This window comes from Streptomyces sp. NPDC093085, assembly GCF_040683935.1.
In the GTDB taxonomy this organism is placed as follows: domain Bacteria; phylum Actinomycetota; class Actinomycetes; order Streptomycetales; family Streptomycetaceae; genus Streptomyces.
On sequence record NZ_JBFBFB010000014.1, the window covers coordinates 169,246 to 226,916 of the forward strand.

The 57,671-nt window shown below is 73.6% G+C and carries 50 protein-coding genes and 1 pseudogene (2 of these 51 only partly in view); 11 read left to right on the top strand and 40 right to left on the bottom strand.

The features are described from left to right. The 5 genes in view from fxsT to fxsA are tightly spaced (at most 51 nt apart) and all read right to left on the bottom strand, a layout consistent with a single transcriptional unit that may run on beyond the window. On the bottom strand, positions 1-2,986 hold the 5' portion of the coding sequence (gene fxsT, locus AB0O07_RS29950; RefSeq protein WP_365639061.1) for an FxSxx-COOH system tetratricopeptide repeat protein. 968 nt of this gene lie to the left of the window's left edge; 2,986 of the gene's 3,954 nt are visible here — the first part of the coding sequence; the start codon lies at positions 2,984-2,986; its stop codon lies beyond the left edge, outside the window. Further along, positions 2,970-4,301: a TIR-like protein FxsC gene (locus AB0O07_RS29955; RefSeq protein ID WP_365639063.1), complete on the bottom strand. Its 1,332-nt coding sequence runs from the start codon at positions 4,299-4,301 to the stop codon at positions 2,970-2,972. Before AB0O07_RS29955 ends, fxsT begins: the two co-directional genes overlap by 17 nt. A gap of 39 nt (positions 4,302-4,340) precedes the next feature. After that, a complete protein-coding gene (locus tag AB0O07_RS29960) occupies positions 4,341-5,129 on the bottom strand; it encodes an AAC(3) family N-acetyltransferase (RefSeq protein ID WP_365639066.1) in 789 nt (262 codons plus the stop codon). Beyond that, positions 5,122-7,413: a radical SAM/SPASM protein FxsB, inactivated metallohydrolase extension form gene (gene fxsB / locus AB0O07_RS29965; RefSeq protein WP_365639069.1), complete on the bottom strand. Its 2,292-nt coding sequence runs from the start codon at positions 7,411-7,413 to the stop codon at positions 5,122-5,124. The genes AB0O07_RS29960 and fxsB overlap by 8 nt, the downstream gene beginning before the upstream one ends. A gap of 51 nt (positions 7,414-7,464) precedes the next feature. After that, positions 7,465-7,629 (bottom strand): FxSxx-COOH cyclophane-containing RiPP peptide, encoded by a 165-nt coding sequence (gene fxsA / locus AB0O07_RS29970; RefSeq protein WP_365639071.1) that lies wholly within the window; start codon positions 7,627-7,629, stop codon positions 7,465-7,467. 230 nt (positions 7,630-7,859) lie between these two features. On the opposite strand from fxsA, the gene AB0O07_RS29975 reads away from it, so the two are divergent. Next, the gene (locus tag AB0O07_RS29975; RefSeq protein ID WP_365639214.1) at positions 7,860-8,768 is read left to right on the top strand and encodes a DUF4231 domain-containing protein; all 909 of its coding nucleotides are present in this window, start codon (positions 7,860-7,862) and stop codon (positions 8,766-8,768) included. Positions 8,769-8,811: 43 nt separating this feature from the next. On the opposite strand, the gene AB0O07_RS29980 is transcribed toward AB0O07_RS29975, so the two are convergent. From AB0O07_RS29980 to AB0O07_RS29995, 4 genes are all read right to left on the bottom strand, one after another. Continuing rightward, a complete protein-coding gene (locus AB0O07_RS29980) occupies positions 8,812-9,297 on the bottom strand; it encodes a hypothetical protein (RefSeq protein WP_365639073.1) in 486 nt (161 codons plus the stop codon). 175 nt (positions 9,298-9,472) lie between these two features. Then, entirely contained in the window at positions 9,473-10,372 is a 900-nt protein-coding gene (locus AB0O07_RS29985; protein ID WP_365639076.1) for a S1 family peptidase, read from the bottom strand. Between the two features lie 228 nt (positions 10,373-10,600). Beyond that, positions 10,601-11,407, bottom strand: a complete 807-nt coding sequence (locus AB0O07_RS29990) for a DUF1684 domain-containing protein (RefSeq protein WP_365639078.1) — start codon at positions 11,405-11,407, stop codon at positions 10,601-10,603. Between the two features lie 94 nt (positions 11,408-11,501). Then, positions 11,502-12,713, bottom strand: coding sequence for a DUF5685 family protein (locus AB0O07_RS29995; protein WP_365639080.1), 1,212 nt, complete (start codon positions 12,711-12,713; stop codon positions 11,502-11,504). Positions 12,714-13,003: 290 nt separating this feature from the next. Here AB0O07_RS29995 and AB0O07_RS30000 point away from each other — a divergent pair, with 290 nt between their 5' ends. Further along, entirely contained in the window at positions 13,004-13,441 is a 438-nt protein-coding gene (locus tag AB0O07_RS30000) for a cell division protein SepF (RefSeq protein ID WP_365639083.1), read from the top strand. A 10-nt stretch (positions 13,442-13,451) separates the two neighbouring features. On the opposite strand, the gene AB0O07_RS30005 is transcribed toward AB0O07_RS30000, so the two are convergent. Both AB0O07_RS30005 and AB0O07_RS30010 read right to left on the bottom strand, forming a co-directional pair. Further along, positions 13,452-14,669 (bottom strand): acyl-CoA dehydrogenase family protein, encoded by a 1,218-nt coding sequence (locus tag AB0O07_RS30005; RefSeq protein WP_365639086.1) that lies wholly within the window; start codon positions 14,667-14,669, stop codon positions 13,452-13,454. 81 nt (positions 14,670-14,750) lie between these two features. Then, positions 14,751-16,511 carry an MFS transporter gene (locus AB0O07_RS30010; RefSeq protein WP_365639088.1) on the bottom strand — a complete coding sequence of 587 codons (1,761 nt, stop codon included), beginning with the start codon at positions 16,509-16,511 and terminating at the stop codon, positions 14,751-14,753. Between the two features lie 425 nt (positions 16,512-16,936). On the opposite strand from AB0O07_RS30010, the gene AB0O07_RS30015 reads away from it, so the two are divergent. Further along, on the top strand, positions 16,937-17,929 hold the full coding sequence (locus tag AB0O07_RS30015; protein ID WP_365639090.1) for a phosphatase PAP2 family protein: 993 nt from the start codon (positions 16,937-16,939) through the stop codon (positions 17,927-17,929). Positions 17,930-17,981: 52 nt separating this feature from the next. Here AB0O07_RS30015 and AB0O07_RS30020 read toward each other — a convergent pair whose 3' ends face one another. After that, a complete protein-coding gene (locus AB0O07_RS30020; RefSeq protein ID WP_365639092.1) occupies positions 17,982-18,197 on the bottom strand; it encodes an I78 family peptidase inhibitor in 216 nt (71 codons plus the stop codon). 556 nt (positions 18,198-18,753) lie between these two features. On the opposite strand from AB0O07_RS30020, the gene AB0O07_RS30025 reads away from it, so the two are divergent. Beyond that, on the top strand, positions 18,754-19,545 hold the full coding sequence (locus AB0O07_RS30025) for a hypothetical protein (protein ID WP_365639095.1): 792 nt from the start codon (positions 18,754-18,756) through the stop codon (positions 19,543-19,545). A gap of 152 nt (positions 19,546-19,697) precedes the next feature. After that, positions 19,698-19,997, top strand: a complete 300-nt coding sequence (locus AB0O07_RS30030; protein ID WP_365639098.1) for a hypothetical protein — start codon at positions 19,698-19,700, stop codon at positions 19,995-19,997. A gap of 98 nt (positions 19,998-20,095) precedes the next feature. On the opposite strand, the gene der is transcribed toward AB0O07_RS30030, so the two are convergent. The 14 genes from der to AB0O07_RS30100 all read right to left on the bottom strand — a co-directional run bounded on the left by der (position 20,096) and on the right by AB0O07_RS30100 (position 35,590). Further along, complete coding sequence (der, locus tag AB0O07_RS30035; RefSeq protein WP_365639100.1) at positions 20,096-21,556, bottom strand: ribosome biogenesis GTPase Der; 1,461 nt, start codon at positions 21,554-21,556, stop codon at positions 20,096-20,098. Between the two features lie 95 nt (positions 21,557-21,651). Further along, a complete protein-coding gene (locus tag AB0O07_RS30040) occupies positions 21,652-22,404 on the bottom strand; it encodes a lysophospholipid acyltransferase family protein (RefSeq protein WP_365639103.1) in 753 nt (250 codons plus the stop codon). Next, the gene (gene cmk / locus AB0O07_RS30045) at positions 22,362-23,069 is read right to left on the bottom strand and encodes a (d)CMP kinase (RefSeq protein ID WP_365639105.1); all 708 of its coding nucleotides are present in this window, start codon (positions 23,067-23,069) and stop codon (positions 22,362-22,364) included. The genes AB0O07_RS30040 and cmk overlap by 43 nt, the downstream gene beginning before the upstream one ends. A gap of 214 nt (positions 23,070-23,283) precedes the next feature. Further along, entirely contained in the window at positions 23,284-24,369 is a 1,086-nt protein-coding gene (locus AB0O07_RS30050; RefSeq protein WP_365639108.1) for a prephenate dehydrogenase, read from the bottom strand. Further along, positions 24,366-24,728 (bottom strand): chorismate mutase, encoded by a 363-nt coding sequence (aroH, locus tag AB0O07_RS30055; RefSeq protein WP_365639110.1) that lies wholly within the window; start codon positions 24,726-24,728, stop codon positions 24,366-24,368. The genes AB0O07_RS30050 and aroH overlap by 4 nt, the downstream gene beginning before the upstream one ends. A 134-nt stretch (positions 24,729-24,862) precedes the next feature. Then, positions 24,863-25,885, bottom strand: coding sequence for an ADP-ribosylglycohydrolase family protein (locus tag AB0O07_RS30060; RefSeq protein ID WP_365639112.1), 1,023 nt, complete (start codon positions 25,883-25,885; stop codon positions 24,863-24,865). Then, complete coding sequence (locus AB0O07_RS30065) at positions 25,882-26,652, bottom strand: NUDIX domain-containing protein (protein ID WP_365639114.1); 771 nt, start codon at positions 26,650-26,652, stop codon at positions 25,882-25,884. The genes AB0O07_RS30060 and AB0O07_RS30065 overlap by 4 nt, the downstream gene beginning before the upstream one ends. A 272-nt stretch (positions 26,653-26,924) precedes the next feature. After that, positions 26,925-28,088 carry a pseudouridine synthase gene (locus AB0O07_RS30070; protein ID WP_365639117.1) on the bottom strand — a complete coding sequence of 388 codons (1,164 nt, stop codon included), beginning with the start codon at positions 28,086-28,088 and terminating at the stop codon, positions 26,925-26,927. Next, on the bottom strand, positions 28,088-28,732 hold the full coding sequence (gene scpB / locus AB0O07_RS30075) for an SMC-Scp complex subunit ScpB (RefSeq protein WP_365639217.1): 645 nt from the start codon (positions 28,730-28,732) through the stop codon (positions 28,088-28,090). Before scpB ends, AB0O07_RS30070 begins: the two co-directional genes overlap by 1 nt. Before the next feature lie 32 nt (positions 28,733-28,764). Next, complete coding sequence (locus AB0O07_RS30080) at positions 28,765-30,078, bottom strand: ScpA family protein (RefSeq protein ID WP_365639120.1); 1,314 nt, start codon at positions 30,076-30,078, stop codon at positions 28,765-28,767. A gap of 71 nt (positions 30,079-30,149) precedes the next feature. Continuing rightward, positions 30,150-30,758 (bottom strand): hypothetical protein, encoded by a 609-nt coding sequence (locus tag AB0O07_RS30085; protein ID WP_365639123.1) that lies wholly within the window; start codon positions 30,756-30,758, stop codon positions 30,150-30,152. Beyond that, a complete protein-coding gene (locus AB0O07_RS30090; RefSeq protein WP_365639126.1) occupies positions 30,743-31,864 on the bottom strand; it encodes a ParA family protein in 1,122 nt (373 codons plus the stop codon). Before AB0O07_RS30090 ends, AB0O07_RS30085 begins: the two co-directional genes overlap by 16 nt. A gap of 393 nt (positions 31,865-32,257) precedes the next feature. Further along, positions 32,258-33,373 (bottom strand): alanine dehydrogenase, encoded by a 1,116-nt coding sequence (gene ald, locus AB0O07_RS30095; RefSeq protein WP_365639129.1) that lies wholly within the window; start codon positions 33,371-33,373, stop codon positions 32,258-32,260. 156 nt (positions 33,374-33,529) lie between these two features. Continuing rightward, positions 33,530-35,590, bottom strand: coding sequence for a tetratricopeptide repeat protein (locus AB0O07_RS30100; RefSeq protein WP_365639219.1), 2,061 nt, complete (start codon positions 35,588-35,590; stop codon positions 33,530-33,532). A 691-nt stretch (positions 35,591-36,281) separates the two neighbouring features. Here AB0O07_RS30100 and AB0O07_RS30105 point away from each other — a divergent pair. Next, on the top strand, positions 36,282-36,482 hold the full coding sequence (locus AB0O07_RS30105; protein WP_365639132.1) for a hypothetical protein: 201 nt from the start codon (positions 36,282-36,284) through the stop codon (positions 36,480-36,482). A 197-nt stretch (positions 36,483-36,679) separates the two neighbouring features. On the opposite strand, the gene AB0O07_RS30110 is transcribed toward AB0O07_RS30105, so the two are convergent. Together AB0O07_RS30110 and AB0O07_RS30115 are read right to left on the bottom strand one after the other, a co-directional pair. Next, positions 36,680-37,306 carry an NUDIX hydrolase gene (locus tag AB0O07_RS30110; protein ID WP_365639135.1) on the bottom strand — a complete coding sequence of 209 codons (627 nt, stop codon included), beginning with the start codon at positions 37,304-37,306 and terminating at the stop codon, positions 36,680-36,682. Between the two features lie 99 nt (positions 37,307-37,405). Continuing rightward, positions 37,406-39,100: a CTP synthase gene (locus tag AB0O07_RS30115; protein ID WP_365639138.1), complete on the bottom strand. Its 1,695-nt coding sequence runs from the start codon at positions 39,098-39,100 to the stop codon at positions 37,406-37,408. A gap of 431 nt (positions 39,101-39,531) precedes the next feature. Between AB0O07_RS30115 and AB0O07_RS30120 the strand changes: the two genes are divergently transcribed. Further along, positions 39,532-41,340, top strand: coding sequence for a glycoside hydrolase family 15 protein (locus tag AB0O07_RS30120; protein ID WP_365639220.1), 1,809 nt, complete (start codon positions 39,532-39,534; stop codon positions 41,338-41,340). Between the two features lie 103 nt (positions 41,341-41,443). On the opposite strand, the gene AB0O07_RS30125 is transcribed toward AB0O07_RS30120, so the two are convergent. The 6 genes from AB0O07_RS30125 to AB0O07_RS30150 all read right to left on the bottom strand — a co-directional run bounded on the left by AB0O07_RS30125 (position 41,444) and on the right by AB0O07_RS30150 (position 47,821). After that, a complete protein-coding gene (locus tag AB0O07_RS30125; protein WP_365639141.1) occupies positions 41,444-42,541 on the bottom strand; it encodes a glycosyltransferase family 4 protein in 1,098 nt (365 codons plus the stop codon). Positions 42,542-42,740: 199 nt separating this feature from the next. Next, positions 42,741-43,508, bottom strand: coding sequence for a hypothetical protein (locus tag AB0O07_RS30130; RefSeq protein WP_365639144.1), 768 nt, complete (start codon positions 43,506-43,508; stop codon positions 42,741-42,743). Positions 43,509-43,730: 222 nt separating this feature from the next. After that, positions 43,731-45,482, bottom strand: a complete 1,752-nt coding sequence (gene recN / locus AB0O07_RS30135) for a DNA repair protein RecN (protein ID WP_365639147.1) — start codon at positions 45,480-45,482, stop codon at positions 43,731-43,733. Positions 45,483-45,601: 119 nt separating this feature from the next. Next, positions 45,602-46,543, bottom strand: a complete 942-nt coding sequence (locus AB0O07_RS30140) for an NAD kinase (protein ID WP_365639223.1) — start codon at positions 46,541-46,543, stop codon at positions 45,602-45,604. 41 nt (positions 46,544-46,584) lie between these two features. Continuing rightward, entirely contained in the window at positions 46,585-47,400 is an 816-nt protein-coding gene (locus AB0O07_RS30145; protein WP_365639150.1) for a TlyA family RNA methyltransferase, read from the bottom strand. Positions 47,401-47,473: 73 nt separating this feature from the next. Then, a complete protein-coding gene (locus AB0O07_RS30150) occupies positions 47,474-47,821 on the bottom strand; it encodes a hypothetical protein (RefSeq protein ID WP_365639153.1) in 348 nt (115 codons plus the stop codon). Between the two features lie 42 nt (positions 47,822-47,863). On the opposite strand from AB0O07_RS30150, the gene AB0O07_RS30155 reads away from it, so the two are divergent. Beyond that, positions 47,864-48,211 (top strand): sterol-binding protein, encoded by a 348-nt coding sequence (locus AB0O07_RS30155; protein WP_365639156.1) that lies wholly within the window; start codon positions 47,864-47,866, stop codon positions 48,209-48,211. A gap of 42 nt (positions 48,212-48,253) precedes the next feature. Here AB0O07_RS30155 and AB0O07_RS30160 read toward each other — a convergent pair whose 3' ends face one another. From AB0O07_RS30160 to AB0O07_RS30170, 3 genes are all read right to left on the bottom strand, one after another. Next, a complete protein-coding gene (locus AB0O07_RS30160; RefSeq protein WP_365639159.1) occupies positions 48,254-49,132 on the bottom strand; it encodes an ABC transporter ATP-binding protein in 879 nt (292 codons plus the stop codon). Between the two features lie 214 nt (positions 49,133-49,346). Beyond that, the gene (locus tag AB0O07_RS30165) at positions 49,347-50,372 is read right to left on the bottom strand and encodes an iron chelate uptake ABC transporter family permease subunit (protein ID WP_365639162.1); all 1,026 of its coding nucleotides are present in this window, start codon (positions 50,370-50,372) and stop codon (positions 49,347-49,349) included. After that, entirely contained in the window at positions 50,369-51,358 is a 990-nt protein-coding gene (locus AB0O07_RS30170; RefSeq protein WP_365639225.1) for an iron chelate uptake ABC transporter family permease subunit, read from the bottom strand. The genes AB0O07_RS30165 and AB0O07_RS30170 overlap by 4 nt, the downstream gene beginning before the upstream one ends. 199 nt (positions 51,359-51,557) lie before the next feature. Between AB0O07_RS30170 and AB0O07_RS30175 the strand changes: the two genes are divergently transcribed. Both AB0O07_RS30175 and AB0O07_RS30180 read left to right on the top strand, forming a co-directional pair. Next, positions 51,558-52,604: an ABC transporter substrate-binding protein gene (locus AB0O07_RS30175; protein WP_365639165.1), complete on the top strand. Its 1,047-nt coding sequence runs from the start codon at positions 51,558-51,560 to the stop codon at positions 52,602-52,604. Next, positions 52,601-53,578 (top strand): siderophore-interacting protein, encoded by a 978-nt coding sequence (locus AB0O07_RS30180; protein WP_365639168.1) that lies wholly within the window; start codon positions 52,601-52,603, stop codon positions 53,576-53,578. Before AB0O07_RS30175 ends, AB0O07_RS30180 begins: the two co-directional genes overlap by 4 nt. 146 nt (positions 53,579-53,724) lie before the next feature. On the opposite strand, the gene AB0O07_RS30185 is transcribed toward AB0O07_RS30180, so the two are convergent. Continuing rightward, entirely contained in the window at positions 53,725-54,753 is a 1,029-nt protein-coding gene (locus AB0O07_RS30185) for an HAD hydrolase-like protein (RefSeq protein WP_365639171.1), read from the bottom strand. An 85-nt stretch (positions 54,754-54,838) separates the two neighbouring features. Between AB0O07_RS30185 and AB0O07_RS30190 the strand changes: the two genes are divergently transcribed. Beyond that, positions 54,839-56,155, top strand: a complete 1,317-nt coding sequence (locus tag AB0O07_RS30190; RefSeq protein WP_365639174.1) for a DUF1015 domain-containing protein — start codon at positions 54,839-54,841, stop codon at positions 56,153-56,155. 535 nt (positions 56,156-56,690) lie between these two features. On the opposite strand, the pseudogene AB0O07_RS30195 reads toward AB0O07_RS30190, so the two are convergent. Further along, positions 56,691-57,320: pseudogene (locus AB0O07_RS30195) on the bottom strand (tetratricopeptide repeat protein); the annotation flags it as partial. Positions 57,321-57,343: 23 nt separating this feature from the next. After that, on the bottom strand, positions 57,344-57,671 hold the end of the coding sequence (locus AB0O07_RS30200; protein WP_365639177.1) for a hypothetical protein. It continues 848 nt past the right edge of the window; 328 of the gene's 1,176 nt are visible here — the last part of the coding sequence; its start codon lies off the right edge, out of view — the gene reads right to left on this strand; the stop codon is at positions 57,344-57,346.

Genomic DNA, 57,671 nt, shown 5'->3' on the forward strand with positions numbered 1-57,671 from the left:
TCCCGCTGAACCCCTCGTGCGCCTCGGTGGCCAGCTCGATCGACTTGGCGTACTCGCCGAGCGTGCCCAGGTCCATGGCGAGCCCGCTGGTCGTCATGTACGTGTGCGGATGGGTCGGCCCGAGCACCCGGCGCTGCCGGATCAGGGTCTCCTCGTCCAGCTCGCGCGCCTCCACGTAACGCCCCCGCGAGCGGAAGATGTTGGAGAGGTGGAAGCGGAGATACAGGTACTGCGGGTCGTCGTTGCCGAGCCGCTCGCGCCACACCTCGCGGAGCTCGTCGGCGAGTTCGGAGGCGGCGGGCAGGTCGCCGCGCTTCCACAGGTAGCGCACCCGGTCGATGAGGAGCCTGCGGGTCTCCGGCTGGTCGCAGACGCTGGCCTCGGAGGTCGACAGGTGCGGCCAGATCGTGTTGAACCTGTCCCAGGTGGCCGGGGAGTCGATCGGTTCGTCGCCGTCCGGCCGGGCGCCCGCGAGGATCCGGTGGACGGCGTGCCGGACCTCCCGCTGCTCCTCGTCACCGAGCTGCGCCCGGATGATCGCCTGGACCAGCCGGTGCACCTGGATGGAGTTGCCGACCTGGTCGACCTTGGCCAGCGCGAACCTGCCGATCTCCCGGATGACCCGGCCCAGCACCAGGGTCTCCTGGAGGGAGCTGTCGTAGGGCTTGAGTGCCTCGATCATCTCCTTGCTGTAGAGGAGGTTGGCGGAGATCGGCTCGGGCGCGAAGAAGGCGCAGAGCTGGAGGAGCCGGACGGCGGCCGGGGAGCGCTCCTTGAGCCGGTCGATGGAGATGTTCCAGGTCGCGGCGACCGGCTCCGGGTAGCCGGCGGGCTGGTTGAGCGCGAGCACCCCGACGGCCTGCTGGCTGAGCTGGTCGAGGTATTCGGTGACGGGTGTGGCGGTCTCCGCGATCCAGGCGGCGGCCTGTTCGACGGCGAGCGGCAGGTCCCCGACGGCGGTGGCGACCTTGTCGGCGTCGGCGAGGCTCAGCCCGGGGGCGCGCCGCTGGAGGTGTTCGATGGACTCGTCACGGAGGAAGACGTCGACGGGGAGCGCGTCGCCGTACTGCGACCAGCTCTGGTTGCGGGAGGTGACCAGGATGTGGCCTGGCCCGCCGGGCGGGAAGTACCGCTGGACCACCTCGGGGTCGTCCGCGTTGTCGAAGACCAGCAGCCAGCGGCTGGAGGGCACCCCCCGGCGGAGCAGGTCGACGGCCTCCATGGACGAGGCGGCCATGTCGTCGCCGCCGTGCGCGCCGAGCCGTACGGCCAGTTCGGCGAGGGAGGCGACCACGTCGGCGGGCTGCTCGGAGGAGATCCACCACACCAGGTCGTAGTCGGCCATGAAGCGGTGCACGTACTCCAGGGCGACCTGGGTCTTGCCGACGCCGCCGAGCCCGTACAGGGTCTGCGGCTGCGGCAGGACGACGGCGAGCCCGGCGCCCAACTGGTCGCGCATCCGCTCCAGTACGGCGGAGCGCCCGGTGAAGCCGGGGTTGCGGGCGGGCGCGTTCCAGATCTTCGGTACGGTGCCGGGGAAGCGCGGCCCCGGCGCGACGGCGTCCGCGAGCTGCACGGGCCGTTCCAGGGCGCGGAGCAGTGCGGTGGTGGCGTGCACCTCGTCGAGCCGGAAGAGGTCGACCGGGTTCCGGTCGATGTACGGCGCGGTGAGCCGTACGTCCCCGACGCGCACCGGCAGCAGCCTGCGCAGCGCGCCCCCCGGGTCCTCGGAGGCGGCGCGGGACCAGATCTCCAGCGCCCGGGGCGACTTGAGATAGGCGGCGGAGAGCAGCACGACGGTGCGCGGGGCGCCGTCGGGGTGGATGCTGAACGAGCCGGTGTCGGCGGGCGAGGGCGCGGGCGGCTCGGCGGAGACATCGCGCGGGACGACCCGGAACCCGGCCCGGGTGAGCACGGACTCGATCCAGTCGGCCCACATCCGGTTCTCCGCCACATAGCTGAGGAAGAGGTCGGCGGGGAGCGCGGGCCTGCGCCGGGTGAAGGCGTCCCGGATCCGCAGCCGGGTCTCGTCGGCGACGGTGGGCATCGCGGTGACGGCGCCCTCCGTCACATAGGCGGTGAGCCGTTCGAAGGCGGAGAGCAGCGAGTTGGAGAGCCCGGCCTCGTCCCCGAAGGTCGCCAGGGTCTCCTCGTAGGCGTAGTAGGGGCGGTACGGGATCTCCACGGCGCCCCAGTACGCGGTGAGCCGCTCCCCGGCGAGCCCGGCGGGGAAGCGGTCGAACTTCAGCCGGGCCAGGGCGCGTCCGGCGTCCGCCTTCTCCTTCTCGCCCTCGTCGATGCGCATCGGCACGGGGAAGATTCTGATGCCCCGGCCGCCGTACCGTTCGTCGATCTGGCGGGCGACGGCGGCGGCGCCGTCGATGGACTGGTCGCTGAGGGTGAAGCAGTCGACCAGGACGTCGGGGAGGTGGACGGTGCAGATGTCGGCGATGTCGCTGAGCCCGGTACGGCTGTCGATGAGGACGTAGTCGTAGTGGGCGCGCATGTCGTCGCGGAGCGCGTCGAAGAAGTGGCCGCCGCCGAGCCGGTCGTAGAAGTTGTCCCAGTCGAAGGTGGAGACGGTCGCGGAGTACTCGCGGTTCTGCCGTCCCGCCGAGACGAAGTCGAGGGTGCCGCCGCCGGGGAACTCCCAGCCGAGGTTCTCGGGGGTGAGGGAGACCGCGTGCGGCTGGATCCGCGCGTACTCGCGGTGCCAGTCGTCGGAGCGCGCCACGGGGCTGGTCGCGGCCCACGCGTACTCGGTGATCAGGTCGATGACCCCGGTGGTCGCGCCGAGCGTCGAGGGGTCGAGGAAGGGGTGGAAGAAGCGGTGCAGGCCGGGCGCCTCAAGGTCCCAGTCGACCGCGAGGACGCGTTTCCCGTTGGCCGCGAGGATCCAGGCCGTGTTGGCCAGGGCCATGGTGCGGCCGGTGCCGCCCTTGTACGAGTAGAAGGTGACGATGCGTCCGTCACGACGTGCTGTCATCCGTGTCCTCCGCATCGGGCGCCAGGTCGTGCGTCTGGGGAACGTAGTGCGTCGTGGCGTATTCGGCGGCCATGGGGCCGCGCAGCCGGGGCCGTTCGGTGTGGCTGCCGCCGGCCGGCGGATAGACCTCCGCGTGCCGGAGGTACTGCTGTGCCGCCGCCTCGACGACCTGGGGCAGGATCTGTCCGAACATCTCCATGCTGGGTATGCCCTTGGCGGCGGCCCGGCAGGCCGCCCGGCCCTGACCCATTTTCTTCGGCATGGTCTGTTCGAGCCGGTCGCTCAGCTCGGCCTGGGCCTCGCGGCTCTGTTCGTCCTCCCGGTTCCAGGGGACGACGACGCTCACCCAGGGCCGGTGTTCCGCGTCGAAGGCGGCGAGCCGCTCGCGCTGTTCCTCGTCGTGCAGGGTCCACCGGTCGACCAGCAGGATCTCCGGCCGTACGGGGGACGACTTGCCGTCGTGCGGTACGGGCACCTCGTCGAACGACACGATGTCCGCCTGGTAGTTGAGGGAGCGGACCAGGTCCCGCGCGACATAGGCGAGCGGCCGGGCCGACTGCGGGTGGTACGGGTTCCAGTCCTGGGCCATCCCGCCGTAGTACTCGGCCCTGCGCCCCTCCGGCAGCCCGTGCCGGGTCGGCGCGGCCACGGTGACCTGCATCGGGCGCGGCCCTCCGCTGACCCCGAAGGCGCTGGGGGCGCTCCGGTAGTCGACCGGGCGCCCCGGGCCTATCGCCGCGGTGTCGGCGACGCTGACGATACGTTTGGCCAGTTCGTAGACGGCCCGCTGGTACTCGTCCTCGAAGATCCGGAGTTTGATCAGCCCGTAGAGCCCGTCGGTGACGTACCGGTCCCCGAAGTCCCGGTGGTTGAACTGCAACCGCTCGGCGGGGCCGGGCAGTTGGCTGGGAGGCACGGGGACCCAGAGCGCCGGGACGATCGCCTCGGCGGTGGTGTTCTTCCTGGCCTGTTCGTAGATGGCACGCTGGGCGAAGGCGTACCACTCCTTGCCGCACATCTCGCTGGCGAAGTAGCGCGGCGAGAAGAGCGGCACGAACACCCGGCAGGTGGCGAGGACTTCGGCCAGCCGCTCCGACCAGCCCTCCCCCGAGCGCATGTCACGGTCGATGAATCCGGCCTGGGCCCCGGCCGGCAGGTCGGTCATCGCCATGACATGCTCGGACAGGTCCCGGAAGAGTTTCTGCACCCACATGTCCGGGTCGGCTCCGGAGGCGCCGTCCCTGGGTGTATGCGCGTAGCTCAGGAAGAAATACGGCCGATGGTCGGCCGCTCGCTGCCGCGGTGAGGCGTGCACACGACCCCCGTCCTGTGTTGACCATCCACGTCCACGTCGTTATCGCCGGTTCCCGGCCATCCACACCGTGGCGTGCGCCACCGCGTCCTTGACGGGGAACAGCCGTGTCTCTGCCCCTCCCACCCTTCCCTTCCGCTCAAGTCCCCAGGGGAACGCGGCTCCGATCACCTCGAAGTCACTGTCGTCGAGGTGTACGTCCTCATATTCCACCCAGCGCGGTGATCCGTCCGGCGCTTTGACCACACAGTGATAAGAACGGGTGACGGCGTCCGGCCGGTATTCGGCGAGATGGAACGCGGTGCAGGCGCCGTACCCCACATTGAGGAGGAGCACCCGCGCGTCGGCCCGCTCCAGCGCGCCGAGCGGGGATTCGGGCCCCAGATGGCTGTGGAGCGGGTGCCCGCTCATCAGTTCGGCCGCGCGGGCGCCGAGGGCGGCGAAAGAGGTCTGCGGGTGGCTGCTCCGTACGGCCCCCTCGGCGGTCCGTACGGACTCGGCCAGCCGGCCCATCGCCGGGCAGGGGGTGACGGCCGGGTCGAAGGCGGGCATCCGGGCCCGGTAGGCGGCGGCCTCCCGCCGGGTGAGCCCGGCGATGGCGGCCTTGTGGGCGGTGGAGGTGTCGGAGTTCTCCGCGGTGAAGGCGGGCACGACGAGGGTGCCCTCCTCCCCCAGCGCCATCAGCAGCGCCGCCCGCAGCGTCCCGGCGTCCAGTCCGGTGCCGCGCAGCGCCGAGTGGACGAGCAGCACCTGCCCGGGGACGACCCCGAGGCCGGTCAGCTCCCGCGCGAGCCCCGCGATGTCCCCGGCTTCCCCGACGGGCTCAGACACGTTCCGCCTCCCTGTACAACGAGTCCAGCAGGGTCTTCCCCGCGACGGTGAGTTCCGGCGCGTCCCGGAGGGTGTCCAGCGCACGCAGGGCGTGGTCCCGGTGGTTCCGGTCGTACGCGGCGAGCCCGGCCCGCTCGTGGGCCCCGGCCAGCAGCGCGGAGACCGGCAGCGGCTCCGGGGACCACGGCGCGGCCCTGAGCCATCCGCCGTCCAGCGCGTAGAGGTCGGTGACCTCGGTGAGCGCCCGCAGGGCGGCCCGCCGGTGGCCGCGGAGCAGCAGCGGCGCCAGGGCGGCGGGTTCGCCCCGCACGGGGATGCCGAGCGCCCCGTACCCGTACGTGTCGCTCCACCCCCCCGACGCGGCGCGCGGCCCGCTCCCGAGCGGGGTGAGGGTGGTGAGGGTGGCCTCGGCCCCGGCGGCCTGCTCCGGGGCCGCGGCGCGGAGCAGCGCCCAGGCGGAGGCGATCCGGCGGCTCCAGTCGGCGGCCTCGTCCCGGCTCAGCCCGGGGTGGGCGGGGGCGTCGAAGCGGTCGCGGTACGGGTCCACGTCGTCCAGCGCGAGATCGGGGGCCCCGTCCCGCCCCAGCCGCCGCACGGGCCGCCACTCCCCGGTCGCCTCGTCGGCCCGCTCCACCCGGAGCTCCGCGCTCCCGGTGCGGACCACGAACCCCTTCTCGGCGAGCCGCACCTCGGCCTCGCCGGCGCTCCCCGCCGCGCCCACCCGCAGCGCGCCGAGGGTGGGGAGCGTCAGCACCCCGTCCCGGTGGCGGACCCGTACGGGTGTGTCGAGGGAGCCGCGGAGCGCGGCGGCGGCGAGGTAAGCGCCGAACTGGAGCGCGCGCCCGACGGCGTCGGGGCGGCCGGCGCGGGCGGCGGTGATCGCCTCGGCGAGCCAGGTGCGGGTGTAGGGGTGGGCGAGGACGGTGTCGAGCCCGTCGCAGGCCGCCTCGATCCGGGCGGCCAGCTCCCACGCCTCCTGCCATGCCTCGCCGCCCCGCCCGTCGAGCGCGGTGTGCAGCTCGGCCACCATCGACCGGGTCAGTTCGTACTGGGCGACGAGGAGTTCCCCCGGGTGGCCGACGGCGGGCGGCACGGTCTCGGCGCGGGTACGGGCCTCGATGCCCCGGATGAGGGCGGCGAGGTCGTGGCAGTAGACGGAGGGGTGGTCGAAGTCGCCGCGCCCGCCGGAGCCCGGTCCGCCGGTGTCCGGTCCGCCGGTGTCCGGTCCGCCGGCTCCCGCGACGCCCTCGGGCCGGTAGCGGTGGGTGTAGAGCCCGCCGCCGCACGACCGCACCAGCGGACACCGCCGGCACTCCGCGCCGATCCCCGCGAGACCGAGCTGCCGGCTCCGGACCCCGGGGTGCGCTGCGACCTCGTCGAAGGTGTGCGCGAAGACGTCGAAGCCGGTGGCGGCGGCGCCCTCGTAGGCGCTCTTGAGGGAGTCGACCTGCTCCAGGGTGCCGTCGGTCTCCACGACGACGAGGTCGGTGGGGGCGAGCCCGAGCGACTCGGTGAGGCTGGGGCCGCCGGTCAGGGTGGAGAGCACGGAGTCGAAGAGGCGTACGGGCATCGGCCGGCCATCGGCGTCCCAGCGGTCGAAGACGGCGAGCAGCCAGTCGGCGTACGCGGTGGGCGAGGCGTCGGGGCGCGGTGGCGGCTGCTCCCAGGTGGCGTGCGGCAGCAGGAAGTCGATCCGGGGCGGGTCGAGGGCGGCCAGCGCGTCGTAGACGGCGACGGGGTCGTTGGCGGCGTCGATGGTGCAGAGCAGCCCGAGGTCGAGGTGGCGGTAGCGCTCCTGGTGGAGGAGTTCGACGGCCTTGAGGACGAGGGGGTGGCTGCTGCGGCCGTCCGCGAAGCGGCGGTGCCGGTCGTTGGCGGCACGGTCGCCGTCGAGGGAGATGCCCACGCGGACGCCGAACTCGTCGAAGAGGTCGAGGTAGCGGGGGGAGAGCTGGAGCCCGTTGGTGTGGATCCGTAAGTCGAGCGCGGCGACGCCGTCCAGAGCGGCCGTCAGCTCCTCGCATACGCGGCGGAGCCGGGCGGGACCGGCGAGCAGGGGCTCCCCTCCGTGCAGGATCACTGACACGGAGGGCAGATCGTGGGCTGTGGCGTGCTCGGCCAGTCGCCGGGCCGTCCGGGAAATCGCTTCGTCAGAGATCGTTTTCGGGCGGGTACGCCAGCTCTGATCAGCGTGTTCGTAGATATAGCAGTGGTCGCACGCAAGATCGCACCTGCTGTGGACCTTCACAACGATCTCGCGGAAGGGGACCAGGGGTCCTGTCATTCCACCAGTCTAGTGCCAGGGCGGCACGGAAATCCGCTCCCGGAATGCCTCCTAGAGCGCCGAGTTGAAGCTCGACACCCGGGCGGTGCGGTCGCTGGGCATGGGGAGCACCCGACCGAGCTTCCTGGCGACACCGGCGTCGCGGACATCGATCTCTGCGAGCGGGACACGGTTCTTCTTCGCGGCGGCGAAGACGACAGAGGTCTGAGGGGTCACGGCGGCCGTCCTTGATCATGTCGGTGCAACGGGGGACACCGCACCGTTGCGGTGCCAGCGGCTCGACTTTACTCTCATGAACGCGTGCGGCAACTCAACACAGACACATGGGACCGAAGCGTTGCCGGGTTTTCACCACCGGGTGCGGAGCGCGTAGTTCCGCTGATCGAGTGACAACAAAACAGCAGACGGGGGCGCGCATGGCCGACTTACGCGGACCACTGCACAGCATGGTCTTCCGCAGTGCTGACCTGCCGGTTCTCTTCCATCAGGCGGACGCCATCGCCATCCGCCGGCAGCGCCAGGCGGTCACGGCGACGCGCCGTCAGCTCCTGCTGCTGGTGCTGGGCGCGGTGCTGGCCTCGCTGCCCTGGAGCTGGGGGCTCGGCGACAGCTTCCAACTCACCGCCGCCCTGGGCGCGTTGGCGTATGCGGCGGTGCTGCTGGTGTCCTTCCGCGCGGCGGGTCAGAGAGCAAAGTCACACTGGCAACTCAACCGCTCCGCCGCCGAGTTCATCAAATCGCTCTCCTGGCGGTACGCGGTGCACGGCGCCCCCTTCGACTCCGGGGTGGCCGGATCCGCCGCCCTCTTCGCGACCCGGCTGGAGGCCGGGCTGGCGGAGTTGCGCAAGGTGGGGTGGGCGGACCCCAGGGAGGATCCGGCGGCCGGCGCGTCCGACGGCGGGGAACTGATCACGCCCGCGATGCGGATGCTGCGGGAGAAGCCGTTCCAGGCCAGGAAGGAGACGTACGTCAGGGACCGGCTGATCGAGCAGCGCAACTGGTACCACCGGCGCACGGTGGTCTCCCGGCGGGCCACCGCCCTCTGGTCGGCGACCATCGCCGTACTGACCCTGCTGGCCCTCCTGATGGCGCTGCTGCGGACCTTCGGGGTGACCCACTCCACCACGCTGCTGGGGCTGTTGTCGGCGGCGGCCGTGGCCTGTCTGGCGTGGAGCGAGACCCGGCGCCACCAACCCCTCATCTCCGCCCACTCGTTGGTGGAGGAGGACCTGGCGGCGATGCACACGGCGATGGAGACGATGGTGACCGAGGAGCAGTGGGCGAACGCGGTCTACGAGACCGAGCGCATCGTCTCGCCCCAGCACACCGACTGGCTGGTGCGGCACCGCAGTTGAGGCATGGGCGCGGCGGGCGCGACAGGGGCGCGGGCGGGCCGGGTCAGGCGCGCTCGACGCCCTCGCACCAGATCACGGTGACCGGCTTCCCGCGCTCGCGCGCGTACCGGACGATGTCCCCGGTGCCGCCGAGCCCCCGGGCCGGCCGGCCGTCCCAGACCGCGAGCAGCCGGTCGCAGTTGTCGGCGATGTACGTGCCGGCCGCGTAGTACGCCTCGTCGGTGGAGTGCGGATAGGCCATCCGGACCTCCAGCGTGGCCCGGTCCTTCAGCCGCCGGTAGCCGTCGAGTTCGGCCGGGTCCTCGAAGCCGTCCTCGTAGTCCCCGCTGGGGATGACCACGGTCAGCTCGGCCCCGTGGTCCAGCGCGAGCACCGCGAAGAGCTGGTCCGCGCCGGCCGCCAGGCTGGAGAGCGCCTCCAGCGACCCGGTCTGGCCGTGGCTGTGCAGGACGGCGGCGATCCCCGCCCGGATATGCGCGTACGCCTCCGCGGGGATGTCCCGGTGGCCGGTCACTCCGATACGTTTCACGGTTCCACGGCCCCCGGTCCCTCTGCGGCGCACACGCCGACATCTTCTCAGAGACACGGAGGCGAGCCCCCGCCCGGCGTCCGGACGGGGACTCGCCCCACGCTCCGTCAGGGCCGTTCTTCCTCACCGGCCCCGGCGGGTACTGCCCGCTGTGCGTCCTTCGGTCCGTACGGCACTAGACGAGCGAGACCCCGTAGGCGCTCAGGGCCGCCGTCACGGGCTGGAAGTACGTCGTACCGCCCGAAGTGCAGTTGCCGCTGCCGCCCGAGGTCAGGCCGACGGCGAGCGAGCCGGAGTAGAGCGGGCCGCCGCTGTCGCCGGGCTCGGCGCAGACGTTGGTGCGGATGAGGCCGCTGACGATGTCGCCGCCGCCGTAGTTCACCGTGTAGTTCAGACCCGTCACCGAGCCGCTGTGGATGCCTGTCGTGGAGCCGCGGCGCGTGACGGACATCCCGGTGGACGCGTTGGTCGATCCGGTGATGGTGACGCTGCCCACGGTGCCCGGATGGGCCAGTGAGGTGTTGGCGTACCGCACGATCCCGTAGTCGTTGCCCGGGAAGCTGGAGCCGGCCGACGGGCCGATGCTGGTGGCGCCGGAGGAGCTGGTGTACCAGGCGGGCAGGCCCTCGGTGCAGTGGCCGGCCGTCAGGAAGTAGTACGTGGAGCCGCTGCGGACGTTGAACCCGGCCGAGCACCGCCACTGGCTGGTGTACACGGCGTCGCCGCCGGAGATGAGCTTGGAGAGCGTGCCCGTGGTGCGTTCGACGCGGAGCGCGCCCGCGTTGGTGCCCGCGGCCTGCTTGAGCGTGTCGATCTCGCCCTGGGTGACGGTGGAGTCGGCCTGGACGACGACGGTGCCGCCGGCCGGGTCGACGGCCCAGGCGGTGCCCGCGACATCGGCCTCCAGGACGGCGTCGCTCGCCGCGGTGAGCTGGCTCGCGCTGAACGTGGCGGCCGGGGCGGCACTCGCTGTGGGTATCGCGAGGGCGGCCGCCGCGGCTATTCCGGTGGTGACGGCGATCAGGCGGACGCGTCTTGCCACGCCGTTGAGGGGGTTGGTGCGCTTGATCCTCACTGGTCGTTCCTCCCGAGGGGAATCGGGGGCCCGTTCTGTGGGGTTCAGGGGCCCGTGTGAGGCGCGGCCGGCAGCACAGTGCGCCCAGGGGTCACCCGGGTCGCACCGCATTCCCGACCGGCGCTGCACGGGAGTATTGGCGGCCTCAACTCCCGCCGCAAGGGCGCCTTTTGGCCTCACCGGGACCGGTGGGGCGGACGGGGCGCCCGAGGCGTCGGCGGGGTCGGCTCAGACGGTCAGCACGGTGTGTTCGCCCACCGGGACCGCGAACGGGAGGGTGTTGCCGGGCGGCGGGAACGGGCAGATGAAGTGGTCGGCGAAGGCGCACGGCGGGAGCAGCGCGCGGTTGAGGTCGACCGTGATCCGCCCGTCGGCGGCCGGGGCCCCGGGGCGCAGGAAGCGGAACGGGAAGCCGCCCGCGCCACCGGCGGCGTCGGCGAAGACGGCCCACAGCGCGCCGTCGGACTCCACCGCGACCTGAAGAGTGTGTTCCGTTCCGCCGACGGTGAAGGCGAGCACACCGCCGAGGCCGAGGCCGCGCTCGCGCCCGTCGGCGTTGGCGACCCGTACGGTACGGCCGGTGTCGTACGGCAGGAAGCGCCCCGGTACCACCCACTCCGGGTCGTACGGGGTGGCCTCGATGGACCGGAAGGCGCGCCGCGCCGGGGAGTCCGGGTCGAAGTCGCGGACGGCCCAGAGCCCTTCGCGGCGCAGCACGAGCAGCCTGCGGGAGCCTGCCGCGATCCGGGCCCCGGCGGCGGGTCCCGCGTCGGCGGTGAGCCGGATCCCGCCGGTGAGCGGCGCGCCGTCGGCGCTCAGCCCGTCCTCGGCCGTCGCGGTCAGCACGACCGTCTCGCCGTCCTCGTCCGCGCGCCAGAGACCGGGGAGCCCGGGGAGGGTGCCCTCGGGGTGGTCGGTGAGCCAGTGGGTGCCGGTGAGCGCGAGCGGTCCGTACGGTGCCGAGACGGCCGCGGCGCGGCGTTCGCACCAGTGCGCCCACTCCTGGGCGGGTTCGGGCGAGGATTCCGTTGTCATACCGTCCTACCTTTCCATACCGGTTCGGCGCCCCCACGGGACGCCGCACCGTTCAACACCCGGCGCGGCTCCCCCCATACCGCTCCCCGGCACCTCAGCAGTCGCAGCTACAGCACTCGCAGCACTCCGCGCAGTTGCCGCAGCATTCGCACCCCTGGCAGCACCCCTCGCAGCAGTCGCCCTGCTCGCAGCACCCCTCGCGCTTCTTCCCGGACCAGGGCCCCTCGTACTCGCTCCGGCAGCACATCTGGCATGTACAGCAGAGCCCCAGAAAGGCCGCGCATCCGGCGAGCAGCCCGCGCGGGGACCCCGGTGGCCGGTACCGGCCCGACGGGGTGCCGGGCGGTACGTCCCGGGAGCCGGGATCGGCGCCGCCCCCGGCATCGGTGCCGGGTCCGGTGTCCGTGCCGGTGTCGGTGCCGGGCGCGCCGGGTGCGCCGTGGGCGCACCGCGTGGTGCCGAAGGCGCGGTCGACGGAGGTGGGGAGTTCATGGACGAGCAGGACATGGGCGAGCCGCCGGTCGGCGAACTCCACGTCACGCAGCGCGAGCCGGATCCCGTGCACGGCGTCGTCGGCGAGTTCGCGCGCCCGCTGCCGGGAGGTGCCGGTGGCGGTGAGCGGGTTCCAGGCCCCTGACGCGGCGTCGGCGGCCTGGTCCTCCACGGCGTCCAGGAGATGCGCGAGCCGCCCGAAGAGCCGCCCCACCTCGGCCAGCGGCGCCTGGTTGGCCGGGCGTCCGGCGAGCACGGCGGTGTACGCGAAGGCCGCCGCCGTCGCGGTCTCGGTCGGCTCCACCACGGTGAGCAGCGGCGTACCGGGCCCGGCCAGCGCCTCGATACCGGGCTGGCGGTCGACCGCGTCGACCAGGACGGCGGTGGAGAAGCCGAGACCGGCGCCGGTCCGGGCGCCCGCCCGGTCCCAGCCGGAGGCGACCCGGCGCGCGGCGGCGGCGAGCGGCGCCCGGCGCAACAGCCCGTCCCCGTCGGCGGCGTGGTCCCGTACCTTCGCCGAGGCGAGGACGAGCGAGACGGCGGCGGCGAGCCGGGCGCCCTCGCCGCGCGCGACCGGCGCGGTGCGCATCCCGCGGAGCGGACAGGGCCCGGCGGTGCGGCGCGCCCCGGGGAGGGGCCCGGTCTGAGCCTCCGTCAGAACGGAGACAAGAAGACCGTCATAATTGGTGACAATTCTGGAGAACTGCCCGTGCCCCGCACGGAGTGCGAGGCAGAGCCCGCAGAGATGGGCCATCCACTCGGCCTTGAGTTCGGCACCGAGCCGGTGCGAACAGGGCCTGACGATTCCGAACACGACGTTCCCCCGAGAGTCGCTCTGTTGTGCGGTGGTGCGGTGCGCGTCGCATCGTATCCAGCGCTCCGTTCACCCGGTCGACCCTCACTTCACCCATCTGGCCGGAACGTAATATTTTGCACCTGCTTCAGGGGCCGTATCCTGGAGGAACCTTGACGAATCGCCACATCTTCTGCACCAGTACCGTCACGAATCGTCTGCGCGCCGACTATCCCCTTGGCGCACGATCCGCATGATGGACCACGATAGGGATAGGGAACTTCAAGTGACCGCGGTGAAAGGAGGCGTCCATGGGATCGGTGCGTAAGGCGAGTGCCTGGCTGGGCCTCGTCGAGGACAACGACGAGCGTTACTACGACGACGAGTACGCCGAGGGTGCGGAGAGCGGCGAGACCTGGAAGAGCGAGCCGCGTATGCGGGTCGCCGCCGAGGCCCCCGCCCAGGAGCCGGACCGCAGGATCGCCACCGTGTCGCCGGAGTCCTTCCGGGACGCCCGGGCCATCGGCGAACTCTTCCGGGCCGGCACCCCCGTCATCATGAACCTCACCGCCATGGAGCCCGCCGACGCGAAGCGCGTCGTCGACTTCGCCGCCGGTCTGATCTTCGGGCTGCGCGGGTCGATCGAGCGGGTCGCCACCCGGGTCTTCCTGCTGAGCCCGGCCGACACCGAGGTCGTCAGCGGTGACACGGCGGGCCGGCCGCAGGACGGCTTCTTCAACCAGAGCTGAGCGAGGCGGCTCACCGGAACGCGTCGAGCCCGGTGAGCGCCTTGCCCAGGACGAGCTGGTGCATCTCGACGGTGCCCTCGTAGGTGAGCACCGATTCGAGGTTGGTCGCATGGCGCATCACGGGATACTCCAGCGAGATCCCGTTGGCGCCGAGGATCGTCCGCGCGGTCCGGCAGATCTCGATCGCCTCCCGGACATTGTTCAGCTTGCCGAAGCTGACCTGTTCGGGGCGGAGCCGGCCGCTCTCCATCCGCCGCCCCAGATGGTGGGCGAGCAGGATCCCCTTGTGCAGTTCGACCGCCATGTCGGCGAGTTTGGCCTGGGTGAGCTGGAAGCCGCCGATCGGCCTGCCGAACTGCTCCCGGCTCCGCGCATAGCCGAGCGCGGCCTCGAAACTCGCCCGCGCCGCGCCCATGGCGCCCCACACGATGCCGTACCGCGCATGGCTCAGACAGCTCAGCGGCCCCCGGAGCCCGGTGACCCCGGGGAGGACCGCGTCGGCGGGCAGCCGGACCTCGTCCAGGACCAGTTCGCTGGTGACCGAGGCGCGCAGCGACCACTTGTGGCGGATCTCGGGGGCGGAGAAGCCGGGCGTACCGGCCGGCACGAGAAACCCTCTGATGCCGTCGCCGCCGTCCGCGCCGTCCGTCCGGGCCCAGACGACGGCGACGCCCGCCACCGAGCCGTTGGTGATCCACATCTTGCGCCCGGTGAGCACCCAGTCGCTCCCGTCGCGCCGGGCACGGGTGCGCATCCCCGCCGGGTCGGAGCCGTGGTCCGGCTCGGTGAGCCCGAAGCAGCCGATGGTCTCGCCCGCCGCCATCGCCGGCAGCCAGCGCTCCTTCTGTTCCCCGGAGCCGTAGCGGTGGATCGCGTACATGGCGAGCGAGCCCTGTACGGAGACGAGGGAGCGGATGCCCGAGTCGGCGGCCTCCAGCTCCAGACAGGCCAGCCCGTACTGGACGGCGCTCGCGCCCGCGCAGCCGTACCCCGTCAGGGACATGCCCAGCGCGCCGAGCGAGCCCAGCTCCCGGGCGAGCTCGCGGACCCCGGGGAGTTCGCCGCGCTCGTACCAGTCGGCGATGTACGGCATCACCCGGTCGGCGGCCCAGGCGCGCACCGTGTCCCGGATCGCCAGGTCCTCCGGGGCGAGCAGCTCGTCGAGGCCGAGGGGGTCCCCCGGGTCGAAGGACGGCGGCCTGACGGCTGACGCCGGCGGTACGGACATGCACGCCTCCGGTTCGACGGACGGAGTCGGCGGCGCTTCCCGTGAAACGCCCTGGTGGGAGCCGAGCGCCGACGTTACGGGTCAGCGCGCCGCGCGTCCAGACCCGGCCCGGGCGGCGGGTCCCCGGCTCCGCGGTACGGCCGCCTCGACGGGGAGCGCGGGAACGGGCCCGGGGGCGCTCCGCATCCGGGGCGGGCGGCGGTCGGCGGGCCGGCTCCGCTCCGGATCGCGCGGCGGCGGGCGCACCTCGTGCCCGGCGGGCGCGGGCACCCCGTCGTCCTCCCCGGCCCGGTCCCCGGCGGGCGCCGGGCACTCCATCGCGCGCGGCAGACGGAGCGCCGCGAGCGCGCCGAGCAGCAGCAGGGCGGCGCTGACCAGCAGCGTCACATGGAGGCCGTGGACGTAGGCGTCGCGCGCCGCGGTGCGGACCGCGTGCCCGGCGGGGCCGCCGAGCCGATCGGCGACCTGGTACGCCTCGCCGAGCGAGTCGGCGGCGCCCCGGCGCGCGGCGGGCGGGACACCGTGCGCGGAGGTCATCGCGGGCGCGTACACCGCGTTCATCACACTGCCGAGGAGGGCTATGCCCATGCCCGCGCCGAGCTGGTAGGAGGTCTCGCCGATCGCGGCGGCGCCGCCCGCCTGCTCCGCCGGGGCCTCGCTGAGCATCGACTCGTACGCCCCGAAGAGCGTGGTCTGGAGCCCGAAGCCGAGCAGGACGAAGCCGCTGGTGAGCAGGGCGGGCCGGTCGTGCTGGCCCATCAGGACCAGGAGCAGCACGGCGGTGGCGGTGAGCACGAAGCCGCACGACACCATCCGGCGCGGGCCCAGCACCCGGAGCGTGGCGGAGCCGGTGACCCCGGCGGCCATGGCGGCGAAGGTGAGCGGCAGCAGCCGCAGCCCGGTCTGGAGCGGGCTGAGCCCGAGGACGAGCTGGAGGTACTGGACGGCGATGAGTTCCAGGCCGACCAGGGCGAGCATGGCGAGGACGATGCAGCCGACGGAGGTGGAGAACGTCGGCCTGGCGAACATCCGGACGTCGATCAGCGGATGGGTTCTGCGCCGCTGGCGCCGCACGAAGAGGACCAGCAGCGCGGCACCGGCGCAGAGCGGGAGGAGCGTCGGAGCCCCGAGCGGCTCCTCGCCCGCGCCGAGCCGCTTCACCCCGTACACCACCCCGAGCACCCCGGCGGCGGCGGTGAGCGCGCCGATGACGTCCCAGGGGCCGTCGTCGGCGCCCCGGGACTCGGGCAGGACCAGCCGGCCGACCGGCAGCATGAGCGCGAGCAGCGGGAGGTTGACGAGGAAGACGGAGCCCCACCAGAAGTGCTCGACGAGAAAACCGCCGAGGACCGGGCCGACCGCGGCGCCGACGGCGGCGACGGCCGTCCAGACGCCGATGGCCATGGCGCGTTCCCGCCGGTCCGGGAAGACCGCGCGGAGGATCGAGAGGGTCGCCGGCATGATCATGGCGCCGCCGACGCCGAGCAGGGCCCGGGCGGCGATCAGCACCAGCGGGGTGGTGGCGAGGACGGCGAGCGCCGAGGCGGCGCCGAAGAGCGCGTATCCGGTCAGCAGGACCCGGCGCCGCCCGATCCGGTCGCCGAGGGTGCCGAAGAGGATCAGCAGCGCCGCGCAGACCAGCGGGTAGACGTCCACGATCCACAGCAGCTCGACGCCGCTGGGGCGCAGGTCGGCGGTGAGGGCGGGGACGGCGACATGGAGCACGGTCGCGTCGAGCGCGACCAGCAGCAGGCTCACACAGAGGACGAGCAGGACGAGCCAGCGGTTCGCCCCGCCTCCGGCCGGGCGCGGCCGTGCTCCGGCCGTGGTGGTCCCGGACATCTGCGTACCTCCCATGCGTACTCGCGCTCGGCGGGCCCTACGGGGACACGGATCCCCAGGTGGGCCCGGCATCGACGGGCGAGTGAGCCGTCAGCGTACGCGAGTGTCCCCGCGTGGCACATGGCCTGGCTCTCACCCGCCCTGACCAGGCAGTGTGGCGTACACCACGCCGCCGGGGTCCGTCCCGGGCCCGGGGTGCGACGCGAGCGTCAGGGAAATTCCGCGCGAAGCCCCGGTGAACTCATTCTTATCCGTGTAATGACACTCCGGGGAACGGCCTGCTCATTAATAGGGCCGAAGGTCCCGGGCGATTTCCGGAAGGGGTTCGGCGGAAATGTGATCCGAGACATAGTCCACATCACATCGTCATCACAAAGAGACCGGATCGCCCGGTTCACACACTCACTCGCTGTAACGTCCTTTGCGTGCGTACCGACATCTTCGCCCGCCTGGACCGGGAGCCGGAACCGCCGAAGATAGAGATCCCGCGGATGAGCCGGACCCGTAAGGCACTCTTCGGCGGGACTCTGGCGTTCTATCTCGCCATCGTCGTCGCCGTGCTCGCCTCGACCTCGCTGGTGATCGTCGACTGGAAGATCATGCTCTTCCGGCCCTACCAGCAGTGGCCGGCCATCCACCCGTACCTGGACTACTTCGTGGTGCTCGGGCAGCGCGGCCCGACCGCCGCGATGATCGCGGCCTGGCTGGGGTGGCGCTCCTGGCGCCAGCACACGCTCCGTCCGCTGCTGGCGCTCGGGGTCGCGCTGCTGCTGCTCAATGTGACCGTCGGGGCGGTCAAGCTCGGCCTCGGCCGGCTCGGTCCGCACTACGCGACGCAGATCGGCTCGCCGGAGCTCTTCGCCGGCGGCGATATATTTCCCTCGGGTCACACCGCCAACGCCGTGGTGACCTGGGGAATCCTCTCCTATCTGGCCACCACGCCACGGGCCAGGCGCTATCTGTCGGTGATGTCGTCGCTGGTGGCGCTCGGGGTCGGCGCGACCACCGTCTACCTCGGTACGCACTGGCTGAGCGATGTGCTGCTCGGCTGGGCCGCCGGGCTGCTGATCCTGCTGGCGCTGCCCTGGACGGAGCCGCTGATCGGGCGCGCCGAGCGGGAGATCCTCGCCGCCCGCGAGCGCTGGCGCGCGCGCCGTCGCGCGGTGCTCGCCGCGCCGGTGGCGGAGGAGCCCGCCAGGCTCCCGGAGACGGTCCCCCAGGGCGCTCAGCAGGCCGTGGAGGGCACGCCGTGCGACGCGGCGGGTCCCGCGCACGGCGGGCGCCCCGCGACCGTCAGGGGCGCGTCCCAGCTCACCGCGGGGCCCCGGGCGCACACGGTGCGCTCGGAGCGGACCCCGCTGCCCCCGGCGGGCGGCAGCCGCCGCCCGCCCCGCTCCCGGCCGCTGACCGGCGGCTGAGGGCTTCCGACGGCGGCCGAGGGGGGCCGGGCGCGCCGGCTGACGTAGCGGATCAGCCGGACCAGCAGCGGACGACCCGGCCCCCGTCGACCTCGAAGTTCAGCCGTCCCACCACGAACTCCATCGTGATGATCGAGCCCGGCGGCAGCGCCCGCAGATGGGTCCAGCCGCGCGCGCGGGCCCGCCGCTCGGCGCTCTCGGGGTCGAGTCCGACGTACGACTCGGGCGCGTCGTCGGGTTGCCGGGGCGGTGTCGGTACGGGTGCCATACCACTCACCGTAAGCGCCGGGCGGCCCCGAAGGAAGCGCGCGGATACCACGGGAGGCGCACCGGATACCGGCGAGAACGGCCGCGTCCGCCCGCGGTCACACTTGTGTCACAGCTTCCCGACACTCTCCGCGCCGGCCCCGCGTCACTCTTACGGAGCATTTAGCCGTATCCGTCGATAATTCCACCGCCGCGAAGATCACATAATTTTCCGGCCCGGAATTCCCGCCCCGTACCGCCGCACAAAACACGGAGACGTTTCGAGGTCACGGGCGAACGTCAATTAAGCGAATTCGTTCCGCCCCCGGTCTCCGCACGTGGACCGCCGTTAACACCGGCGGCCCCGCACCCGATCCGCCCCCGGCGCCACCGGAAGAACCAACCGGATCCGGCCAGCCGCCGCGCCGTTCCTACCTGTTCCGGCCACCGGCCGGGTACGGAGCCGGGCGGTTCGATTTCCGTGCGCCTCCGCGCGTGACCCGGGCCACGGGTCGCCCGTTGTCTCTGTACGAGCCGGGAACAGCCCGGCCCACGCACCGAGTTCGAGGAGCCACCCCGTGCCGCGCATGCTCGATGTCAGCGAGGACGTCCGCGCCGAGATCGGCGACGAAGAAGCCGACCGCCTGCTCGCCGGCGAGAACTCCCCGGGCAGCTACGACTGCACCTCCTGCCGGACCCCCGGCGACTCCGAACAGGAGCGGACCAGCACCGTTCTGTTCGTGGGTGAGGAGACCGCGGTCCTCGCCTTCGCCCACGCCACCTGCATCCCCTCCCAGGTCGTCCAGGTCGCCGAGGAACAGCTCCAGGGCGCCGTCCGCTCCATCACCGGCGGCGAGAGCCCCCGGCCGCCGCAGACGCCCCCGGCCGCCGCCCCCGGACAGGCCGTGCTCGGCGTCACCAGCGGTCTGGTGCTGCTGGAGGAGGAGCTGCACCCGGCGCTCGTCGTCGAGCCGACCGCCCCGATCGCCCGGCCGGGCTCCGACTCCCCCACCGACGAGTTCCTCACGCTCCTGATCGAGCAGGGCTTCCAGCCGGTCCACGCGCTGGAGTCGGTGCCCGCGCAGAACCCGGGGTGGTCGGTGCTGCTCGCCATGGGCCAGCTCCACGCCGTGCTCCAGCCCGGCACCGACGGCGGCTCCCCCACCGCCTGGTGGCAGGCGCACCAGCCGCTCCAGGTCACGGAGGGGTGGCGGACGGCCGCCAACAAGTCCCAGCGGGTGCTGGTCTTCGCCGCGCCGGTCGGCTCCATCGGCCAGCAGCCCCGTGAGGACCTGCTCCGCGAGGCCCTGGAGAAGGCCGCCGCCAACGGGAACCTGGTGGCGGCCATGATGCCGCTGGCCGGCACATGACGGAGGCCGCCCGGCGGGACCACCGGCCGCGCCCCCACCCGGGGGCGGCGAATTCGCCGGGCACCCCGCATCCGACGGACGGCGGGGTCGTTGGCACGTATGTGCACTCATACGACCCCTCCCGCCCGCAGTACCCGAGCCACATCCCTTCGATGCGTCCCGCGCAGGACGGCGCTGACGGGTTCTCCACGACCCCGATCTACGACGCGCTGTACTCCGAGTTCCGCAGGTCCTTCAGAGCGCTGCCCGGCGACCGGAGCAACGAGGAGAACCTCGGCTTCACGGCGTTCGGCACCGGACTGCACGGCTCGCACTCCGGATACGGCCACCACGGCGGCTTCGGCCATCCGCAGCCGCAGTACCCGGGGGCCTGGCAGCGGGACCCCCGGCAGCAGCACATGGCGCGCCCCGACCGGCTCGCGCTGCCGCCGGGGCCCCGCCGGGGAGTCTGACGGGGACACGCCGCCCGTACGCGGTGGGGCCCGGCACGGAATGTCCGTGCCGGGCCCCACCGCGTACGGGCCGCCGTCCAGCGCGCCCTTGCTTCTTGCTACTTCTTGCGCCCGCGCTTCTCCCGTACTCGTACGGAGATCTGGATCGGGGTGCCCTCGAAGCCGAACTCCTCGCGGAGCCTGCGCTCCACGAAGCGCCGGTACCCCGCCTCGATGAAGCCGGAGGCGAAGAGCACGAAGCGCGGCGGCCTGGTGCCCGCCTGGGTGCCGAAGAGGATCCGCGGCTGCTTGCCGCCCCGGATCGGGTGCGGGTGGGCGGCGACCAGCTCGCCGAGGAAGGCGTTGAGCCGCCCGGTCGGGACCCGGGTCTCCCACCCCGCGAGCGCCGTCTCGATCGCCGGGACCAGCTTCTCCATATGGCGTCCGGTGCGCGCCGAGACATTGACACGGGGCGCCCAGGAGATCTGCGCCAGCTCCGTCTCGATCTCCCGCTCCAGGTAGTAGCGGCGCTCCTCGTCCAGCGTGTCCCACTTGTTGTACGCGACGACGACGGCCCGGCCCGCCTCGACGGCCATGGTGACGATGCGCTGGTCCTGCACGCTGATCGACTCGCTGGTGTCGATCAGGATGACGGCGACCTCGGCCTTCTCCACGGCGGCGGCGGTGCGCAGCGACGCGTAGTAGTCCGCCCCGGCCTGGAGGTGGACCCGGCGGCGGATGCCCGCGGTGTCGATGAACTTCCAGACCGTGCCGCCCAGCTCGATCAGCTCGTCCACCGGGTCCCGGGTGGTGCCCGCGATCTCGTTGACGACGACCCGCTCCTGCCCGGCGACCTTGTTGAGCAGGGACGACTTGCCGACATTGGGCCGGCCGATGAGGGCGATCCTGCGCGGCCCGCCGACGGCCGTGCCGAAGGTCTGCGCCGGGGCCTCCGGCAGCGCTTCGAGGACCGCGTCGAGCATGTCGCCGGTGCCGCGCCCGTGCAGCGAGGAGACCGGGTGGGGCTCGCCGAGGCCGAGCGACCAGAGGGCGGTGGCGTCCGCCTCGCCGCTCGGTCCGTCGACCTTGTTGGCGCAGAGCACGACGGGCTTCCCCGCCTTGCGGAGCAGCCGTACCACCGCCTCGTCGGTGTCGGTGGCGCCGACCGTGGAGTCCACCACGAAGACCACCGCGTCGGCGGCCTCGATCGCGTACTCGGCCTGCGCGGCGACGGAGGCGTCGATGCCCAGGACGTCCTGCTCCCAGCCGCCGGTGTCGACGATCTTGAAGCGGCGGCCGGCCCACTCGGCCTCGTAGGTGACCCGGTCGCGGGTGACGCCCGGCTTGTCCTCCACGACCGCCTCGCGGCGGCCGATGATCCGGTTCACGAGGGTGGATTTGCCGACGTTCGGGCGGCCGACGACGGCGAGGACGGGGAGCGGGCCGTGGCCCGCCTCCTCCAGGGCGCCCTCCACCTCCTCGGCCTCGAAGCCCTCCTGTGCGGCGAGCTCCATGAAGTCCGTGTACTCGGCGTCGCCCAGCTCTCCGTGCTCGTCGCCGGAGTCGATGTGGTCGTTCATGAAGTCCGTACCTCGTTCATCGTGATCGGTGCGCCGCGTTGGCGCGGCGCACTACTGAAGTGTTGCGAAGGTCCTGCCGCTCCGGCCGGCCGCCGCTAGGAGAGGCCCTGACGGCCGGTGAAGTCCCGGGCGTACTCCAGGTGGGCGGTGAGCCGCCGCTGGATCCGTACGGTCGCCTCGTCCATCGCCTTACGCGTCCGCCGCCCGCCCACCCGTCGCCCACCACCACCCTCAACCGAGCTTCGCGCCCCTTCCGTTTCCCCCGCGTCGAAGGGTTCCCCGAAGACGACGTCCACACGGCTGCGGAGCGCGGGCAGTCCGGGTATCAGCCGGCCGGGGCGGTCGGTGGAGCCGAGCACGGCGACCGGGACGACCGGCGCCCCCGAGCGTACGGCGAAGTACGCGAGCCCGGCGCGGAGCGAGGCGAAGTCGCCCTCGCCCCGGCTGCCCTCGGGGAAGATCCCGAGGACGCCGCCGGCCGCGAGGACCGCGAGCGCGCCGGTGACGGCGGTACGGTCGGCGACCGAACGGTCCACCTTGACCTGCCCGATGGCGAGCAGGAAGGGGTCGAGCGGGCCGATGAAGGCTTCCTTCTTGATCAGGAAGTGCGCCGGGCGGGGCGCTGTGCCCATCACCATCGGGCCGTCGATGTTGTGCGCGTGGTTGACCGCGAGGATGACCGGGCCGCTCGCCGGAACCCGCCAGGCGCCCAGCACCCGGGGCTTCCACAGCCCGTACATCAGCCCGACGCCGATCCGCCGGCCGACCTCCGCGCCCCGCTCCGAGGGCGGCGCGTCCGTGGTGCTCACCGCGCGGCCCGCTTCTCCTCCACCAGGGTCACGACGCACTCGATGACCTGCTGGAGCGTGAGTTCGGTGGTGTCCACCTCGACCGCGTCGGCGGCCTTGGCGAGCGGGGATGTCTTCCGGCCCGAGTCGGCCGCGTCCCGCTTGACCAGGGCCTCCTTGGTGGCGGCGAGGCCGGTCGCCTCCTTGCCGGTCAGCTCCCCGCTCCGGCGGGCGGCGCGGGCCTCGGCGGAGGCGGTGAGGAAGATCTTGAGATCGGCGTCGGGGAGCACCGTCGTGCCGATGTCGCGGCCCTCGACCACGATGCCGTGCTCCGCGCCGGCGGCGATCTCCCGCTGGAGCGCGGTGATCAGGGTGCGCACCTCGGGGACGGCGCTGACCGCGCTCACCCGGGAGGTGACCTCCTGGGTACGGATGGGCCCCGCGGCGTCCACCCCGTCGACGGTGATGGTGGGCGCGGCCGGGTCGGTGCCGGAGACCAGGACGGGCTTGGCGGCGGCGGTCGCGACGGCGGCGGCGTCCTCGACGTCGACACCGTTGGTCAGCATCCACCAGGTCATCGCGCGGTACTGGGCGCCCGTGTCCAGGTAGGCCAGACCGAGCTGGGCGGCCACGGCCTTGGAGGTGCTCGACTTGCCCGTGCCCGAGGGCCCGTCGATGGCGACGATCACAGCGGCCTGGGCGGTCCGGGCGGGGGTAGCTTCCACGGGGGACGGACACCTTCCTGAGTCACGGAGCGGATGTGCGGGGACGCACACGCCCCCGCACAAGGTTACCGAGTCTTCCGCACCCCGATCGCACCCGTTCGGCGGAGCCCGCCCGGGGCCGGGCCCGCCCAGGACCACCGGGCCCGTACCGGCGTCCCCCGTAACGGCGGCTCCTGTCCCGGCGGCTCCTGTCCCGGGCTCCGCCGGGCCCGGGTCACTGGCGGATGGCCCAGCCGCGCTCGCGCAGGGCGGCGGCGAGCACCGGCGCCGCCGCCGGGTCGACCATCAGCAGGACCAGGCCCGCTTGCTGGCCGGTGGCGTGCTCCATCCGTACGTCCTCGATGTTGACCCCCGCCTGTCCCGCGTCCGCGAAGATCCGGGCCAGCTCGCCGGGGCGGTCGGTGATCATGACGGCGACGACCTCGTACGCGGTGGGCGCGGCGCCGTGCTTGCCCGGGACCCGGCCCCGGCCCGCGTTGCCGCGCCGCAGGATGTCCTCGATCCCGGCGGTCCCCGCGCGCCGCTTCTCCTCGTCGGCGGCCTGGAGCGCGCGGAGCGCCCCGACCGTCTCGTCCAGGTCGGCGGCGACGGCGGCGAGCACCTCGGCGACCGGGCCCGCGTTGGCGGAGAGGATCTCGACCCACATCGCGGGGTCGGAGGCGGCGATCCGGGTCACATCGCGGATGCCCTGGCCGCAGAGGCGTACGGCGGCCTCGTCGGCCTCCTCAAGACGGGCCGCGACCATCGAGGAGACCAGGTGCGGGGTGTGCGAGACCAGCGCGACGGCCCGGTCGTGCGCCCCGGCGTCCATGACGACCGGGACGGCGCGGCAGAGCGCGACCAGTTCCAGCGCGAGGTTGAGGACCTCGGTGTCGGTCTCCGGGGTCGGGGTGAGCACCCAGGGGCGCCCCTCGAAGAGGTCGGCGGAGCCGGCCAGCGGCCCGGAGCGCTCCTTGCCCGCCATGGGGTGGGTGCCGAGGTACGCGGCGGTGTCGAGCCCGAGCGCGGCGAGTTCGCGCCGGGGCCCGTCCTTGACGCTGGCGACGTCGAGGTACCCCCGGCCGGCCCCGGCGCGCATCGCCTCGGCGAGCGTGGCGGCGACATGGCGGGGCGGTACGGCGACGAGGACCAGGTCGACGGGGCCCTCGGGCGCCTCGTCGGTACCGGCGCCGAGCGCGGCGGCGGTGCGGGCCCGCGCCGGGTCGTGGTCGCGCAGATGGACGGTGACGCCCCGGCCCGCCAGCGCCAGCGCGGCGGAGGTGCCGATCAGGCCGGTGCCGATGACGAGGGCGGTTCTCACTGGGCGATGTCCTTGCGCAGCGCGGCGGCGGCGCCGAGGTAGACATGGGCGATCCCGGACTTCGGCCGCTCGGACTCGATGTGCGCGAGCACCCGTACGACGCGCGGCAGGGCCCCGGTGATGTCCAGTTCCTGGGCGCAGATCAGCGGTACGTCCACGATGCCGAGGCCGCGCGCCGCGGCGGCCGGGAAGTCGCTGTGCAGATCGGGCGTGGCGGTGAACCAGACGCTGATCAGGTCGTCCGAGGTGAGTCCGTTGCGCTCCAGGATCGCGGTCAGGAGCTCCCGGACCCGCTCGTCCATGTGCCCGGCCTCGTCCCGCTCCAGCTGGACGGCTCCGCGAACCGCTCGTACCGCCACGACGTTCTCCCTGAGTGATCGAGTGCTCCGGCCAGCCTAGGGCCTCCCGCACGACGAGCGGTGCGGCCGGTACGCGCCAGCGCCCGGCCGCACCGCCCCGGTCAGGACCCCGGAGCGCCCTCGCGCACGGCCCCTCACGAGTCCCAGAGGGCGCCCAGCGACATCAGGTCGCCCCGGTACTCGATCCGGTCGGCCCACTCCTTGGGCCAGGCGCCGGCGCCCAGGTACGCCCCCGCGAACGCGCCCGTCAGACAGGCGATGGAGTCCGAGTCGCCCCGGGTGCAGGCGGCCCGGCGGAGCGCGGTCAGCGGCTCCGTGGGGAAGAGCAGGAAGCAGTGCAGCCCGGTGGCGAGCGCCTCCTCGGCGATCCAGCCGTCCCCGGTGGCGAGGCAGGGATCGGTCTCCGGGTCCGGGGCGCGCAGCGCCTTGCGGAGCCGTTCGAGGGCTTCGAGGCACTCGTCCCAGCCCCGGGCGATGAACTCCTCCGGGGTGGCGTCCTGGGAGTACGTCCACAGGTCGCCGAGCCAGCGCCGGCGGTAGTGCTCGCGGTTCTCGTACGCGTACGAGCGGAGCTGGCCCATCAGCTCCTGGGGCTCGCCGCCGTGCGAGAGCAGGTAGACGGCGCGGGCGGTGAGGTCGGAGGCGGCCAGCGCGGTGGGGTGGCCGTGGGTGAGCGCGGCCTGCAACTGGGCGGCGCCGGCCCGCTGTTCGTCGCTGAGTCCGGGGACGAGGCCGATGGGCGCGACCCGCATGTTGGCGCCGCACCCCTTGGAGTGGATCTGGCTGGCGCGCTGCCAGGGCCGCTCGCTGTCGAGGAGCATGCAGGCCTTCATGCAGGTGGCGCCGGGGGCCCGGTTGTTCTCCGGGGAGTGGTACCACGCCACGAACTCGTCGCGGACCGGGCGCTCCAGCCGGAGCGGACCGAGGACGCCCCGGTCCATGGCGGTCCTGATGCCCCGTGCGAACCCCAGTGTCATCTGGGTGTCGTCGGTGACGATCGCGGGCCGGGGCAGCGCCATCTCGCGCCAGGGGCCGCACTTGGCGAGGATCGAGGGTACGTCGTTGAACTCGGTGGGGAACCCGAGGGCGTCGCCGAGCGCGAGCCCGATGAGGGAGCCGGTCGCCGCCTGTTTGGTGAGGGTCCTCGCGATGATCATGACGTGGGTCCTTCCGGTCGCAGCAGAGGTGGATGCAGGGCGGTCGCGGCGCCCGCGCGGTAGAGCGCGGCGGGCTTCCCGCGGCCACCCGTCCGGCGCGGCGGGCCTTCCAGCGCCTGGACGAACCCTGGCGTGGTGAGGACCTTGCGCCGGAAGTTGGGACGGTCGAGCGCCACGCCCCAGACGGTCTCGTAGACCTGCCGCAGTTCCCCGAGGGTGAACTCGGGCGGGCAGAAGGCCGTGGCGAGACAGGTGTATTCGAGCTTGGCGCCGATGCGGTCGTAGGCGTCGGCGAGGATGCCGTCGTGGTCGAAGGCGAGCGTGCCGCGCGCGCCGAACTCGGTCCACCGGGCGCGGGCCGCGTCCCCGCCGCCGCGCGGCTCCGGCAGATCGGGGACGAGGGCGGCGTACGCGACGGACACGACCCGCATCCGGGGGTCGCGGTCCGGGGCGCTGTACGTGGCGAGCTGTTCGAGGTGGAGCGCGCCGGCGGTCTCCTCGGAGAGGCCGGTCTCCTCGGCGAGTTCCCTGCGGGCCGCCTGGTCGGCGGATTCCTTCGGCTGGATGAACCCGCCGGGCAGCGCCCAGTCGCCCAGGAAGGGGGGCTCGCCGCGCTCGACCAGCAGGACGTGCAGCCGGTTCTCGCGGACGGTGAAGACGGCGAGGTCGACCGTGACGGCGAAGGGCTCGAAGGCGGAGGGGTCGTACGGCGCGAGGTCACCGGGCTCCGGTGCGGCGGGGGCGGCGGGCCGCCGGGCGGCCGTCACCGTCTCCCCCGCCGGGCCGGGGAACCTGGTCCACCCCCGTGGGACCAGGTCCTCCGACGGTGACCGGTGGGGGGCACGACTGGACGCACGTCCGCCTCCTTAATGGTCAAGTTGACTATAAAACGAGTCGGGCCGCCGCGACAAGGGAGAAGCCCGCGGCCATCGGGCCACGGGCTCTCTCTTCCGTCTCTTCCGTACCGGTGGTGCCGGACGCACCGTCAGCCACACCGGAGTGCGCCCGCCGGGCCGCCCGGAGGCGGCTCAGCGGGTGCTCAGAGACCGACTTCCTTCATCAGCATGCCGACCTCCGTGTTGGTGAGGCGGCGCAGCCAGCCGGACTTCTGGTCGCCGAGCGCGATCGGCCCGAAGGAGGTCCGGACGAGGCGGTCGACCGGGAAACCGGCCTCCGAGAGCATCCGGCGCACGATGTGCTTGCGGCCCTCGTGGAGGGTGACCTCGACCAGGTAGTTCTTGCCGGTGTTCTCGACGACCCGGAAGTGGTCGGCCTTCGCGTAGCCGTCCTCCAACTGGATGCCGTCCTTGAGCCGCTTGCCCAGGTCGCGCGGGAGCGGGCCCTGGATCGCCGCGAGGTAGACCTTCTTGACGCCGTACCGGGGGTGGGTCAGCCGGTGGGCCAGCTCGCCGTGGTTGGTGAGCAGGATGATGCCCTCGGTCTCGGTGTCGAGCCGGCCGACGTGGAAGAGCCGCGTCTCGCGGTTGGTGACGTAGTCACCGAGGTTCTGCCGGCCGTCGGGGTCGCCCATCGTGGAGACCACACCGGCCGGCTTGTTCAACGCGAAGAACAGGAACGACTGGGTGGCGACGGTCAGTCCGTCGACCTTGATCTCGTCGCGGTCCGGGTCGACCCGCAGGCCCTGTTCGAGCACGATCTCGCCGTTGACCTCGACCCGGGCCTGCTCGATCAGCTCCTCGCAGGCGCGCCGCGAGCCCATCCCGGCGCGGGCGAGGACCTTCTGGAGCCGCTCGCCCTCCTGCTCGGCGCCCGGGTGGGTCTTCGGCGTGGCCACCGAGGGACGCTCGGCGTACCGGTCCCGGTTGCGCTGCTCGATCTTGGCGTCCAGCTCGCGGGGGCGCGCGGAGGCACCGCGCCGGGGTCCGCCCCTGCCGCCGCGCGGGGGGGTGCCCTGCGCGGCCTTGGGGCCGCCCTTGGCGCCGCCCCTGGCCGCCGCGCCCCGGGCGCCGCCGCCCTTGCGGGGGCCGTCCCCGGAGCCGCCGGCCTCCGGGCGCCCGACGTCGTAACGGCGCTCCTCGGGACGGGGCCGCTTCGGCCGCTTCGGCCGCTCCTCACGGCCGCCGCTCCCCCGGTCGTCCCGGCGCTCCCGGTCCTCCCCGCGCCCCCGGTCGTCCCGGCCGCCGCCGCTCCCGCCGCCGCCGTTCCGGTGGGAGCCGCCGCTGTTCCTGCCGTTGCTTCGCATCAAAAGTCCGTCTTGTCGTCTGCGTGAATTCCCGGGGCGTCCGACGCGTCCGGGTCGAACGACGGGACGCCTTCCTGGCTCTCCGCCTCGATCGCGTCCGCCTCGGGGAGGAAGGGCGCGAGTTCCGGTAGCTCGTCCAGGCCGCGCAGGCCCATCCGCTCCAAAAAGTAGTTCGTCGTCCGGTACAGGATCGCACCTGTTTCGGGTTCCGTGCCCGCCTCCGCCACCAGCCCGCGCTGGAGCAGGGTGCGCATGACCCCGTCACAGTTCACGCCGCGTACGGCGGAGACCCGTGAACGGCTCACCGGCTGGCGGTACGCGACGACCGCCAGGGTCTCCAGCGCCGCCTGGGTGAGCCGGGCGTGCTGCCCGTCCAGGACGAAGCTCTCGACCGCCTCGGCGTACGCGGGCCGGGTGTAGTACCGCCAGCCCCCGGCGACCAGCCGCAGCTCGAAGCCGCGCCCCTGGGCGGTGTACTCGTCGGCCAGGGCGCGCAGCGCCTCGGCGACGGCGGCGCGGGGCCGGTCGAGGACCTTGGCGAGGTGCTCCTCGGTGGCGGGCTCGTCGACGACCATGAGGACCGCCTCCAGGGCGGGCCTCAGCGCCGGCCCGTCGGCCGCGCCCGTCGGCTCCCGCGCGCTCACACCGTCGTCCACGCCGTCACCCGTGCCGTCCCTCATGCCGTCCCCTCTCGCTCCTTCTCCCGCCCGGGCTCGGGCTCGCCCGGCGGGCGGTCGAACTCGTCGGTGACCACCGGCTCCGCGCCCGTACCACCGTCCCCGCCCGTCCAGCGCACCAGGAGCGGCCCCAGCGCCTCGTCCTGGTCCAGGGCGACGGCGCGCTCCCGGTACAGCTCCAGGAGGGCGAGGAAGCGCGCCACGACGGTGAGCGTCCCCCCGGCGTCCCCGGCCAGCTCCTCGAAGCTCACTTGGCCGCCCGCCCGGAGCCGGGCGACGACGAGCGCGGCCTGTTCCCGTACGGAGACCAACGGCGCATGAATATGGTCCACATACACCTGCGGCGGGGGCTTCGGCTGCATCGCCTTCACCGCGAGCCGGGCGAACCCCTCGGCCCCGATGGTGATGACGACCTCGGGCAGCAGCTCCGCGTGGTGCGGTTCGAGTCCGACGGTACGGGGGTACCGGCGGGCCTCGCTCTCCAGGCGCCCGCCGAAGATGTCAGCGACCCGCTTGTACGCGCGGTACTGGAGCAGCCGGGCGAAGAGCAGGTCGCGCGCCTCCAGGAGGGCGAGGTCCGCCTCGTCCTCGACCTCGGCGGCGGGCAGCAGCCGGGCGGCCTTCAGATCGAGCAGCGTCGCCGCGACCACCAGGAACTCGGTGGTCTGGTCGAGGTCCCCCTCGGGCCCCATGGCCCGCAGGTGTGCCAGGAACTCGTCGGTGACCTGGGAGAGCGCGACCTCGGTCACATCCAGCCGGTGCTTCGAGATGAGCTGCAACAGCAGATCGAAGGGCCCCTCGAAGTTGGCGAGCCGCACGGTGAACCGCCGCTCATCGCCGTCGGCCCCCTGAACCGGCCCTCCGGCCTCCCCGGCCCCGCCTCCAGCCCCCCGCACCCCCGCGACATCCGCTGGGACATCCACCGCCCCGTCGACAGCCGCTTCGGCGGCGCTCCCGGTCGCTCCCCCAGCGGCGTCCTCGGTGCTCTCGGCAGCCCCCTCGGCGCCGCGCGCACCCCCAGCGCCCCCTTCGGCGCTCCCGGCCCCTGCGGCACCTTCCACACCCTCACGGGCACCCCCGGCACCCCCGGCGCTCTCCGCGCCCTCTTCGGCGCCTTCCGGGGCCGGGCCTCCGGCCCCCTCCCCCCTGTCCACGGGGTCCCGCGGGGCCACCGCGTCCGGCGCGACGGCCTCCGGCCCGTCCGGCGCCGCCTCCGCCCCGGCGCCCGCCCCCGCCTCGCCCGCCGGGCCCGCCGCGCCCGGGCCCCGGCCCAGGGGGCGGCGGGGCGGGCGCATGGCGGGGGGCGGGGGCATGGTGGGTGTCCTGGGGCGTGCGGTGGGGCGGGGGGCCCTACGGGGAGGGGGGCGGCCCGCGCAGGGTACCGTCAGCGCCCGCGCAGCCGCCGTACGAGAATGCTCGCGTCGCCGCGCGATTCGAGGTCGGCGAGGACCACCGCGACCGCCTCGCGGACGATCCGCCCCCGGTCCACCGCGAGCCCGTGCTCGCCGCGCAGCACCAGCCGGGCGTGTTCGAGGTCCATCAGCTCCTCGGCGGAGACATAGACCGTGATCTTCTCGTCGTGCCGTTCGCGCCCGCTGGGGCGGCGGTTGGCGCCGCGCCGCTGCCGCCGGGGCTGGCCCTGCTGGGCGCCCTGCGCCGCCGCTCCCGGCCCGGTGGCGCCGGCCCCGCCGGCCGTGGCCTCCTGGGGCCTGCGCGCCTGCACCGCGGTCGCGGCCTGCTCCGCGTCGGCGGTACGGCTGCGGACCGGGCGCTCCCGCTCTGCCTCGTCCTCCGGCGCGGGGTGCTCCCGCTCCTCCCCGGCGTCGGCCGGGCCCTGCTGGTCGCCGGCCGGATCGCTCTCCCCGGCCGGGGCGGGCACCCGCGGTTCGCCGTTCGCGCGCCGCTGCGCCGCCGGGGACGACGAGGTGAGGGACATCCCCCCGGTCGTACGGAACAGTTCGTCGGCGCCGGGCAGACTCACTCGGCGTGACACCGGGCGAGCACCTCCCTGGCGAGCTGGCGATAGGCGGCGGCACCGACGGAGTTCGAGGCGTACGTGGTGATGGGCTCCCCGGCGACGGTGGTCTCCGGGAAACGCACGGTCCGTCCGATCACGGTGTGGTAGACGTGGTCGTCGAAGGCCTCCACGACGCGCGCGAGGACCTCCCGGCTGTGCACCGTGCGGGAGTCGTACATGGTGGCGAGGATGCCGTCGAGCTGGAGCTCGGGGTTGAGCCGCTCCTGGACCTTCTCGATGGTCTCGGTGAGCAGCGCGACCCCGCGCAGCGCGAAGAACTCGCACTCCAGCGGCACGATCACCTTGTGCGCAGCGGTCAGCGCGTTCACGGTCAGCAGACCGAGCGAGGGCTGACAGTCGATCACGATGTAGTCGTAGTCGAGCAGCAGCGGCTTCAAGGCGCGCTGGAGCGTGGACTCGCGCGCGACCTCGCTGACGAGCTGCACCTCCGCGGCCGAGAGGTCGATGTTGCTCGGCAGCAGGTCCATGTTGGGCACGGCCGTCTTGAGCAGCACCTCGTCCGCCGCCATGCCCCGCTCCATGAGCAGGTTGTAGACGGTGAGGTCCAGCTCCATCGGGTTGACGCCGAGGCCGACCGACAGGGCTCCCTGCGGGTCGAAGTCGACGAGCAGCACGCGTCGGCCGTACTCGGCGAGCGCGGCGCCCAGATTGATGGTCGACGTGGTCTTGCCGACGCCGCCCTTCTGGTTGCACATCGCGATGATCTTCGCGGGGCCGTGTTCGGTGAGCGGTCCCGGGATCGGGAAGTACGGCAGGGGCCGCCCGGTGGGGCCGATCCGCTCGCGGCGCTGGCGGGCAGCGTCGGGCGCGAGGGTGGCCGCGTATTCGGGGTCCGGCTCGTATTCGGCGTCAGGGTCGTAGAAGTGCCCCTCGGGCGCTTCGTCGAAGTCGGCGAACGAAGTGGACTTCCGACCACCCTCGTTGCCGGCCATGGCGTTCACGTGTTGGCCGTCCATCATCTGGTGGGCTGTCGTCATGTGCTGGTGGGTGGCGAAGGTGCGGACCGCTACGGAGCCGACAGCCTCGAACCCGGCCGACGGGCTCTGTCCCCGCACCGGCATTCCCGGTTGACCACCCCCGGGAGTAAATGTCGACTCATTCACAAGTCGTCTTACCTCCTTGGACGGGACCAGGAAACTTATCGATAGGTCAGCGTGGCACCATGCCGACGGTTGGCGACTCTATGGCGTGTCACCGCTCCGCAGCAACACAATCCGCCGGACCGGCCCCGATGTGTCGGCAACCGAACACCCCTCTGTCAAGGGCGCACACCCCTCTCACCAAGGCAGAGCGGCGCCGTCCGGCGGCCCTACGAAACGGTTGAAATTGTTACGTTCGAGGCGAGTTGGGTGCGGGCCCGGCGCCCTCCGCACAGCCGTACGGCCGGACCGCGCAAGGCAAGATCCGGCCGTAGGAGCGACGTTGACTCAAGAGGTTGACGTGACGGGTTGACGTCAGGCGAGAACTGTCCCCAACTCGGCGTGATCAAGACCGTGCGCCTCGGCCACCTCGCGGTAAACGACCTGGCCGTCATGGGTGTTGAGCCCCCGCGCGAGGGCCGGGTCACGGCGGAGCGCACCGGCCCAGCCGTGGTTGGCCAGCTCCACGATGTACGGGAGCGTGGCGTTGGTCAGGGCGTACGTGGAGGTGTGCGGCACGGCGCCGGGCATGTTGGCCACGCAGTAGAAGACCGAGTCGTGGACCCGGAAGGTCGGTTCGGCGTGGGTGGTGGGGCGTGAGTCCTCGAAGCAGCCGCCCTGGTCGATCGCGATGTCGACAAGTACACTTCCGGGCTTCATCCGGGCCACCAGCTCGTTGGTGACGAGCTTCGGCGCCTTCGCCCCGGGGATCAGCACGGCCCCGATCACCAGGTCCGCGCCGATGACCGCCTGCTCCAGTTCGAGGGTGTTGGAGACGATGGTGCGCACCCGGGTGCCGAAGATCCGGTCGGCCTCGCGGAGCTTGCTGATGTCGCGGTCGAGCAGGGTCACATGGAACCCCAGCCCGACGGCGATCTGGGTGGCGTGCCAGCCCGAGACCCCGCCGCCGATGACCACGGCGCGGCCGGCGGCGGTCCCCGGCACCCCGCCGGGCAGCACCCCGCGCCCGCCCGCCGACCGCATCAGGTGGTACGCGCCGACCTGCGGCGCGAGCCGTCCGGCCACCTCCGACATCGGGGCCAGCAGCGGCAGCGCCCGGTTCGCGGTCTCGACGGTCTCGTACGCGATGGCCGTGGTGCCGGAGGTCAGCAGCGCGTCGGTGCAGGCGCGGGAGGCGGCGAGGTGGAGGTAGGTGAAGAGGGTCTGGTCCTTGCGGAGCCGGTGGTACTCCTCGGCGACCGGCTCCTTCACCTTCAGCAGCAGATCGGCGGCGGCCCACACCTCGTCCGCCTCGGGCAGGATGCGCGCCCCGGCCGCCGTGTACTCGTCGTCGGTGATCGAGGAGCCCTCGCCGGCCGAGCGCTCCACGGCCACCTGATGGCCGTGACGGACCAGTTCGTGGACTCCGGCGGGGGTGATGGCCACCCGGAACTCGTTGTTCTTGACCTCGCGGGGGATACCGACCAACACGGCAGATCACGGTCCTTGGCTCGGGGGATTCCGCGGAGTTTCACCCGACACAATCCCGGATATTCCCGGGCACTCACGGCACACGGGAGGTACCGCCAATGAATGCGGCAGAGCCAGTCTAATGAAGGATTTCCCGGTGTCTAGCCTTACAAAGCATCAGCCTTCATCCGAAGCGCCACGGGTTTCGTAGGCGTTACCGTCTGTTTCCTCCAGAAGGCGATCGGCTGCGGAGCGGTGCAGCCGGGCCGCCGCCGAATCCCCGAGCCGGTCCAGGGTGTCGGCGAGCCGGAGCTGGAGCGCCGCCTGGAGCCGCAGGTCGCCGGCAGCCCGGGCCCAGGCGACCGCCTCCTGGCAGGTACGGAGCGACTCCTGGGGGCGGCCCGCGTACTCCTGGACCCGGGCGGCCTCGCTGAGCGCCCGCGCCTGGCCGGGCAGATCGCCGAGCCTGCGGTGGCTCGCGAGGGCGGCCCGCCAGTTCCGCAGGGCCTCGCCGTACCGGCCCGCGTAGGTGTGGACGGTGGCGAGACGGCCGTAGAGCCGGGCCTCGTCGGCCCGCTCGCCCCGGCTCAGCCGCTGCGAGAGGGCCCGCCCGTACCAGTCGGCGGCCCGCTGCCAGTCCCGCAGGTCCTGGTGGGCGCCGCCGAGCGACTCCATCGCGCGCCCGGTTGCGTAGAGATCGCCGGCGGCGCGTCCGGCGTCCAGCGCGGCGCGGTAGCGGACCAGCGCGTCCTGGGTACGGCCGGTCCTGGCGTCCAGGTCGCCGATGTTCAGCAGGGCCGCGGCCCGCTCCCGGTGGAGTTCGCGGCGCTCGGCGATGTCCAGGACGAGGTGGTGCAGCCCGTACAGTTCGGGCGCCGCCGCCTCGGTGCCCCGGTGCGCGGCCACCGCTCTGACCAGGGCGGCGACCAGCCGTCTCGCCAGCGTGTCCAGCTCGCCGTCGGCGACGGCGAGCCGCGCGGAGGCGAGCAGGGCCCGCTCCCTGGAGTCCAGCCAGGCGGCCGCGGCGGGGGCGTGCGGGAAGCGCAGGGAGCTGGGCAGCGCGGCGAGCCGGGTACGGGCCGGGGAGCCCTCCGGCTCGGTGGCCGCCCGGCAGGACTGGAGCAGTCGTACGGTCCGCTCCAGCATCCGCGCCCGGGCGAGCTGCACCTCGGCGGGCCGGTCGGCGGCGAGCAGCGTGCGCAGCATCGGCACGAGGCACCCGGGCAGGCTGTACTGATCGTCCTCGCCCCGCCCCGGGCCGCCCCGGTTCGCCGAAGCGCCCTGCCGGACGAACTGGTCGTCCGCGGTGCGCAGCAGCCCCCGGGCGGCGAACTCGTCCAGCAGGGCGGCGGCGTCCTGGAGCGAGCAGCCGGCCAGCGCTGCGGCGGTGTGCGCGTCGACGAAACCGGCGGGCGCGAGGGCGAGGAGCCGCAGCATCCGGGCGGCGGGCGCGGGCAGGCTCTCGTGGACGAGCCGGAAGACCCGGGCGAGCGGGCGGGTGCCGGCCGGCCACTCGGGCTCGGGCACCAGGGTGCGCAGCCGCTTGGTGAGATCGGCGACCGAGGCCATGGGCCGGGCCGCGAGCCATCCGCCGGCCAGCACCAGTGCGGCGGGCTGCCCGCCGCACTCCTCGGCCAGCGACTCGGCGGCCTGCGGGTCCACGGTGATCCGGACGGCGCCGGTGAACCGGGTGAGCAGTTCGATGGCGGCCTTGGTGTCCATGCCGCCGAGGGTGCAGGGCCGTACATCGGGGATCCCGGTGAGCGGGCCCTGCGCGACGGCGACGACCAGGCACTCGGGGTTGTCGGGGACGAGCGGGTCGACCTGTTCGGCGTCGACGGCGTCGTCGAGGAGGAGCAGCACCCGCCGCTCGGCCAGCGTCTCGCGCACCATGAAGGAGAGTTCGTCCTCCCCCGCGCCGGGTGGTGTGGCCACCCCGAACGTCCCCAGGATCTCCCGGGCGGTCCGCTCGGTGGGCACGGGCTCGCCGTCCGCCTCGGTGAGCCGCACCCGCACCACCCCGTCCGGATGCCCGTCCCCCAGCTCCCGGGCGAGTTCCCGGGCGAGTGCGGTACGCCCCGATCCGGGCCGCCCGGCGATCAGCAGCACCCGGGCCCGTGGTTCCTTCCGCCCGGAGAGCGTATTGAGCCCGGCCCGCTCGATGTCCCCCCGCAACAGCGCGAGCTCCCGCACCCGCCCGAAGAACTCCCCTTCACGCTCCGGCGGCTCGACCGCCACGTCGGAGCCGGCATCGGGAACGACCGCGAAGCCCCCCACCGGCACGGGCCGGACCGCGTCCCCGGCCGCGGCGGCCGCCCCCGCGGCACGAGCCGGTTGCGGGGTCACGCCCTCCGGGACATCGGCCTCCGGGCCATCGGCCGGTCCAGGATGTACGGCCTCCGGCACACTGCCCGGGTCAACGGGCGCCTCCGATACGGCGCCCGGCTCATGGCGTACGGCCTCCGGCCCGGCGGCCTGGCCGGCAGGCGGCTCCGGCGCGGCGGCCGGAGCCGGGAACAGCTCGGCTCCGCCCCCCGGAGACGCCGGCCGCGCGGGCGGCTCAGGCAGGCCGGCCGAAGGCTCGATCCGGGAAGCCGTACCAGCCAGGAACCGCTCGGACCCCTCCGGCGCGGAGGACACCGCCGAGGGCGCCTCCGCCGCCTCGACCGGGGTCGCCGACGGCTCGGGCACACGGGCCTCACCGGCCCCGGCCGGGGGCGCGGGCGCGTCAGCCGGGGCCGCGGGCGCGTCGGCATGCGGCACGGGCCGCTCGGCCGGAGGCACAGGCGTACCCGACGCACCGGCCCGGGACTGCCCGGCCGAACCGGGCGCGAGCGTCGGCCGCTCGGCCGCGTCAGTCGGGGGCACGGGCCGCTCGGCCGGGTCGGCCGGGGGTGTTTCCCGGGGGGCCGGGGTGGTTTGTGGGGGCGTGGGGGTGCGGCGGGGGCGGGTGGCCCTGGTGGTGGGGCGGGGGGCCGGCCCGGTGCTCTCCGGGCTGGTCGCGTCGTCGGGGGCCTCCGGGGTGCTCACCCGGGTCGTACCTTTCTTCTTCGCTGCCGGGGTGGCCCGGGCACGACGTTTCTTCGGCGGTTCCGCCGTCGGCTCCGGGCCGCTCACGTCCACCGCCTGATCCGTCACGGGCCACGCTCCGTCCGCCTGCGCACGATCCGAGCCCGGCGGGTCTCCGCACGGACGGGTCGAGCGTAGTTCACTCTCCGCTACGGAACGGGAAGAGCGCGGCCGGGGAATCCCCCGATCGGATCAGATGTTTTTCGCATCGGAAAGAGGCGGTGTAGAGACGGTGTGCCGCCAGGAACGGCAGCCCGGTCAGGATTCGAAGGGGCGGGCGGGCCACGGGGCCTCGGCCGGGCGGAGGGCGTCCAGGCCGGCGCCGGACCGGGCCGCCGCGAGGGCGAGGACGCCCACGGTGAGGCAGTTGTTGTGCAGCTCGCCGGCGAGTACGCCCCGTACCAGCTCGGCCGCGTCCACCCGGGCCAGCTCCATGTCCGCCTCCTCCTCGGAGACCGCGTACCGCTCGCCCTCGGCCTCCGACAGCTCCCGGGCGAGGAAGATCCGTACCGCCTCGTCGCAGCCGCCCGGCGTGGTGTAGACGTCGGTCAGGACCCGCCAGTCCTCCGCCTTGACGTGCGCCTCCTCGTACAGTTCGCGCTGGGCGGCGTGGAGCGGGTTCTCCCCCGGTACGTCGAGCAGCCCGGCCGGGATCTCCCAGAGCTTCTGCCGTACGGGGTGGCGGTACTGGCGCAGGACCAGCACGCGGCCCGCCTCGTCCAGCGCGAGGATGGCCACGGAGCCGGGGTGGACCTGGTAGTCGCGCTTGACCGTGGTGCCGTCGGGCATCACCACATCGTCCGTGCGGACGCTGGTCTTGTTGCCGCGGAAGGGCGTCGCGGTCGCGGTGACCCGCCACTCCTCAGGGGTGTCCTCGATGGTCATGGCAGCGTCCTCCCACGGTGGCGCACAAGCGGAAACCGAGGCACGGGCCTCGTGAAACGACCCCGTACCCCGGTCCCACCGTATCGTCTGCGGCGCCCCCTACGAGCCCGCGGCCACCGCCTCGGCCGGCTCCTGGGCCGACCCTTCACGGCGTGCGACCGCGGCCTTCACCAGCCCCGCGAAGAGCGGGTGCGGGCGGGTGGGGCGGGAGCGCAGCTCCGGGTGGGCCTGGGTGGCGACCAGGTAGGGGTGGGTGGCGCGGGGGTACTCGACGTACTCGACGAGCTTGTTGTCGGGGGACGTGCCCGAGAAGACCAGCCCCGCCTTCTTCTCCAGCTCCGCGCGGTAGGAGTTGTTCACCTCGTAGCGGTGCCGGTGGCGCTCCTCCACGTACGGCTGGTCCTCGTAGACCTCGCGGACGATCGAGCCCTCGGCGAGCTTCGCCGGGTAGAGGCCGAGCCGCATCGTGCCGCCGAGGTCGCCCGCGCCCTCCACATACGCGAGCTGCTCCTCCATCGTGGAGATCACCGGGTGCGCGGTGCCGGAGTCGAACTCGGTGGAGTTGGCCTCGGGGATCCCGGCGAGGTTGCGGGCCGCGTCGATCACGATGCACTGGAGGCCGAGGCAGATCCCGAGGAGCGGCACCTTGTGCTCGCGGGCGTACTGGATCGCGCCGACCTTGCCGGTGACGCCGCGCTCGCCGAAGCCGCCGGGGATGAGGATGCCGTCCACGTCCGCGAGGTGCTTCGCGGCGCCCGCCGGGGTCCGGCAGTCGTCGGAGGTGACCCATTTCACGGTGACCCGGGCCCGGTTGGCGAAGCCGCCCGCGCGCAGCGCCTCGGTCACGGAGAGGTAGGCGTCCGGCAGGTCGATGTACTTGCCGACCAGCGCGATGGTGACCTCGTGGTCGGGGTTGTGGACGCGGTCCAGCAGGTCGTCCCAGACCGTCCAGTCCACGTCGCGGAAGGGCAGGTCCAGCTTGCGGACGACATAGGCGTCCAGCCCCTCGGTGTGCAGCACCTTGGGGATGTCGTAGATCGACTTGGCGTCCACGCAGGCCACCACGGCCGTCTCGTCCACGTCGCACATCAGGGAGATCTTGCGCTTGATGGAGAGCGGCACGTCCCGGTCGGCGCGGAGCACGATGGCGTCCGGCTGGATGCCGATGTTCCGCAGGGCGGCGACCGAGTGCTGGGTCGGCTTGGTCTTCAGCTCGCCGGACGGGCCGATGTACGGCAGCAGCGAGATGTGCACGACGAAGACGTTGTCCCGGCCCACCTCGTGGCGTACCTGACGGACGGTCTCCAGGAACGGCAGCGACTCGATGTCGCCGACCGTGCCGCCGACCTCGGTGATGACCACGTCGACGTCGTCGGTGGCCATCCGCCGGATGCGGTGCTTGATCTCGTTGGTGATGTGCGGGATGACCTGCACCGTGTCGCCCAGGTACTCGCCGCGCCGCTCCTTGGCGATGACCTGCGAGTAGACCTGTCCGGTGGTGACGTTGGCCGAGCCGTCGAGGTCCACGTCGAGGAAGCGCTCGTAGTGGCCGATGTCCAGGTCGGTCTCGGCGCCGTCGTTCGTGACGAATACCTCACCGTGCTGGAACGGGTTCATCGTGCCGGGGTCGACGTTCAGATACGGGTCGAGCTTCTGCATCGTGACCCGCAGACCACGCGCCTTGAGCAGCGCGCCCAGGCTGGAGGCGGTCAGGCCCTTGCCGAGGGAGGAGGCGACACCCCCGGTGACGAAAATGTGCTTGGTCGTCGAGGATGTCGAGGATCGAGTCGGCATGGCCAAGAGGGGCTCCCGTGGTCGCGGTTCGGTGTGCGTGCCGGTGTCCCGGCCGGAAAGGCGGCGGGACTGCCGTCGCTGCGGTGTCGGGGTCTCTGTGCTGTACAGGGAGTCCACCGGTCCACGGGCTACCAGGGTAACAGCGACAAGAGGAGGCCGCTTCCGGCCAGGCACGGCCCCGCGCCGCCTCGCCTTTCCCCCTCGTCACACTTTTTCCCCCACGTCCCCTCAGACTCACGGGGCCGGTGGGCGGATCTTCCCGCGACCGTGACGCGGAACCCCCACGTGCGTCGTATCCTGCTCGGACATTCGCTGCCGAGTACGGCCGGCAAACGGCACCACCCCCGCCCGATTTCCCGGAAAACCAGCTCGTCAACGACCCTTGACCGCAGTAAGCGCCCCGCGGGGCGGACGTGGCCGTTCGACTGGAGATGCACGTGGCCGGGCGCATCGAGGATTACGCACTCATCGGAGACATGCAGACCGCTGCCCTGGTCTGCCGGGACGGCACAGTCGACTGGCTGTGCCTGCCCCGCTTCGACTCGCACGCCGTTTTCGCGGCGCTGCTGGGGACCGACGAACACGGTTTCTGGCGGCTGGGCCCCGCGCACCCCGCGGGCTCCGTACCGCCGCGCGCCACCCGGCGCCGCTACCGGGGCGACTCCCTGATCCTGGAGTCCGAGTGGGACACGCCGCGCGGCACGGTGCGCGTGACCGATTTCATGCCGCCCCGTGACGGCGCCCCTCAGGTCATCCGGATCGTGGAGGGCGTGAGCGGCCGGGTGCCGATGCGCTCCGCGCTGCGGATGCGGTTCAGCTACGGGCGTGTCGTGCCGTGGGTGCACAAGGTGGACAACCGTACGGTCGCGGTCGCCGGCCCCGACTCGGTCTGGCTGGACACCGAGGCGGAGACGCACGGCAAGGACCTGACGACGTACTCCGACTTCACCGTGGCCCCCGGCGACCGGGTGGCGTTCACGATCAGTTGGCAGCCCTCGCACCGCAAGCCCCCGGCCCTGCCGGACCCGGAGGGTTCCCTGGAGGCGACCTCCGAGTTCTGGCGCGAGTGGGTCGAGCACTGCACGTACCACGGCCCCTACCGGGAGGCCGTGATCCGTTCGCTGATCACGCTGAAGGCGCTGACGTACGCGCCGACCGGCGGCATCGTGGCGGCGCCGACCACCTCGCTGCCCGAGGAGATCGGCGGCGGCCGCAACTGGGACTACCGCTACACCTGGCTCCGCGACGCCGCGATCACCCTCTCGTCGCTGCTGCGCACCGGCTACCGCGAGGAGGCCCGCGCCTGGCGCGAGTGGCTGCTGCGCGCGGTGGCCGGCGATCCGGAGAACCTCCAGATCATGTACGGCATCGCGGGCGAACGCGAGCTGGGCGAGGCCGAGCTGGACTGGCTGCCGGGGTACGAGGGCTCGGGCCCGGTCCGGGTCGGCAACGGCGCCGCGCACCAGCTCCAGCTCGACGTCTACGGCGAGGTCACCGAGGCGCTGCACCTGGCGCACATGACGGGGCTCGCCCGCAACGACTACGCGTCGGTCCTCCAGCTCAAGCTCATCCGCTACCTGGAGAAGCACTGGGACCAGCCGGACGAGGGCATCTGGGAGGTGCGCGGTCCGCGCCGCCACTTCGTGCACTCGAAGGTGATGGCGTGGGTCGCCGTCGACCGGACGATCAAGCTGGTCGAGTCGGGCGACGCGGACGGGCCGCTGGAGCGCTGGCGCGAGCTGCGCGACGAGATCCACCGCGATGTCTGCGAGAAGGGGTACGACAAGGAGCGGAACACCTTCACGCAGTCGTACGGCTCCCAGGAGCTGGACGCGTCGCTGCTGCTCATCCCGCAGATGGGCTTTCTGCCGCCGGACGACAAGCGGGTCATCGGCACGATCGAGGCGATCCAGCGCGAACTGTCGACGGAGGACGGCTTCGTGCTCCGCTACCCGACCTCGGGCGACGACGCGGGGGTCGACGGGCTGGAGGGCGACGAGGGCGCGTTCCTGGCCTGCTCGTTCTGGCTCGCGGACGACCTGGCGATGATCGGCCGGGTCGACGAGGCCCGCAAGCTCTTCGAGAAGCTGCTCGCGCTCCGGAACGACCTCGGGCTGCTGGCCGAGGAGTGGGACTCGCGGCTCCAGCGCCAGGTGGGCAACTTCCCGCAGGCGTTCAGCCATGTCCCGCTGATCGACACGGCGCTGCGGCTGACGGCCTCGGGCGCGTACGGCGGCTGACCCGGGGCCGGAGTACGGGTGAGGGCCCGGAGCGGGGCGGCCGAGGCCGCTCGCTCCGGGCCCTTTCCGCTGTCGGGGCCTTGGTGGATACGGGCCTGTGGCCTCAGTGGTACGGGCGGCCGTGTTCGGTGAGTTCGTCGTAGACGGAGAGCACCTGGGCGATCGTCTCGTCCTCCGTCGGCCAGGTGGCCGCCCTGGCCCGTCCGGCGGCGGCGAGCCGGGCGCGCCGTTCCGGGTCGGCGAGGAGCCCGGTGACCGCCTCGGCGAGGGCGCGGGCGTCGCCGTACGGGACGAGTTCGGCGGCGTCGCCGACGAGTTCGGGGAGGGCGCCGCCGGCCGTGGCGACCAGCGGGACGCCGAGCCGCAGCGCCTCCTGGGCGAGGACGGCGCGGGCCTCCCAGCGGCCCGCGAGAACGGCCACGTCGGCGGAGGCGAGCAGGCGGCTGATGTCGTCGCGGCGGCCGATCAGCCGTACGGGCAGGTCGGCACCGTCGATACGGCGCTGGATCCGGGCGCGTTCGCGGCCCTCGCCCGCGATGGTGAGCAGCGGGGCGGGGTCGAGGCCGCGCCAGGACGCGGCGGCGTCGAGGAGGGTGTCGTACCCCTGCTCCGGTACGAGGCTGCCGACCGCCATCACCAGCGGCCGCTCGACCGCGCCGAGTTCGGCCCGGGACTTGTTCTCGTCGGCCTCCTCACCGGGGACCGGGCGGGGCGCGGGCAGGGCGACCGGTGCGAGGCGGGCATCGCGGGCGCCCCGGGCGCGGGCGTCGTCGACCAGGCCGGAGGTGGCGCCGAGCACCACGGCGGCGGCGCGGACGGCGCGCCGCTCCAGCATCCGGTGCAGGCGGCCCCGGGCGCCGTCCGTCCCGGTACGGGTGTGCCAGGTGACGACCAGCGGTATCCGCAGGCCCCCGAGGGCGACGGCGGTGCGCAGGGCGGCGTGCAGCCCGTGCGCGTGCACCACGTCGGCCCCGGCGCAGGCGGCCCGGAGCGCGGCGACCGAGGCCGGGTCGGAGCGCCGGGGCACCGGGATGTGGTGCGCCCCGGCGCCGCCGTAGTCGTAGACCCGGCCGATTTCGGCGGGGGCGCACACGGTCACGCGGACGCCCCGGGCGACCAGCCCGGCTGCCAGCGAGCGGACATGCGCGCTGCTGCCCGCGCTGCCACCGCCCACCACCTGGACCGTACGCAGTTGTGTCACGTGGGCAGGACTCCTGGCTCGGGTGGGGAGATGGCTCGGCGGATGGGCCGACTCGGCGGGGGCTCTGTCAAGGATGCCAGTCCGTACGCACGTTCCGGCACCGTCGGGGCGCCGTTCCCGTCCGCGACGCAGCGACTCCCCGCCCGGTATCACTCACACGGGTGAGAGCATGGCTCCGCCGTTGTCGTTCAGCGCGGACTTACTCGTGCGGGCGCCGACTGCCGCCCCTGTCACCGTACGCCGTCGCGGCGACAACTCCCAGTGCGTGTACGGCCAGACCGGCCCGGCCGGTGCCCGCGACGACGGCGGCGCCCAGGGCGGCGCCGAGGGCGTGGGCCCCGGTGTCGCCGAGCATGCTCCGTTCCCCGAGGTCCGCCCCGAGGACCGCGGCGGCGGCGCCCACCGGTACGGCGGCGAGCGCGCCCGCCGTACCGCCCCGGAGCACCCCGGGGGCCCCGAGAGCGAGAACGCCGGCGCAGGCGCGGCCGGGGCGCACGTCGAGGAGGTTGACGCAGTGCGCGCCGCCCGCGATGACGACGGCGGCCAGCAGCCGGTCCACGGGGCGCTCCTTGAGCAGCGCCCCGGCGGCGAGCGCGGCGGCGCCGATCCCGAGCAGCTTGACGGCGCCCGTGGTCACCTCGCCCCGGCGCAGCGCCCCGAGGTGCGCCCGGAAGCCCCGGCGCGGGTCGTCCACGCCCGCGTGGTCGTCGTAAGCCCCGCACGCCCCGGCGGCCAGCACGGCGAGCGCGACCGCGCCCCGTACGCCGGGAGGTGCCGTCCCGGCCCCCGCGGCGGCCCCGAGAACGGTGGCGGGACCGGCGTACAGGTCGACCGTGCGCCCCGCGTAGTTGCTCCGGTGCCATCGGCCGGGCCGCCCGGGGGCGCGGCCCCGGAGAGCCGCGTGGACGGCGCGGGTGGTGCCGAGCGCGATGAGGAGCGCGGTGGTCCGGGGGGTCCTGGAGGCCATGGGAACCCACCCTAGGGCGCGGCCGGATGGGGACGCGGCAGCCCCCTCGCCCCCGGCCGGGGCGGGCCCCCTGGACCCGCCCCCAGGGGCACCCGGCACGGCCCGTCGGGCCGCTCACCGCCGACCGGACGGGCACCCCGTCAGGCGCCCTGGGGCCGGGCCTTCCCGGGCGTCGGGGCCGGGGGGGCTTCCGGAGGGGGTGCTCGGCCCCCGTACGCCCGTTCAGGAGTCCGCGCGGGCCGTTGCCAGGAGTTCCTCCGCGTGGGCGCGGGCCGTTTCGGAGTTTTCCTGGCCTGCCAGCATGCGGGAGAGTTCGCGTACCCGCTCCTCGCCCTCCAGGACCGTCACCCCCGAGCGGGTCACCGCGCCGTCCACCGTCTTCTCGACCAGGAGTTGGCGGTCGGCGAAGGCGGCGACCTGGGGGAGGTGGGTGACCACCACCACCTGGGCCGAGCGCGCCAGTTTCGCCAGGCGCCGGCCCACTTCCACCGCGGCCTTGCCGCCCACGCCCGCGTCGACCTCGTCGAAGAGGTAGGTCGGCACCGGGTCGGAGCCGGCGAAGACCACCTCGACGGCGAGCATCACCCGGGAGAGCTCGCCGCCCGAGGCGCCCTTGGCGATCGGGCGGGGCTGGGCGCCCGGGTGCGGGGCCAGCAGGAGTTCGACCTCGTCGGCGCCGTGCGGGCCGTAGGCGACCGGGCGCCCGCCCACGTCGACGCCCGCGCTCGGCTCCGCCGTCTCCGTCTGCCGGATCGCGAAGGAGACCCGCGCGTGCGGCATCGCCAGCGAGGCCAGCTCGGCCGTGACCGCCTCGGCGAAGCGCGCCGCGGCCTCCGTACGGGCGTCGGTCAGCGCCTGGGCGAGCCCGGAGAGTTCGGTACGGAGCGCGTCGTGCTCGGCGGCCAGCTCCTCGATCCGGTCGTCGTCGCCCTCCAGTTCCGTCAGGCGCGCGGCGCTCTGCTCCGACCACTCCAGTACGGCGTCGATGTCCGCGCCGTACTTCCTGGTCAGCCCGGTGAGCGCGGCCCTGCGCTCCTCGACGGCGGCGAGCCGGAGCGGATCGGCGTCCAGATGGTCCGCGTACCCGGCGAGTTCGCCCGCCACGTCCGTCAGCAGGATGGCGATCTCGCCCATCCGGTCGGCGAGCCCGGCGAGGACCGGATCGTGCGACCGCACCGCGTCCAGCGCCCGCCCCGCGCCGCCGACCTGGGTGGTCGCGTCGGCGGACCCGGGGTCCTCGGGGTCGCCCGCGAGCGCCGCGTGGGCGAGCGCGGCAGCCGAGGCCAGCGCCTCCGCGTGGCCCAGCCGTCCGGCCTCGGCGGCGAGTTCGGCGTCCTCACCGGCCCGGGGCTCCACCGCCTCGATCTCGGTGAGCCCGAAGCGCAGCAGATCGGCCTCCTGGGCGCGCTCCCTGGCCCGGGTGGTCAGTTCGTCCAGCTCGGCGGCGACGGCCCGCAGCCGCCGGTAGGCGGTGCCGTACGCGGCGAGCGGCGCGGCGACGGCCTCCCCCGCGTACCGGTCGAGCGCCTTGCGCTGGCGCGCGGGGCGCAGCAGGCCCTGCTGGTCGGTCTGGCCGTGCACGGCGACCAGGTCGTCCGCGAGCTCGGCCAGCACCCCCACCGGCACGGAGCGCCCGCCGAGATGGGCCCGGGAGCGCCCCTCGGCGGAGACGGTCCTGCTGACGAGCAGCACGCCCTCGTCGAGCTCGGCGCCCGCCTCCCCCGCGCGCACGGCTGCGGGCGCGCCGGGGGCGAGCGCGACCCGCCCCTCGACCACCGCCGCCTTCGCGCCGATCCGTACCAGGGCGGGGTCGGCGCGCCCGCCGAGCAGCAGCCCCAGACTGGTGACGACCATGGTCTTGCCCGCGCCGGTCTCGCCGGTCACCGCCGTGAAGCCGGGCGACAGCTCGACGACCGCGTCGTCGATGACCCCGAGCGACCGTATCCGCATCTCCTCCAACACGGTGACGACCATACGAGGTCCGGGCGGCCGGTGTGCGACGCACCCCACCCCCGGGTGGCCGGGGACAGGTGGTTCCGGGTGGCCCGCCGCCGGTCACGAATGCGGCGGAACCACCCGGAACCGGGTGATTCTCAGAGCGGCGCGCCGCGCCAGCCGGAGACCGGGAGGGCGAACTTGGCCACCAGCCGGTCGGCGAACGAGGCGTGGTGCAGCCGGGCGAGGCGGACCGGGACGGAGCCGCGCCGCACCTCCACCCTGGCGCCCTGCGGGAGTTCGATGGTGCGGCGTCCGTCGCACCACAGCACCCCGTTCGGGGTGTCCTGCTGGACCTCCACGGCGAGCACCGTCGTAGGGGAGGTCACCAGCGGTTTCGCGAAGAGCGCGTGGGCGCTGATGGGCACCATCAGCAGCGCCTCGACCTCCGGCCAGACCACCGGTCCGCCCGCCGAGAAGGCGTACGCGGTGGAGCCGGTGGGGGTGGCGCAGACGATGCCGTCGCAGCCGAATCCGGTGACCGGCCGGCCGTCGATCTCCAGGACGACTTCGAGCATCCGCTCGGGCGAGACCTTCTGCACGGCCGCCTCGTTGAGCGCCCAGTCCTGGTGGACGACATCGCCGTTGCTGTGGACGAGGACGTCGATCGTCATCCGCTCCTCGACCTCATACGCACGGGTGACGACCCGGTCGACGACCTTGTCCAGATCGTCCCGTTCCGCCTCGGCGAGGAAGCCGACCCGGCCGAGGTTGACGCCGAGCATCGGCACCCCGGAGGCGCGGGCGAAGGCGGCGCCGCGCAGCAGGGTGCCGTCGCCGCCGAGCACGATCAGCAGCTCGCACCCGACCAGCGCCTCGGGGATGGCCTCGGGGGCCGTCTGGACGGAGTCGGGCAGCGGCAGATCGGCCGCCTCACTGTCCAGGACCCGGACCCCTATGCCGCTGCGGACCAGCCCGTTGACGACCAGTTCCGCGCTGCGGACGGCGGCCGCGCGGCCGGTGTGGGCCAGCAGGAACACGGTCCGGTCGGCGTTCGCCGCGCGCTCCTCGTCCAGCGCCTTCTCCACATCCACTTCCATGCCCACGTCCCACCCACCCTGTTCCTCGGCCGCGTTCCCGGTCACCGGGGTCCCTCCGCCACCGCACGATCGACATCCGCCGGGTCCAGCTCGGGCGCCCCGGCGCGGAGCCACAGAAAGTACTCGACATTTCCGGAGGGTCCGGGCAGCGGGCTGGCGGTCACGCCCCGTACGCCGAGGCCGAGTTCACTTGCCCGCCGGGCGACGTTCCGTACCGCCTCGGCGCGCAGCTCCGGGCTGCGGACCACCCCGCCGCTGCCGAGCCGCTCCTTGCCGACCTCGAACTGCGGCTTGACCATCATCACGAGATCGGCGTCGGGGGCGGCACAGCCCGCCAGGGCCGGCAGCACCACCCCCAGCGGAATGAACGACAGATCCCCCACGATCAGATCCACGGGCTCCCCTTCGATCGCATCGAGCGTCAACTCACGTACGTTCGTACGGTCCTTGACGGTGACGCGTTCATCGCTCCGCAGCGACCAGGCGAGTTGTCCGTATCCGACGTCCACCGCGACGACATGGGCGGCCCCGGCGCGGAGCAGGACATCGGTGAAGCCTCCGGTGGAGGCGCCCGCGTCCAGGGCGCGTCGGCCCCGTACCTCCAGACCGAGGGGGCCGAAGGCGGCGAGCGCCCCGGCGAGCTTGTGGCCACCGCGCGAGACGTAGTCGGGGTCGGCGTCGTCGGCCTTGACGACCACGGCGGCGCTGGTCTCCACCTGGGTGGCGGGCTTGGTCGCGGTGGTGCCGCCGACGGTCACCCGGCCCGCGGCGATGAGCTGGCTCGCGTGTTCGCGCGAGCGCGCGAGCTTACGGCGTACCAGCTCGGCATCGAGACGGCGGCGTGCCAGTCCAGCCACGTTCGGTTCAGCTCCTGTGGTCGTGCGCGGGGATCGAGGGATCGGGAGATCGGGGAGATCGGGGGAACGCGGATCAGGCGCGGGGCGCCGGAGGTCCCTGAGGGGCCGGAGGTCCCTGGGGGGCGTCGAGTGCGGTGAGCGCGGCGCGGAGCCCCTCGTGGACCTCCTCGTACACCTGGATATGCCCCTCGGCGGGGAGGTGGTCGGCGTCCGCGAGGCGTTCCAGCGTACGGTCCACTTCGGGGTCACCCGTAGGGGTACGGACCACACCGAGCGGGGCGGGCTCCGCCGGGCCCGGCGCGGTGCCGGACGCGGTGCCGGACGCGGGGCCGGGTTCGGGGGCGGGCGCGGTGCCGGGCCCGGGAGAGGCGGGGGCCGGGTCCGTGGGGCCGGCGGGCGGGTCCGCGATCACGTCGCTCATACCCAGACGCTACCGCGAAGAGCTGGGGTAACGTCGGGCGCGATGGCCACGAAGGAGGAGTGCCGCGGCGCACTCGACAAGCTCTCGGAGAATCTGGCGGGCGCGGACGGCGAGGTGAGCCGGGCGGCCGGTTTCGACCGCACGCTGAGCTGCCATGTCACCGACCTGGACGTCACGTTCACCGGACGGCTCGCCGACGGCGTGATCGAGGTCGCCGATACGGTCGCGGGGCCGCCGCCCGGCAGGGCCCAGATCCGGCTGGCCATGACGGGCGACGACCTGGTGGCGCTGGTCGCCGGGGAGCTGAACTTCGCCCGCGCGTGGGGCGCGGGGCGGGTCAGGCTGGAGGCGGGGTTCCGCGATCTGCTGCGGCTGAGGTCCCTTCTCTAGCCGAGGCCGCTTCTCCGGCCGAGGTCACTTCTCCGGCCGAGGTCACTTCTCCAGCAGCTCGGCGGCGGGCTCCCCGGCGCGGTCCGGACCGTCGCCCCGCTCGGGCTCGGGCGCGGGCTCGGGCGCCGGCTTGCGGCGGGCCTGCCGGCCGGCGGGCACCACGAGCGGCGTCCCGGTCTCCGGGTCGTCGATGACCTGGCAGCGCAGCCCGAAGACCTCCTCCACCCGCTCGGCCGTGACGACCTCGGCGGGCGTGCCCTCGGCCACGATCCGGCCGTCGCGCATGGCGACGAGGTGGGTGGCGTACCGCGCGGCGTGGTTGAGGTCGTGGAGGACGGCGACGAGCGTACGGCCCTGGGTCTCGTGGAGTTCGGCGCAGAGGTCGAGCACGTCGATCTGGTGCTGGATGTCGAGGAAGGTGGTCGGCTCGTCCAGCAGGAGCAGGGGGGTCTGCTGGGCGAGGGCCATCGCGATCCAGACGCGCTGGCGCTGGCCGCCGGAGAGTTCGTCGACGTACCGGTCGGCGAGTTCCGCGACGCCGGTCGCCGCCATCGACTCCCCGACGATCCGCTCGTCCTCCGGGGACCACTGGCGCAGCAGCCCCTGGTGCGGGTAGCGGCCCCGGGCCACCAGGTCGGCGACGGTGATGCCGTCGGGCGCGATGGACGACTGCGGGAGGAGCCCGAGGGTCTTGGCGACCTTCTTGGCGGGCATCGCGTGGATGACCGAGCCGTCGAGCAGGACGCGCCCCTCGGACGGCTTGAGCATCCGGGAGAGCGCGCGGAGCAAGGTCGACTTGCCGCAGGCGTTGGGGCCGACGATCACCGTGAAGGAGTGGTCGGGTATCGCCACCGAGAGGTCGCGTGCGATGACCCGCTGGTCGTAGCCGAGGGTCACCGATTCCGCGGTGAGGCGTTGCATGGTCGTACTCCTGGGGTCCGCGGGGGTCATGGCCGAGGTCGTCGATGTCTCTGTGAGGGGCGGGTCAGGTGAGGCTTCCGGGGTCTCCGGGGCGAGGGGATCCGGTACGGCCGAGGGCGTGGCGCTCATATCCGTACCCCCTTCATATCCGTCCCGCCACCCGTGTCCGTTCCGCCACCGGTATCCGTCGCGCCACCGGTATCCGTCGCGCGCCTCATATCCGTCCCGCCTTGCGCTCGGTGACCAGCAGCCAGAGCAGATAGCAGCCGCCGAGCACCCCGGTCACCACCCCGACGGGCAACTGCCGGTCGCCGAAGGCCGTGGTCGCGACGGAGTCGGCGACGAGCAGCAGGAGCGCGCCCATGGCCGCCGCGGCGCCGATGTTGGGGCCCGGCGCGCGGGTGAGCCGGCGCGCGAGCTGGGGCGCGCTCAGCGCGACGAACGCGATGGGGCCGGCGGCGGCGGTCGCCGCGGCGACCAGCAGCACGGCGGAGCCCATCAGGATCACCCGCACCCGCTCGACCCGTACCCCGAGCGCGTACGCCGCGTCGTCGCCCATCTCCAGCAGGCGCAGCGGCCGGCCGTACCCGAGCGCGAGGGGGACGCAGAGGGCGCAGACCGCCAGCAGCGGCCCGAACTGGGTCCAGTCGCGGCCGTCGAGGGATCCGGTCATCCAGAGCACGGCGCGCGTGGCGTCGACCAGGTTGGCCCGGGTGACGAGGTAGTGGTTGGCGGCGGTGAGGATGGCGGCGACGCCGATGCCGACCAGGACGAGACGGTAGCCGTGCACCCCGCGCCGCCAGGCCAGCAGATAGACACCGGCGCCGGTGAGCACCCCGCCGACGACCGCGCCGGCCGCGATGCCCAGCGGACCGCCGTGGAAGAAGACGATCACGCTGAGCGCCCCGACGGTCGCACCCTGACCGAACCCGATCACATCGGGGCTGCCGAGCGGATTGCGGGTGATCGACTGGAAGACCGCGCCGCCGACCCCGAGCGCCGCGCCGACGAGCACCCCGACCAGGGCGCGCGGCAGCCGCAGGTCCTGGACGATGAACTCCTGTCCCGGGGTGCCGTTCCCGGCCAGGGTGGCGAGGACCTCGCCGGGCGACATCGGGTAGTCGCCGCTGCCGATCAGCACCACCCCGGCGGCGACCGCGGCCCCCAGGAGCGCCATGACGACGAGGGCGGCGCGGCGGTCGGCCCGTACCGAGAGCCCGCCCGGCGTACGGATGATCACAGGTGGGCCATTCTCTTGCGGCGTACGAGCTGGATGAAGACGGGCCCGCCGAGCAGCGCGGTGACGATCCCGACCTGGAGTTCGGACGGCCGCGCGACGACCCGGCCCACCACATCGGCGCCGAGCAGCAGCACGGGCGAGAGGACCGCCGCGTACGGCAGGATCCACCGCATGTCGGGCCCGGTGACGGCGCGTACGAGGTGGGGCACCATCAGCCCGATGAAGACGATCGGCCCGCACGCCGCCGTCGCCGCCCCGCAGAGCAGTGTGACGGAGACCATCGCGAGCACCCGGGTCCTGGTGAGGTGCGCGCCGAGCGCGCGGGCGGTGTCGTCGCCCATCTCCATCGCGTTGAGCGGACGGGCGATCAGCAGCGCGAGGACCACCCCGGCGGCGATGAACGGCCAGATCTTCCCGACCGTCGCCAGGTCGGCGGAGGCCAGCGAGCCGACCGTCCAGAAGCGGAGCCGGTCCAGCGCCGCCGCGTCCAGCAGTTGTACGGCGTTGACGTAGCCGTAGAGGGCCGCGGTGGCCGCCGTACCGGCGAGCGCGAGCCGGACGGGCGTGGCGCCCCGGCTGCCGCCCAGTACATAGACGAGCGCCGAGACGACGGCCGCGCCGAGGAAGGCGAACCAGACATACCCGGTGATCGAGGTGACATGGAGGAAGCTGATGGCGGAGACGACAGCGGCGGCGGCCCCGGCGTTCACCCCGAGCAGCCCGGGCTCCGCGAGCGGGTTGCGGGTGAGGGCCTGCATCACCGCGCCGGCCAGCCCGAGGGCCGCCCCGACCAGCAGCCCCATGACCGTACGCGGCAGCCGTACGTCGACCACGATCACGTCGTCGGCGCCGCCCGCGCCCGCCGTGCGGTGGAAGAGCGCGTGCCACACCTCGCTGAACGGGAGGGACTTGGCGCCGATGGCGATGGACGCCGCGCAGACCAGCGCGAGCACGCCGACGGCGAGCACCAGCCCGCCGGCGCGCACGGCGGAACGGCCGCGCGGCGCGGGGGACTTCGGCCGCGCGGCGGGGCCCGGCCGCGCCGCTCCCGGCGCTTCCGGTCCCGGCTGTCGCGGCCCTGGCTCTTCCGGCTGTTCCGGTCCCGGCTTCTCCGGGGGACTGTCGACCAACACGTGGTTAGGTTAGCCTACCCTCGCATCTCTCCTCGATCAGGGACACCTCACCATGAACAGTCTTCTGCCTGCCCGGGGGCCCGGCCGCCGGACCGTACTCGCCGCGGGCGCGGCCGGGTTCGGCGCGCTCCTCACCGCCTGCGGGGACGGCGGGGACGGCGCGAAATCCGCGGCGGGCGGGTCCGGGGAGGGCGGCGGGGGCGGTTCCTGGAGCTTCCGGGACGACCGGGAGAAGACCGTGACGGCGCCGGGCGTCCCGGAACGTATCGTCGCGTACATCGGATCCGCCGCCGCCCTCCACGACTTCGGCGTCGAGTCCGTCGGCGTCTTCGGCCCCACGAAACTCAAGGACGGCTCACCCGACATCCAGGCGGGCACGCTCGATGTCGGCAAGGTGACCGTCATCGGCAACGCCTGGGGCGAGTTCAACGTCGAGAAGTACGCGGCGCTCCGCCCCGACCTCCTCGTCAGCAACATGAACCTGCCGCCCGCGCTCTGGTACGTGCCCGACGACCGGAAGAAGAAGATCGAGGCGCTGGCGCCCACGGTCGGCATCCTCAGCGCCAAGACCCCGCTGCTGGACGCCATCGGCCGGTACGCCGCCCTCGCCGCCTCCCTCGGCGCCGACCCGGCCGCCCGTACGGTCACGGAGGCGAAGACCCGCTTCGAGGCGGCGTCGGAGCGGCTGCGCAAGGCGGCGAAGGCGAAGAAGGGCCTGCGGGTGCTGGCCGTCGCCGCCTCCCAGGACCTCTGCCATGTCGGCATCCCGGACTCCTTCGTCGATCTGCGCTACTACGCGGACCTGGGCGTCGGGCTGACCGTCCCGGCCAAGCCGAACGCCGACGGCTTCTTCGAGGAGCTGAGCTGGGAGAACGTCGGCACATACCCCGCCGACGTGATCATGGTCGACCGGCGGACGAACAACCTCCAGCCGGCCGAGCTGGCCAGGACCAGACCCACCTGGCGCGAACTCCCGGCGGTCAAGGCGGGGCAGGTCGTCCCCTGGATCAACGAAGCGCAGTTCAGCTACCCGGGGTACGCCCCGCTCCTGGAAGAACTGGCCGCAGCCATCGAGAAGTCGGAGAGGCTCCCCGTATGACGAACGTCGCCCTGTCCCCCGCCGCAGCGACCCGCCCCCCTGTCTCCCCCTCCTCCTCCCCTTCGTCCCCTTCTCCTGCCCCGGCCCCGGCCTCCGCTGCTCCGGCCGCTGCCGCTCCGGCCCCCGCCGCCCCCGCCGCTTCGCCGTTCGAGTTCTTCCCCGTCGAGGTGGTGCGCGCCGAGCGGATCACCCCGTCCATGGCCCGGATCGTCCTCGGCGGCCCCGCCCTGGCCCGTATGGTCTCGGCCGGCCGCGACCAGCGCATCAAGGTGTTCCTGCCGCACCCGGGCCAGCGCGAGCCGGTCCTGCCGGAGGCGCGACCCGGCGGTGGGGCGGGCGACTGGTACGGCGACTGGCGCGCCCTCGACCCGGCGGTGCGCGGCATCATGCGTACGTACACGGTGCGCGAGCTGCGCCACGCCCCCGACGAGCTGGTCATCGACTTCGCCCTGCACGGGGCGGACGGATCCGCCTCGGGGCCCGCCTCGCGCTGGGCAGCCTCGGCGGCGCCCGGCGACCGTATCTCCGTACTGGGCCCGGTCGTCGAGGAGAACGCGGGGTACGACTTCCGGCCGCCGGAGGGCACGGAGTGGATCCTGCTCACCGCCGACGAGTCCGCGCTCCCCGCCGTCGCGAGCATCCTGGAGACGCTGCCGGCGGGCACCCCGGCCCGGATCTGGATCGAGGTCCACGACGCGGCGGACCGCCAGGAGCTCCGCACGGCGGCCGACGCCGACATCACCTGGCTCGTCCACGGCACCTCCCCGGCCACCCCGGACGCGATCCGTGCCGCCGCGCTGCCGGAGGGCACGCCGTACGCGTGGGTCGCCGGAGAGGCATCGACGGTGAAGGCGGTACGCCGCCACCTCGTCGGCGAACGCGGCTTCGACCGGCGCGCGGTCAAGTTCAGCGGCTACTGGCGGCAGGGCGCCTCCGAGGACAACCTGATGCAGGCGGCGGAAGAAGAAGCCTGACCGACGCCCCGGAACGACGAACAGGCCCGGTACGCCCCCCAGGAGGGGACGGGCCGGGCCTGTTCCGGTACGTACGCAGGGGTACGGGGGGTACGAGGGGTACGAGGGATACGGAAGGGACCCGTACGCCCGTACCCCCGTACCCCCTAAAGCCCCAGCCGGGCCAGCGCCTTGCCCCCGTCCAGGGCGCACCTGCCCTCGCCCGCCGCCGTCCAGGCCGCCGCGCAGAGCGCCCGGAGCCCGTCGAGCGGCGCCCCGTCCCCGGCCAGCGACAGGGCGTCCGTACCGGCGGACGCCGTCCAGCCGCCGCACCCGAAGCCGCCGTCCCGCGCCGTCACCTCGGGCTGCCCGGTGAGCAGTCCGCGCAGATCGGCGTCGACATAGGTCGGCCGGTGGCGCGCCTCCGCCGCCAGCAGCGCCGCCCCGTCCGTCACCCCGGTCAGCACGAGCAGCGAGTCGACCCCGCCGTTGAACGCGCCCTCGATGTCCGTGTCCAGCCGGTCCCCCACGACCAGCGCCTTCCGCGCCCCGGTCCGCAGGATCGTCTCGCGGTGCATCGGGGGCAGCGGCTTCCCCGCCACCTGCGGCTCCGCGCCCGTGGCGATCCGTACGACCTCCACCGCCGCGCCGTTGCCGGGGCCGATCCCGCGCGCCCCCGGGATCGTCAGATCGGTGTTGGACGCGAACCACGGCACCCCTCGGTCGATCGCGTAGCACGCCTCGGCGAACCGCCCCCAGGGCAGTTCGGGCCCGCCGTACCCCTGCACCACCGCGGCCGGACCGTCGTCGGCGGACTCGACCGGCTCAAGTCCGCGCTCGCGCAGCGCGATCCGCAGCCCGTCACCCCCGATGACCAGGACCTTCGAGCCCGCCGGTAGCTGCTCGGCGATCAGCCGGGCGACCGCCTGCGCCGAGGTGATCACATCGCCGGGCTCGGCCGGCACCCCCAGCTCGGTGAGATGGGCCGCGACGGCCTCCGGCGGGCGCAGCGCGTTGTTGGTGACGTACGCGAGCCGCATCCCCGCCCCCCGGGCCGCGCCCAGCGACTCGACGGCGTGTGCGATGGCCGCGCCGCCCGCGTACACCACCCCGTCGAGATCGAGCAGGGCGGTGTCGTACGCCTCGCTCAGCGCGACGGCGCTCCCGCTCGGCACGGTCCTGGTCTGCTGGCTCATCCTGCCTACGCTCCTTCAATCTGTGCTTCCCCCACGATCATCATTCCGCACACCGCAGTCCACAGGTTGGACTTACGATGCTCGGATGAACACAACAGGTCCTGGGGACAAGGGGCTACGTCTGCTGCCGTTCCGGGGCCTCCGGTACGTCCGGGAGAGGGTGGGCAGCCTCTCCGCGGTCACCTCGCCACCGTACGACGTGGTGGTCAGGCCCGACGGGCTGCACGAGCTGGAATCCGCGGACCCGCACAACATCGTCCGCCTCATCCTCCCGCAGGCCGCCGCCCCGGAGGACCGGCATCGCAGGGCGGCGGAGACGCTGGAGCGGTGGCTCGCGGAGGGCGTGCTCGCCGCCGACCCCGAACCGGCGCTGTACGTGTACGAGCAGCGGCGCGGCGAGGCGCTCCAGCGCGGGATCATCGGGGCCCTGGCGCTCTCCTCCCCCGCCGAGGGGATCGTCCTGCCGCACGAGGACGTGATGGGCGAGGTGGTGGCGGAACGGGCGGCCCTGATGCGGACCACGGGGGCGAACCTGGAGCCGCTGCTGCTGACGTACCGGGGCGACATCTGCGACGTACCGACGCCGAAAGCTTTCTCCTACGGTGCGGAGAGCGGTACGGCGGGGGTGATCGAACGCGCCCTGGAGCGCGCCCCGCTGCTGGCCACCACCACGGAGGACGGCTTCGCGCACCGCCTCTGGTCGGTCACCGACCCGGCGGACCTGACGGACATCTCCGACGACCTCGCCCACCACCAGGCCCTGATCGCCGACGGCCACCACCGCTGGGCGACCTATCTGCGGCTGCGCGAGGAGCAGGCGGACCCGGCGGGCGCGTGGGGGTACGGCCTGGTGCTGCTGGTCGACACGGCGCGCTACCCGCTCCAGGTCCGCGCCATCCACCGGCTGCTGCGCGGTCTGCCGGTGGAGCGCGCGCTCGCCGCGCTCCCGGGTTCGTTCCGGGTCCGTACGGTCGAGGGACCGCTCCCCGGGGCGCTGGACGCGCTGGCGGCAGCGGCGGACGAGGGCAACGCGTTCCTGCTCGCCGGGGACGGCCGATTCCATCTGGTCGACCGCCCGGACGAGGGGCTGCTGTCCCGTACGGTACGCGCCGACCGCCCGGCGGCCTGGCGGCGGCTGGACGCGACCGTGCTCCACGCCACGCTGCTGGACCACCTCTGGCGGGTCCCGGACGACCCGGAGCACATCGCGTACATCCACGACAGCGCGGCGGCCGTGGTCCAGGCGGAGCGGACCGGCGGCACGGCGGTACTGCTCCACCCGGTACGCGAGGACGTCGTACGGGAGCTGGCGCGCCAGGGCGTCACGATGCCGCGCAAGTCGACGTCGTTCGGCCCGAAACCGGCCACGGGCCTGGTCATGCGCTCCCTCGGCCTGGGCTGAGCGCCCCGCTACGGCACGCCACGAACGCCGGTGGGCGGCACCCTCCCGGGATGCCGCCCACCGTACGCACGTCATACGCGCGTCGCGCTCAGCGCTTGTCGTCCTGCTCCGGGGCACCCGGTGCGGCCGCGTCCGACGCGGCGGTGCCGGGGGCGGCGGTCTCCGACGCGGCGGTGCCGGGGGCGGCGGCCTCCGACTCGGCGGTGTCGGGGGCGGCGGTGTCGGACTCGGCCCCCTCCGGCTCGACACCCTCCGCCTTCACCGCCTTCGGCTCGGCGGCCTCCGCCTTCGCCACGTCCGGCTCGGCGGCATCGGCCTTCGCACTCTCCGCCCCGGCGGCCTCCGGTACCACGAGGTCCGGGATCACGATGTCCTCGTCGAGGAGCGCGTCGGCGTCCGCGTCGGCAGACGGCACCGCCAGCGGCTCCGCACCCGTGCCCTCGGTGTCGCCCGCGTCCCGGGGCGCGGTCCGGCCCTCGGTGCCGGCCGGGGCGTCGGTACCGGCCCCGGCGTCGGCATCCGCCTCGTCCTCGCTCAGGGCGTCGACGAACTCGACCCCGTCCAGCTCGGCGAGGCGGTCCGACGCGTCGGTCGTACCGTCCTTGTCCGCCTCGATGGTCTTGCCGAACCACTCGCGCGCCTCGTCCTCGCGCCCGGCGGAGAGCAGGGCGTCGGCGTACGCGTAACGGAGCCGCGCGGTCCACGGCTGTACGGAGTGGGAGGCCAGCTCGGGGCTCTGGAGGGTGACGATGGCGGCGTCGAGCTGCCCCATGTCCCTGCGCGCCCCGGCCGCGACGAGCCGCATCTCGACCTGGCCCGCCTTGTCGAGCTTCTGCACTTCGGGCTCGCCGGCCATGGCCATCGCCCGCTCGGGGCGGCCGAGTCCGCGCTCGCAGTCGGCCATGACGGGCCACAGCTCCACGCTGCCGGTCATCCGCCGCGCGGCCCGGAACTCGGCCAGGGCCTCCGCGTACTTCTGTGTCGCGTACGCGGCGAAGCCCGCGGCCTCCCGTACGGCGGCCACGCGCGAGGCCAGCCGCAGGGCGATCCGGGAGTACGCGTATGCCTGCTCCGGCTCCTCGTCGATGAGCTTGGCGACCATGACGAGGTTGCGCGCGACATCCTCGGCGAGCGTCTTGGGCAGGCTCATCAGCTCCTGCCGCACGCTCTCGTCGATCTCGCCGCCGGTCACGTCCTCCGGGATGGGCAGCCGCTTGATGGGCGCGCGGTCCCGGTCCCGGTCGTCGCGGCGCTCGTAACCGCCGCTCCGGCCGCCCCGGTTGTCGTCCCGGCCCCGGTACCCGCCCCGGTCGCCGTCGCGACGCGGGCCGCCCGGCCGGTCGTCACGGCGTCCGTAGCCGCCACCACCGTCACGGCGCGGCCCGCCCGGCCGCCCCCCACGGTCGTCCCGCCGGAACCCGCCGGACCGGTCGTCGCTCCTGCGGGGCCCGCCGGACCGGTCGTCACGACGGTCGTCACGGCGGTCGTCGCGCCGGTCGTCACGGCGGTCGTCACG

Coding starts and splice junctions, on each gene's coding strand:
- AB0O07_RS30190 (WP_365639174.1), top strand. CDS start 54,839: ATGAACACAACAGGTCCTGGGGACAAGGGGCTACGTCTGCTGCCGTTC.
- AB0O07_RS30090 (WP_365639126.1), bottom strand. CDS start 31,864: ATGCCGGTGCGGGGACAGAGCCCGTCGGCCGGGTTCGAGGCTGTCGGC.
- AB0O07_RS29975 (WP_365639214.1), top strand. CDS start 7,860: ATGGTCTTCCGCAGTGCTGACCTGCCGGTTCTCTTCCATCAGGCGGAC.
- AB0O07_RS29990 (WP_365639078.1), bottom strand. CDS start 11,407: ATGACAACGGAATCCTCGCCCGAACCCGCCCAGGAGTGGGCGCACTGG.
- recN (WP_365639147.1), bottom strand. CDS start 45,482: ATGGTCGTCACCGTGTTGGAGGAGATGCGGATACGGTCGCTCGGGGTC.
- AB0O07_RS30060 (WP_365639112.1), bottom strand. CDS start 25,885: ATGATCATCGCGAGGACCCTCACCAAACAGGCGGCGACCGGCTCCCTC.
- AB0O07_RS30130 (WP_365639144.1), bottom strand. CDS start 43,508: ATGGCCTCCAGGACCCCCCGGACCACCGCGCTCCTCATCGCGCTCGGC.
- AB0O07_RS30080 (WP_365639120.1), bottom strand. CDS start 30,078: ATGCCCCCGCCCCCCGCCATGCGCCCGCCCCGCCGCCCCCTGGGCCGG.
- AB0O07_RS30160 (WP_365639159.1), bottom strand. CDS start 49,132: ATGCAACGCCTCACCGCGGAATCGGTGACCCTCGGCTACGACCAGCGG.
- AB0O07_RS30005 (WP_365639086.1), bottom strand. CDS start 14,669: ATGTCCGTACCGCCGGCGTCAGCCGTCAGGCCGCCGTCCTTCGACCCG.
- AB0O07_RS30120 (WP_365639220.1), top strand. CDS start 39,532: ATGCACGTGGCCGGGCGCATCGAGGATTACGCACTCATCGGAGACATG.
- fxsB (WP_365639069.1), bottom strand. CDS start 7,413: ATGACAGGACCCCTGGTCCCCTTCCGCGAGATCGTTGTGAAGGTCCAC.
- AB0O07_RS30030 (WP_365639098.1), top strand. CDS start 19,698: ATGCGTCCCGCGCAGGACGGCGCTGACGGGTTCTCCACGACCCCGATC.
- AB0O07_RS30155 (WP_365639156.1), top strand. CDS start 47,864: ATGGCCACGAAGGAGGAGTGCCGCGGCGCACTCGACAAGCTCTCGGAG.
- AB0O07_RS30115 (WP_365639138.1), bottom strand. CDS start 39,100: ATGCCGACTCGATCCTCGACATCCTCGACGACCAAGCACATTTTCGTC.
- AB0O07_RS30185 (WP_365639171.1), bottom strand. CDS start 54,753: ATGAGCCAGCAGACCAGGACCGTGCCGAGCGGGAGCGCCGTCGCGCTG.
- AB0O07_RS30010 (WP_365639088.1), bottom strand. CDS start 16,511: ATGTCCGGGACCACCACGGCCGGAGCACGGCCGCGCCCGGCCGGAGGC.
- AB0O07_RS30150 (WP_365639153.1), bottom strand. CDS start 47,821: ATGAGCGACGTGATCGCGGACCCGCCCGCCGGCCCCACGGACCCGGCC.
- AB0O07_RS30070 (WP_365639117.1), bottom strand. CDS start 28,088: ATGCGAAGCAACGGCAGGAACAGCGGCGGCTCCCACCGGAACGGCGGC.
- AB0O07_RS30140 (WP_365639223.1), bottom strand. CDS start 46,543: ATGGAAGTGGATGTGGAGAAGGCGCTGGACGAGGAGCGCGCGGCGAAC.
- der (WP_365639100.1), bottom strand. CDS start 21,556: ATGAACGACCACATCGACTCCGGCGACGAGCACGGAGAGCTGGGCGAC.
- AB0O07_RS30110 (WP_365639135.1), bottom strand. CDS start 37,306: ATGACCATCGAGGACACCCCTGAGGAGTGGCGGGTCACCGCGACCGCG.
- AB0O07_RS30000 (WP_365639083.1), top strand. CDS start 13,004: ATGGGATCGGTGCGTAAGGCGAGTGCCTGGCTGGGCCTCGTCGAGGAC.
- AB0O07_RS30180 (WP_365639168.1), top strand. CDS start 52,601: ATGACGAACGTCGCCCTGTCCCCCGCCGCAGCGACCCGCCCCCCTGTC.
- AB0O07_RS30175 (WP_365639165.1), top strand. CDS start 51,558: ATGAACAGTCTTCTGCCTGCCCGGGGGCCCGGCCGCCGGACCGTACTC.
- AB0O07_RS30020 (WP_365639092.1), bottom strand. CDS start 18,197: ATGGCACCCGTACCGACACCGCCCCGGCAACCCGACGACGCGCCCGAG.